Origin of the sequence: uncultured Capnocytophaga sp., assembly GCF_937936315.1 — a bacterium.
In the GTDB taxonomy this organism is placed as follows: domain Bacteria; phylum Bacteroidota; class Bacteroidia; order Flavobacteriales; family Flavobacteriaceae; genus Capnocytophaga.
Map to the genome: position 1 here is coordinate 1 of NZ_CALGWU010000054.1, position 57,671 is coordinate 57,671.

The 57,671-nt window shown below is 39.9% G+C and carries 51 protein-coding genes and 2 pseudogenes (1 of these 53 running past the window's edge); 18 read left to right on the top strand and 35 right to left on the bottom strand.

The window, feature by feature from the left end; translation table 11 throughout:
• From Q0162_RS09550 to Q0162_RS09600, 11 genes are all read right to left on the bottom strand, one after another.
• On the bottom strand, positions 1–779 hold a 779-nt coding region (locus Q0162_RS09550), incomplete at its 3' end, for a hypothetical protein (protein WP_297891092.1).
• Between the two features lie 12 nt (positions 780–791).
• Positions 792–1,259 (bottom strand): immunity protein, encoded by a 468-nt coding sequence (locus Q0162_RS09555; protein WP_297891093.1) that lies wholly within the window; start codon positions 1,257–1,259, stop codon positions 792–794.
• A 15-nt stretch (positions 1,260–1,274) separates the two neighbouring features.
• Positions 1,275–2,180: a hypothetical protein gene (locus Q0162_RS09560; protein ID WP_297891094.1), complete on the bottom strand. Its 906-nt coding sequence runs from the start codon at positions 2,178–2,180 to the stop codon at positions 1,275–1,277.
• 217 nt (positions 2,181–2,397) lie between these two features.
• Complete coding sequence (locus tag Q0162_RS09565) at positions 2,398–2,595, bottom strand: hypothetical protein (protein ID WP_297891095.1); 198 nt, start codon at positions 2,593–2,595, stop codon at positions 2,398–2,400.
• 4 nt (positions 2,596–2,599) lie between these two features.
• Positions 2,600–3,949 (bottom strand): SMI1/KNR4 family protein, encoded by a 1,350-nt coding sequence (locus tag Q0162_RS09570; protein WP_367272172.1) that lies wholly within the window; start codon positions 3,947–3,949, stop codon positions 2,600–2,602.
• Between the two features lie 10 nt (positions 3,950–3,959).
• The gene (locus Q0162_RS09575) at positions 3,960–4,577 is read right to left on the bottom strand and encodes a hypothetical protein (protein ID WP_297891097.1); all 618 of its coding nucleotides are present in this window, start codon (positions 4,575–4,577) and stop codon (positions 3,960–3,962) included.
• Between the two features lie 12 nt (positions 4,578–4,589).
• A complete protein-coding gene (locus tag Q0162_RS09580; protein ID WP_297891098.1) occupies positions 4,590–5,267 on the bottom strand; it encodes a hypothetical protein in 678 nt (225 codons plus the stop codon).
• A 70-nt stretch (positions 5,268–5,337) separates the two neighbouring features.
• Positions 5,338–6,048: a DUF4272 domain-containing protein gene (locus tag Q0162_RS09585; protein WP_297891099.1), complete on the bottom strand. Its 711-nt coding sequence runs from the start codon at positions 6,046–6,048 to the stop codon at positions 5,338–5,340.
• Positions 6,049–6,075: 27 nt separating this feature from the next.
• A complete protein-coding gene (locus Q0162_RS09590) occupies positions 6,076–6,687 on the bottom strand; it encodes an SMI1/KNR4 family protein (RefSeq protein WP_297891100.1) in 612 nt (203 codons plus the stop codon).
• A 13-nt stretch (positions 6,688–6,700) separates the two neighbouring features.
• Positions 6,701–7,279: an SMI1/KNR4 family protein gene (locus Q0162_RS09595; RefSeq protein ID WP_297891101.1), complete on the bottom strand. Its 579-nt coding sequence runs from the start codon at positions 7,277–7,279 to the stop codon at positions 6,701–6,703.
• Positions 7,280–7,376: 97 nt separating this feature from the next.
• Positions 7,377–8,429, bottom strand: coding sequence for an ankyrin repeat domain-containing protein (locus Q0162_RS09600; RefSeq protein ID WP_297891102.1), 1,053 nt, complete (start codon positions 8,427–8,429; stop codon positions 7,377–7,379).
• A gap of 112 nt (positions 8,430–8,541) precedes the next feature.
• Between Q0162_RS09600 and Q0162_RS09605 the strand changes: the two genes are divergently transcribed.
• Genes Q0162_RS09605 through Q0162_RS09625 form a run of 5 tightly spaced genes read left to right on the top strand, consistent with a single transcriptional unit; the run spans position 8,542 to position 12,100 of the window.
• Entirely contained in the window at positions 8,542–9,024 is a 483-nt protein-coding gene (locus Q0162_RS09605; RefSeq protein WP_297891103.1) for a DUF6452 family protein, read from the top strand.
• Entirely contained in the window at positions 8,990–9,820 is an 831-nt protein-coding gene (locus Q0162_RS09610; RefSeq protein ID WP_297891104.1) for a DUF6048 family protein, read from the top strand. Before Q0162_RS09605 ends, Q0162_RS09610 begins: the two co-directional genes overlap by 35 nt.
• A gap of 34 nt (positions 9,821–9,854) precedes the next feature.
• The gene (locus Q0162_RS09615) at positions 9,855–10,475 is read left to right on the top strand and encodes a hypothetical protein (protein ID WP_278637477.1); all 621 of its coding nucleotides are present in this window, start codon (positions 9,855–9,857) and stop codon (positions 10,473–10,475) included.
• Between the two features lie 10 nt (positions 10,476–10,485).
• A complete protein-coding gene (gene era / locus Q0162_RS09620) occupies positions 10,486–11,367 on the top strand; it encodes a GTPase Era (protein ID WP_095902130.1) in 882 nt (293 codons plus the stop codon).
• Between the two features lie 31 nt (positions 11,368–11,398).
• Positions 11,399–12,100, top strand: coding sequence for a cell division protein FtsQ (locus tag Q0162_RS09625; protein WP_297891106.1), 702 nt, complete (start codon positions 11,399–11,401; stop codon positions 12,098–12,100).
• A gap of 85 nt (positions 12,101–12,185) precedes the next feature.
• Here the strand turns inward: Q0162_RS09625 and rfbB are convergent, their stop codons facing one another.
• The 20 genes and pseudogenes from rfbB to Q0162_RS09725 form a co-directional block, all read right to left on the bottom strand.
• Entirely contained in the window at positions 12,186–13,178 is a 993-nt protein-coding gene (rfbB, locus tag Q0162_RS09630) for a dTDP-glucose 4,6-dehydratase (protein ID WP_002677492.1), read from the bottom strand.
• Positions 13,175–15,439: a GH92 family glycosyl hydrolase gene (locus Q0162_RS09635; protein WP_297891107.1), complete on the bottom strand. Its 2,265-nt coding sequence runs from the start codon at positions 15,437–15,439 to the stop codon at positions 13,175–13,177. The genes rfbB and Q0162_RS09635 overlap by 4 nt, the downstream gene beginning before the upstream one ends.
• A 148-nt stretch (positions 15,440–15,587) precedes the next feature.
• Positions 15,588–15,992 (bottom strand): hypothetical protein, encoded by a 405-nt coding sequence (locus tag Q0162_RS09640; protein ID WP_297891108.1) that lies wholly within the window; start codon positions 15,990–15,992, stop codon positions 15,588–15,590.
• A gap of 265 nt (positions 15,993–16,257) precedes the next feature.
• Positions 16,258–16,626, bottom strand: a complete 369-nt coding sequence (gene imm40 / locus Q0162_RS09645) for an Imm40 family immunity protein (RefSeq protein WP_095899136.1) — start codon at positions 16,624–16,626, stop codon at positions 16,258–16,260.
• Positions 16,627–16,675: 49 nt separating this feature from the next.
• Positions 16,676–17,362 carry a hypothetical protein gene (locus tag Q0162_RS09650; protein ID WP_095899135.1) on the bottom strand — a complete coding sequence of 229 codons (687 nt, stop codon included), beginning with the start codon at positions 17,360–17,362 and terminating at the stop codon, positions 16,676–16,678.
• A gap of 121 nt (positions 17,363–17,483) precedes the next feature.
• Positions 17,484–17,939, bottom strand: coding sequence for a hypothetical protein (locus Q0162_RS09655; RefSeq protein ID WP_095899134.1), 456 nt, complete (start codon positions 17,937–17,939; stop codon positions 17,484–17,486).
• Positions 17,940–18,101: 162 nt separating this feature from the next.
• Positions 18,102–18,353: a hypothetical protein gene (locus Q0162_RS09660; RefSeq protein ID WP_095899133.1), complete on the bottom strand. Its 252-nt coding sequence runs from the start codon at positions 18,351–18,353 to the stop codon at positions 18,102–18,104.
• Positions 18,354–18,360: 7 nt separating this feature from the next.
• Positions 18,361–18,798 (bottom strand): DUF5958 family protein, encoded by a 438-nt coding sequence (locus Q0162_RS09665; protein WP_095899132.1) that lies wholly within the window; start codon positions 18,796–18,798, stop codon positions 18,361–18,363.
• Between the two features lie 169 nt (positions 18,799–18,967).
• Positions 18,968–19,336: a hypothetical protein gene (locus Q0162_RS09670; protein ID WP_297891109.1), complete on the bottom strand. Its 369-nt coding sequence runs from the start codon at positions 19,334–19,336 to the stop codon at positions 18,968–18,970.
• A 106-nt stretch (positions 19,337–19,442) separates the two neighbouring features.
• Positions 19,443–22,154, bottom strand: coding sequence for a substrate-binding domain-containing protein (locus tag Q0162_RS09675; protein ID WP_297891110.1), 2,712 nt, complete (start codon positions 22,152–22,154; stop codon positions 19,443–19,445).
• A gap of 1 nt (position 22,155) precedes the next feature.
• Entirely contained in the window at positions 22,156–23,034 is an 879-nt protein-coding gene (locus Q0162_RS09680; protein ID WP_095899129.1) for a carbohydrate kinase, read from the bottom strand.
• Between the two features lie 194 nt (positions 23,035–23,228).
• On the bottom strand, positions 23,229–24,383 hold the full coding sequence (locus tag Q0162_RS09685; protein WP_297891111.1) for an MFS transporter: 1,155 nt from the start codon (positions 24,381–24,383) through the stop codon (positions 23,229–23,231).
• Between the two features lies 1 nt (position 24,384).
• Positions 24,385–26,592, bottom strand: a complete 2,208-nt coding sequence (locus tag Q0162_RS09690) for a GH32 C-terminal domain-containing protein (RefSeq protein ID WP_297891112.1) — start codon at positions 26,590–26,592, stop codon at positions 24,385–24,387.
• A gap of 22 nt (positions 26,593–26,614) precedes the next feature.
• A pseudogene (locus Q0162_RS09695) lies at positions 26,615–26,842 on the bottom strand (IS1595 family transposase); the annotation flags it as partial.
• 178 nt (positions 26,843–27,020) lie between these two features.
• Positions 27,021–27,299, bottom strand: coding sequence for a SemiSWEET family transporter (locus tag Q0162_RS09700; protein ID WP_002666358.1), 279 nt, complete (start codon positions 27,297–27,299; stop codon positions 27,021–27,023).
• A 91-nt stretch (positions 27,300–27,390) separates the two neighbouring features.
• Positions 27,391–27,618 (bottom strand): annotated as a pseudogene (locus Q0162_RS09705) (IS1595 family transposase); the annotation flags it as partial.
• 572 nt (positions 27,619–28,190) lie between these two features.
• Positions 28,191–29,648 carry a glycoside hydrolase domain-containing protein gene (locus Q0162_RS09710; RefSeq protein WP_367272173.1) on the bottom strand — a complete coding sequence of 486 codons (1,458 nt, stop codon included), beginning with the start codon at positions 29,646–29,648 and terminating at the stop codon, positions 28,191–28,193.
• Between the two features lie 14 nt (positions 29,649–29,662).
• Positions 29,663–31,045, bottom strand: a complete 1,383-nt coding sequence (locus Q0162_RS09715; RefSeq protein WP_297891114.1) for a DUF4960 domain-containing protein — start codon at positions 31,043–31,045, stop codon at positions 29,663–29,665.
• Positions 31,032–32,705 carry a RagB/SusD family nutrient uptake outer membrane protein gene (locus tag Q0162_RS09720; RefSeq protein WP_297891115.1) on the bottom strand — a complete coding sequence of 558 codons (1,674 nt, stop codon included), beginning with the start codon at positions 32,703–32,705 and terminating at the stop codon, positions 31,032–31,034. The genes Q0162_RS09715 and Q0162_RS09720 overlap by 14 nt, the downstream gene beginning before the upstream one ends.
• Positions 32,706–32,735: 30 nt before the next feature.
• Complete coding sequence (locus tag Q0162_RS09725) at positions 32,736–35,879, bottom strand: TonB-dependent receptor (RefSeq protein ID WP_297891116.1); 3,144 nt, start codon at positions 35,877–35,879, stop codon at positions 32,736–32,738.
• A gap of 289 nt (positions 35,880–36,168) precedes the next feature.
• On the opposite strand from Q0162_RS09725, the gene Q0162_RS09730 reads away from it, so the two are divergent.
• From Q0162_RS09730 to Q0162_RS09770, 9 genes are all read left to right on the top strand, one after another.
• A complete protein-coding gene (locus Q0162_RS09730; protein ID WP_297891117.1) occupies positions 36,169–37,257 on the top strand; it encodes a PCMD domain-containing protein in 1,089 nt (362 codons plus the stop codon).
• Between the two features lie 22 nt (positions 37,258–37,279).
• Entirely contained in the window at positions 37,280–38,047 is a 768-nt protein-coding gene (locus Q0162_RS09735; protein ID WP_297891119.1) for a porin family protein, read from the top strand.
• Positions 38,048–38,373: 326 nt separating this feature from the next.
• Positions 38,374–39,690 carry a carboxypeptidase-like regulatory domain-containing protein gene (locus Q0162_RS09740; protein ID WP_297891120.1) on the top strand — a complete coding sequence of 439 codons (1,317 nt, stop codon included), beginning with the start codon at positions 38,374–38,376 and terminating at the stop codon, positions 39,688–39,690.
• A gap of 209 nt (positions 39,691–39,899) precedes the next feature.
• Positions 39,900–40,631, top strand: a complete 732-nt coding sequence (locus Q0162_RS09745; protein WP_297891122.1) for a porin family protein — start codon at positions 39,900–39,902, stop codon at positions 40,629–40,631.
• A 35-nt stretch (positions 40,632–40,666) separates the two neighbouring features.
• Positions 40,667–41,230, top strand: coding sequence for an AraC family transcriptional regulator (locus tag Q0162_RS09750; protein WP_297891124.1), 564 nt, complete (start codon positions 40,667–40,669; stop codon positions 41,228–41,230).
• A gap of 98 nt (positions 41,231–41,328) precedes the next feature.
• On the top strand, positions 41,329–43,827 hold the full coding sequence (locus tag Q0162_RS09755; RefSeq protein ID WP_297891125.1) for a heavy metal translocating P-type ATPase: 2,499 nt from the start codon (positions 41,329–41,331) through the stop codon (positions 43,825–43,827).
• Positions 43,828–43,897: 70 nt separating this feature from the next.
• Positions 43,898–44,977 (top strand): bifunctional 3-deoxy-7-phosphoheptulonate synthase/chorismate mutase type II, encoded by a 1,080-nt coding sequence (locus Q0162_RS09760; RefSeq protein WP_297891126.1) that lies wholly within the window; start codon positions 43,898–43,900, stop codon positions 44,975–44,977.
• A gap of 34 nt (positions 44,978–45,011) precedes the next feature.
• Positions 45,012–45,938, top strand: coding sequence for a Dyp-type peroxidase (locus Q0162_RS09765; RefSeq protein WP_126371871.1), 927 nt, complete (start codon positions 45,012–45,014; stop codon positions 45,936–45,938).
• Positions 45,939–46,038: 100 nt separating this feature from the next.
• Positions 46,039–49,221: an exodeoxyribonuclease V subunit beta gene (locus tag Q0162_RS09770; RefSeq protein WP_297891128.1), complete on the top strand. Its 3,183-nt coding sequence runs from the start codon at positions 46,039–46,041 to the stop codon at positions 49,219–49,221.
• Here the strand turns inward: Q0162_RS09770 and Q0162_RS09775 are convergent.
• Positions 49,218–49,940 carry an AAA family ATPase gene (locus Q0162_RS09775; protein WP_297891130.1) on the bottom strand — a complete coding sequence of 241 codons (723 nt, stop codon included), beginning with the start codon at positions 49,938–49,940 and terminating at the stop codon, positions 49,218–49,220. The two genes, Q0162_RS09770 and Q0162_RS09775, sit on opposite strands and share 4 nt — an antisense overlap.
• Positions 49,941–50,071: 131 nt before the next feature.
• On the opposite strand from Q0162_RS09775, the gene Q0162_RS09780 reads away from it, so the two are divergent.
• Complete coding sequence (locus tag Q0162_RS09780; protein ID WP_297891132.1) at positions 50,072–51,118, top strand: hypothetical protein; 1,047 nt, start codon at positions 50,072–50,074, stop codon at positions 51,116–51,118.
• Positions 51,115–51,783, top strand: a complete 669-nt coding sequence (locus Q0162_RS09785) for a hypothetical protein (protein ID WP_297891134.1) — start codon at positions 51,115–51,117, stop codon at positions 51,781–51,783. The genes Q0162_RS09780 and Q0162_RS09785 overlap by 4 nt, the downstream gene beginning before the upstream one ends.
• A 6-nt stretch (positions 51,784–51,789) precedes the next feature.
• On the opposite strand, the gene Q0162_RS09790 is transcribed toward Q0162_RS09785, so the two are convergent.
• From Q0162_RS09790 to Q0162_RS09800, 3 genes are all read right to left on the bottom strand, one after another.
• Complete coding sequence (locus tag Q0162_RS09790; protein WP_002677472.1) at positions 51,790–52,875, bottom strand: AAA family ATPase; 1,086 nt, start codon at positions 52,873–52,875, stop codon at positions 51,790–51,792.
• A gap of 114 nt (positions 52,876–52,989) precedes the next feature.
• Positions 52,990–54,405: a Gfo/Idh/MocA family oxidoreductase gene (locus Q0162_RS09795; RefSeq protein ID WP_297891136.1), complete on the bottom strand. Its 1,416-nt coding sequence runs from the start codon at positions 54,403–54,405 to the stop codon at positions 52,990–52,992.
• Positions 54,406–54,491: 86 nt separating this feature from the next.
• Positions 54,492–55,685 (bottom strand): hypothetical protein, encoded by a 1,194-nt coding sequence (locus Q0162_RS09800; RefSeq protein WP_297891138.1) that lies wholly within the window; start codon positions 55,683–55,685, stop codon positions 54,492–54,494.
• A gap of 88 nt (positions 55,686–55,773) precedes the next feature.
• Between Q0162_RS09800 and Q0162_RS09805 the strand changes: the two genes are divergently transcribed.
• The gene (locus tag Q0162_RS09805) at positions 55,774–56,883 is read left to right on the top strand and encodes an 8-amino-7-oxononanoate synthase (RefSeq protein WP_297891139.1); all 1,110 of its coding nucleotides are present in this window, start codon (positions 55,774–55,776) and stop codon (positions 56,881–56,883) included.
• A gap of 276 nt (positions 56,884–57,159) precedes the next feature.
• Positions 57,160–57,671 carry the 5' portion of a succinate dehydrogenase cytochrome b subunit gene (locus Q0162_RS09810; protein WP_297891141.1) on the top strand. The gene runs 163 nt beyond the window's last position, so 512 of the gene's 675 nt are visible here — the first part of the coding sequence; it begins with the start codon at positions 57,160–57,162; the stop codon falls past the right edge of the window.

A 57,671-nucleotide genomic window follows, 5' to 3' on the forward strand; every position in this document is an offset into this window, starting at 1 on the left:
TCCTCTACTTTCTTGAGTTTCCCTCCAAAATATTTTTTGTCTTCTATGATTTTTTCATAGATATCCTCTATGCTATGAGCGGGTGAGAGTGTCCATAAACTATAAGGTTTGAACTGTATTATCCCTATTTTTTTAAGGGAAGGCAGTATCACTCCTAAATCTTTATGGTTGAACCAGCAATCGGTTTTGAGGGCGAAATCTTGATTGTTTTTCCCACAGGCGAGTTCGCTTTGCAAAAAGTCGGTCATTGTAGGATAAGTAGGGGCTAAATATCGAGTAGGAGCAAGATGATACTCTATTTTTCGGGGAGTAACCTCTACAGCTGAGACAAAGCAGATACCATAACGTTCACCAATGGTTACCGCCAACACATCTCCTACTTCAAAATAAGGTGTTTTAGGTTTCTTTAGGGTAGGTTTCACAAGAGGTTTGGGGTTATCCTCTTGCAGTTGTAGTTTGAGCTTATCAAGTGCTTTCTGTCGTTGTTTTTGGACTTTGCTGTCTATCTCATTCCAGAGCGGTGTTGCTCCTCGTTCTATGAGTTGCAAAGCTTTGGTGCGCACTTCATCTTTTGGATAGCCTATTTTCCAAAGGGAATACGCAAAAGCCGTCCAATAGATTTCAGTATACAATTCATCAATACAGAAATTAGCTTCCTCATTGAGCCAATCTTGTCTGATTTTTTCTATATCCTCACCATCTTTATAACGCTCGGTGATGTTGTTGTAAATGTCGTAGCCACTATCGCTATCTATGATTTTTACGCCGTCTATTGCCATAGTATTGTGTTTTTAAGGTCGTATGATTGTTTCTTCTACTTTGCCTTTGATGATATTTTCAAGGGCGGTATAGAGGTCGCCTCCATAGAAATAGTGATAGGTTTTACGAGGCACCCAAGAGGTAAGGTCAAGCACGCCCCATACACTACCTACACTATCGATACAGAGAACTTCATCAGCATTGACATCACCAAAGGGAATAAGCTCGGTAACCCCTGCGTCGGATTCATAGTACAGCATCTCTTGGCGAGTAGGGAGGTTTTGTGAGTATATAAAAGCCATATAGCCGTCGCGGCGCTTGATATCCTTGCCGTCGAATATGGTAAGGAAGGTAACGAGTTCGTGAGGCAAATCGTCATAACCTGCCTCGCGATAGCGCGCTTTGATAGTTTCGGTACGAGCGCGTCGCTCTTCTTTAGAGAGGGTATTGAGTAAGGCAATACCTTGCTTTTCTAAAAGGTTTTCTAATGATTTTTTCATTGTTTCTTTATTTTTTTACCACTCGCGGTATTCATCGGTGATATCTACATTATCGGCTAATTCTAAACCTGTTTTGCGAATGAGTGTATTGAGCCACTCGCAAAGTTCCTCACGCTCCATTGTTTCTATAAATCCGTATTTGTCATTAATTTTATTGAGTTTTTTTACCAATTTGCCCATAGAGTTATAAACGGTAGTCGCATTTTTCTTTTGCACCGCTTCACAAAGTGTTTGCACATATTCCGTAAGGGCTGTTTCTACAGCGGTAATGCTTTCTTCTGAAAACATATCATCACCCTGAGCCATACGCTTGCGCCACTGAGTGATAGGTGTTTCGGAAAGGAAGGCTTGTATTTCGGGAATGCGATCGGGGTCTATATTCTTGTTTTGTGATTTGAGGAGGGCTTTTAGGCGGATGCGTTTCTTTTCATAGAGTTCTAATTTGAATAACATTAGCCTGTCCAGTTGTTCCTTAGGATTCAGAGCCACTAACAAGCTAAATTCCTCAAATAAAACATCATAAGTAGAACCATAATCACTCACTTCTTTACGCGTAAGCTTCTTGCCTATTTTCTGTTCAATGGTTGTTTTATCATCGCCAATGTTCAATCCAAAAGGCAGGTTTATATCAGAAATTTTTCCATCGGGTGCATTCTCAGAATCAATGGTGATTTGATGCAAAATAAGTTGGTCTTTTTCCTTGTTATAATTGCCAATAGGCTCTCCATAAGCGGGAGCATATCTCACATACCCAGTAAAAAGGCAGCGAATGGTCTTTTCTTCATTATTAACTGGTACCCAAAACAAGTTGCCGTAAGCATCATATTCAGGATTAGGGTTTTGTGGTAAATGATATTGCGCAAAAAATTCTTTTATTTCGGGAGAATGGATAGGTCTGCCCAACAAATGTTGTATTTCCATATTTTATTTTATCAATTTTTTAAACAAATTCACTAAGCCAAGTATAGGTAATCCTACTATTATTGAAAGGATTACGAGTATAAAGAAAACAAAAAGAGCTATTGTTATTACAACTAAACCTAATAATGGGTTGTAGGCATTGATTTTGATTACTTTATCAATAGTGGTATTTAAGAGCCTTGAATGTATTATTCTATTTAGGTTCATTCTTCACTATTTATTTCCTAAACAAATTCACTAACCCAAGAATTGGCAATGCCACTAATATTATAGGGAATATTAGCACATAGATAATACAGAAAATAGTTATCATCAAAAAGCAACCCAAGTACTCGTTATAGGCAAAGGCTTTGTTAAGTCCTTCAACGAGGAGTTTAGTAATCCAAAGGTTTTCTATGGTCTTTTTTAGTTCCATCTTCTTATTTTCTTGCTTCTTCAATGGTGAGACCAAAGGAAGCTAAGCGGTATTCTAAGTTAGAGAGGACATAGTCTTTCTCTTCAGGGAAACGTTTGGCGATAGCTTTGTAATAGGGTAATAAGCGCTTGTCTTCCACCCCAGAAAGGGCTTGCATAACTGTGCAAAGGACACCGGTATCGGTCTCTTGTAGCCCTTTGATGAAGGTATCGAGGTACTGTTCTCTTTTCTCGCTTTCGCCGAGTGTATAGTAGGCAGTGCTACGTATTTGGTGATTTTCATTATCGGTGAAGGGCAGGATTACTTCCTCGAAATTGTCATCTCCTTCCGTAAGGAGGTAGGTAGCAAAATCAAAGGTTCTTTCATCAGTAATGGTAGGCAATAGCTCTTTTACAACAGACACCCAGTCGGCGCAATGGTCTTTTGCATACCACCATACGAACTGAAATACCTTTTTAGGATCTTTGGTTACCAAATCTTGCAAGTAAGGTTTGGCTCGCTCATAAGACGATTGGCTAAGAATTTCAATTAAGAAATCTCTATCGTCGTTGTTTAAGGCAATGAGCTTTTCTATCTTGTCTAATAGTGCAGGTTCTAAAGGTGGTTTTTTATGATATACCCCCTCGAGGCAGTCGGTTTGGGTTTTGCGGTCGGTAGTGTGTTCATATTCATTGAGGAGCACCTCAGCGGGTTCGCCACGATGGTAGCCAAACCAAGTAGGGCGGTCGTCTATAAGTTGCCCCGAAATGACCTCATCGAGGTAGCGTTCGTACCAATCTAAGAAGTTGGCTTCGAAAGCAAATTTGGGTTGCGCGAGGTCTAAATCTACATTTACTACGCGACCGGCATATTTGCCATTGAGCACCAAGGCGTGTTCATAGGTACAGCCCTGACTTCCAAGAGGCAAGAGTCCGCCAAATACTTTTGCTCGTTCGGCAAAATACTTATCATCGTCTTCTTCTTCCTCTTCCTCAGAGAACAATAGTGGATCGGAGAGTGTTTCCCATTCTTCTTGAGTCATATCAGGAGAAAGGTTGCAAGGCGCTTTGAGGTAAGTTTCTATTTTTTCGTAGAGTAGGCTATCTACAGAAGTTCCAAAGGCGTACAAACCGAAATAAGGTCCTGCTATAAAGTCTGATTTTTTAGCTTTGGCATCGCCAATAGTAAGCATAAAGGCACGATAGCATTCGGGGAGTTGTACGCCATATTTCTTCTCAAAAGCAAGGACTTCCGCCTCACTTACGGGTGGGTTGAGGTGGTACTGGTGAGCATCGGCACCAAATACTTCTAAGTTTTTATCAGCGGCTTTGGCTTGGGAGAGCTTTTGCTGAATGCGGTGGAGTTGTTCTTTCATTGGTTTATTTTTATATATTCCCATAGACCTCTATATAGGCGCAGGTGGGGAGTTTTTCTTCTACATCTGCAATGACTTTCTGTATAAAAATCTTTACTTTTTCATCGGTAAATGTACGTTGGCGCAGTTGTGCAATGATTTTTCGGCACGTGGTAGAGTCAAAGACATTGCTGGTCGTACAATTGAAATGGGGTTCTATTTTATTCCATTGAGGTTGGTATAGGGGGAATACTGCTTTGAAATCGCTAGAGAGGTATTCATCGAAATCTTTTATTGGGATGAAGGTAGAGCGCTTGGGCAGATTGTTCAAATTGGCATCTAAGGCACTGACGAGGTAGCCCATACCTCTTTCGCTAGTGTCTCTTTTATCTTCAACACTTATAGTTAGTGAAGTGCTAAAAATGTGTTTTACAGCCTTTTCGACATTATAATTAAAACGCTCGTATACACTTTTGGCTTCCCAATGCTCGCACTCGGTTTCTGCCATTATAGTAGCTATATTTTCTTGGTGATAGAGGGTTATAGCGGCGGGGATATCACCTGCAGTTTGCTCTAATAGGGTTTTGGCTTTCTGCAAGGAAAGAGCAAGCTCAGTTTTGAGGATTTGTATTTCTTTTAGATAATTCATTCAATTTACAAATTACTTCATTTTGGGGCGGAAAGAGCGCTTTTTGTCAAAGCCTTTACTGTCTATTTTCAAGTCGTTGGACAGTTCGGGCGATTGCTCGGCTTGGGTTTTCAGGTCGGAAAGGTATTGCACAATGTGCTGCCATACAAAATCGGGGTCGATATAGATGCCGAGTTCCTGCAAATTTACATAATGGGTTGCTCTATTATCTCCTCTGTGGTCTTTGTTATAAATGAGCAACAACGGACTTTTTAACACTAACCAAGGAGGTCGGTCTTCCAGCTGAAAAATATTCCGCTCGCGCGAGGCTTCTATCTGTTCAAGCAGGGTATCACAAGTAGCCGATAAGTAGGAGGTTATCCTAATTTCTTTCCCGTCATTCATCAGCACATAGCGATCGCCATACCACAAATCAAATAGGTTGTAATGCCAATCCTCAGGGTCGGCAAAATCCCAATGAGTGTATATTTTAGAGCGTGTGGCAAAGAGGTGTACAAGCGCATTGTCCACATAGAGTGCTGAGTGCAGTGCCTCATCATCGGTGGGGTCGTCAAAGGTGAGGCAACTTCTCTGAGGGAGGCTCATCCCTACCTCTGGTGGCAAACGGCGGTCATAGACGAGGTTTTCGTCTATGCCATACTCAGCGACTTTATAGTCGTAGTAATCTTTGAATTTAGAGATGATTTTCATTTTGAATTGTTAACAAGGCACGAGCTATAAGCTCGCGCCAGCGAGGTGCTAATTCCTATTCTCTAACTTATTAAGTATCTAGTTCAGGGTAATCCCAAGCGTTATAGGTATCTGTAAGATTGTCGTTCTCCTCGCCTTTGCAGCAGAGCCATTCCAAACCTGCACGGCGCTCCATCACGATACCTTCATCTATCCCTGCTGGGTCTGAGCCATTCACACGGGCATTGACTGCTGCCCAGTGGTAACGATAGTGCAAATCCAAGGCTTGCAGGATTTCTTCCACAGGGCGCAGAGTGGTATTTGCCATAAAGTCATCAAGATTTTTGAAGCGTTCCATAGTACCCATCACCAAATCACAATCACAAATCTGATTTGGGAAAGACAATTCTTCCACCACACCCAAAGCCCATAGCAGCGCCCAAATCGACTCGTATTTCCAAGCGGCATTTATCGCTTCTGCCTCGCTTACATTATTACCTGATATTATTTTTTGTTCCTTGGGAGTAAGCAGGTCAAGGGCGCCGTATCTGGCTGAAAGAAAATCTTGTGTCATATACTCTCTATCCTCCTCAGTATATTCATTTTTGCCAATGGATAAGGCGCACATTATAGAAGTAAAAGAGCAGGCAAGTCTCTCGATGACTTCCTTTTTATCACGAGGGATTACTTCCTCAGTTTCATAGCGCAAAGGCAAATGCTCTATGAAAGGTACATTTTGTGCTTGTAGTATCTCAATACTTCTGTTTTTGCGCTCTTGTGCAGTAATTATTTGATTATTCATAAGATTTAGATATTAAAGTTTTTCATTTTATTCCTCAAAATGCATTTCATCTATAAAGCAATATTCGTTATCCATAAGCATTTTGAGATAATCATCAAAGCTGTCGGCAATCACATCCATAGCATCAGGGTCGTGTACAAAACGAACTACCTGCCCTACTTTTCCCGTAGCAGAAGGCGAAAAATCTATAAAAAGCTGAGAGGTACCGCCATTGTTCATACAATCGGAAAAATGCAACCAATTAAGTTGAGAAGCATCACTCGTAATGCGATTGTCTATCTCTACCTCTTCATACTCTCGATTGATATAATCAGCATAAAAATCAAAGGCTTCATTTTGAGTTTCTACAATCTGGTGAGCCGAAAGCAGGTAATAAGGATAATCTCCCATAGCTTCATCTGCTCCTAAAATAAGGTCGCTCACTGTGCCTTTTTCATATTCACGCCAATAAGTGCCGTCAATATGACGGAGTAAGTCCAGCAAACTCTCTGGCACTTGTGGGTAACGATTGCGGAGGACTTGCAAATCGGCTTCGGTAGCGCCGTGGGCTGTAGCCATAAGGTTTTGCCACGCTTCTTCTCCACCGTTATCGATATAGGCTTGTTTCAAGCCTTCAAGGTATTGTTCTACTAAGGTCATTATGTGGTGTTTTTTAAATTAAAAAATCTTGTTCTATAATCCCCTCTTCAAAGGAATAATCTTTTGAGTCTAATATATCCCATATTTTCTGAGTAAACTCTTCAAAAGAATTGGCTAATACCACCTTATCACTTTGGTAATCAATCCCAGGGTATAGCATAATCACTTGCCCTTTTACCCCATTGGTAGCAGGGTTGAGATCTATGCAAATACGCGTTGTCGCCTCAAAATCTGTAAACGGAACCCAACCTTTATCCCATAATACAGGTTGAATTTTATTAGGATTGATGTCATCAGCAATAGATTCCCCTTCAAAGTCCTCCACCTGCATTTGGTAGGTTTCAATAATTTCATCTATGGGAAGCAATAAGTTATACCCCATAAAATAATGGGGGCTATCACTTTGTTCTTGTCCGTTGAAAGTACGCAAATACTCTTTAAAACTCTCAGGGAGAGGTTGCGCTATAACATCTTCTAACGCTTTAATTTGAGCCTCCTCAGCAGGTTTCTGAAAACTTTTGCCTATTGAAGGCGCAATAGCAAGTAATGATTGTTGTATTTTTTGCCAAAGAGATGGTGTATTGTTATTCATTTATAAGTTTGTATGATATTGTTAATAATAGACATCAGACGGGGCAGACGGTGCAGACAAATCGGATGGCTATCCCCTGACACCTGACCCCTGATACCTAATACTTATAATTCACTTTGCCTAAGGCAATAGGCTGAGGATTCTGTACGACCCAAGCGGTCGCTAATTCGCATAGGCGTTTAGTGCCAGTGCCGTCGTCTTCCAAAATATGTTTTTGAATATCGGATACTTCGGCGAGTTCACTCTCCGAGAGGGGATTACCTTGTTGCAGATAACCGCTAATGGCGGTGAGCATCTTGCGGTATTCCTTATCCCAGTTGCCCATAGCATTGCGCAAAAGCTCAAGGTTTATTCTGCCTGCTATACGCACTACCTCGCCTTGCACTGTAGCAGCACTGCCATTGCTGGGCACCAAAAGTGTCCACGCCTGCTCGTAACGCTCTTGCCATGTATAGCCAGTAAGTACAATAGGCGATTTGCCATCGTGTTGTATACGGCGAGGTACAGGAGGTACATCAAAGAGTTTGTATAGTTCTTGGAGGGCAGCATCGGTTTCCTCCAAATACTCTGGGTTGAAATTGTTGCGGTGAAACTCAAAATCCTCGCCTACACGAGTAACTTGTTCTTTGGCAAATTTGGTAGGCTTCAATCCTGCTTTGAGGTATACCTCAGCGGCTTTGGCAGCTTTTACAAGATAACCATTGCTTAATCTGGCAAGTATACGCTCCATTACATTATACCCCATATTGTCTTTTGCTTTTATATCAGCACCTTTTTGAATGAATAACTGGGCTACTTCGGCATTATACTCAGCAAAGTGCAAAGGAGTATTTTTATATTTATCTTGCGCCTCTATGTCGGCACCTTTTTCCAATAGCAGTGCTACTCTTTCTACATTATTCACCTGAGCGTGATAGTGCAGCGGAGTGCGCTCGTATTCATCTTTTACATTAATATCAGCTCCTTGGGCAATGAGCCAATCCATTAACTCTAAGGGAACATCGTAAAACGATAGGGTGGGTTTCTTGAATGAATGACGGTCGTAAGCATTTAACTCGCATTCGTTGAAAACGGCTTTAAGCGCTTCTAAATCTTTAGCTTCTAAAAGTTCGTAGAAATTAGCAGGGAGGGTTTTCTTTTTCTTTGCCATCTGTATTAGTTAAAACTGAATAGTTGAAAGGACAAAGATAGTAAATAATTGTTTATAAGCAATTGTTAATTATCAATTGTTTTGTATCTTTGCGCCAACTTTATATTTTCTAATGAAAAAAACTATCTTCATATCCTTTTTAATTCTCTCACTTTCAGCATTGATAAGCTGTGAGTCGGATGATCTTTGTGACCACACTGTGAATACACCTCGCTTGGTGGTGCGTTTCTACAACCAAAACAACACTCGCGTTCCTTTTAGTGTCGCAAATCTTACTGTCTATGGTGAGGGTAACACCACTCCTTTGGTGAGCAACACTACTTTAGATTCACTTGCCTTGCCTTTGCGCTTGGAATCTCCTACCACTTATCTGTTTCAAACAGTGGTTTCGGGTACAACTACCAGCACAGCAACTCTTACACTCACTTATACTCCCGAACAAACATTCGTAAGCAAGGCTTGCGGGGTAAAAATCACTTACAACACTCTTTCGGCTACTATTCAAGATGCAAGCAACTCTTGGCTGAAAGGTCTGAACATCAAGAACACTACCGTAGATAATGAAAAAAGAGCTCATATACATTTGTATCATTAGTATGTTGTGGGTTGCAGGATTAAAAGCACAAACAGCTACCCGTACGACTTCACAAACTACCATCGCCTTACCCGAAAAACAAGAAGCCCCCGTGTACAAACAACGGTATGGCTTGCGCGTGGGTGCCGACTTGAGTAAGTTGGTACGTCCTTTTTTTGATAAAGATTACTACGGACTTGAGTTGGTAGGCGATTACCGCTTGACAACCAACTACTATTTTGCAGCAGAATTAGGTCACGAAAAGAGAAGTAAAAACGAGGATTTTTATGCTTATACTACCCAAGGTCAGTTTTTGCGTGCGGGTTTTGATTATAATACCTATGGCAATTGGTACGGTATGGAAAATATGATTTACGCAGGGGCTCGCTATGGTATTTCGCTCTTCTCACAAGACCTCACTTCCTATACAATCCACAAGGACAACCAATATTGGACTGAAAATATCATAGGCTCCGATCCTTCTTTTTTGAAGAAATACGATGGCCGTACCGCGCATTGGTTGGAATTAGTTGTAGGTATCAAAGCGGAACTCTTGCACAACCTCTATGCAGGGGCAAGTGTGCGCGTAGGGCTATTGGTAGCACAAACGGACAACAGTGGTTTCCCTAACTATTATATTCCTGCTTTTGGCAGGGTACACGAAGGAAGCCGATTTGGCGTAGGGTTCAACTACACACTCAGCTACCTGATTCCTCTTTACAAAAAGGAGAAAAAGAAAGAAGAGGCAGATACCCCACAAACTACCTCCTCTCCTACCCCATCGGCACCTGCTAAAAAACCGAAAGGAAGGAGATAATGACAAATTACGAATGACGAATGACGAATTACGAATGAGTAGATATATTACTTTTTTTCTGCTATTAGTTTGTTCTGTGGTTTGGGGGCAGGATGTGGAGGCTATACTTACTGAAAAAGTAAAACTCCTTGACAAAAGCTATACTACTAAAGAATTACAGACTTTAGCTAAAGATTTTGAGACCCTTGCTACCTCAGCGGCTTCGCATTGGCTCGTGAATTATTATGCGGCTTATGTGAACATACGCCTCGCTGATATGTCGCAGGGAGATATGATTGATAGTTATTGCAATCAGGCAGAGAAATATTTGAAGATAGCTGAAAAACAACCTGATGCCGATGTATCGGAAATCAATGCCTTATACGCCTATCTAAACAGTGCTAAAGTGAAAGTAAACCCGATGTTTCGCGGGGCTAAATACGGAAAAATATGTAAAGCATACATTGAAAAAGCTATCAAGGCAAATACCGAAAACCCACGTCCTTATGTGATTCGTGCCATCGGCATTTATTACAAACCTAAAATATTAGGCGGTGGCAAGGAAAAAGCAGCACCTATAGTTAAAATAGCCTTAGAAAAATTTAATCATTTCACTCCTAAAACGCCTAATCACCCGCATTGGGGGAAAGGAATGATACAATCAATTAACAATTGACAATTAACAGATGCATAAAGCTGGATTTGTAAATATTATAGGGAACCCTAATGTAGGGAAATCTACCCTTATGAACGCCTTTGTAGGCGAAAAACTTTCTATTATCACCTCTAAAGCACAAACTACACGACACCGTATTTTTGGTATCGTAAGTGGTGATGATTTTCAGGTGGTTTTTTCGGACACTCCTGGGATTATTAAACCTTCATACGCCTTACAAGCCTCGATGATGGACTTTGTGAAAAGTGCTTTTGAAGATGCTGACATTCTCATCTATATGGTAGAAATAGGCGAAAAAGAGCTGAAAGATGAAGTTTTTTTTAATCGCATCAATAAACTGGAAGTGCCTGTATTGTTGCTCATCAACAAAGTGGATACCTCCGACCAAAGTACATTAGAAGAACAAGTAGCCTACTGGAAAGAAAAAGTGCCTCGTGCCGAAATTTTTCCTATTTCGGCTTTGCGCAACTTTCAAACCGAAGTGGTGTTTAACCGCATTATAGAACTTTTGCCGGAGTCGCCTGCTTTCTTCCCTAAAGACCAACTCACCGATAAACCAGAGCGTTTTTTCGTAAATGAGATTATACGCGAGAAAATTCTATTGCACTACAAAAAGGAAATCCCCTATTCGGTAGAAGTAGAGACTGAAAGTTTTGCCGATAGCGAGACGATTATTCACATTCGGTCGGTGATAATGGTAGAGCGTGAAAGCCAAAAGGGCATCATCATAGGTCATAAAGGAGAAGCTTTAAAACGGGTAGGTGTGGAAGCTCGCACTGATTTAGAGAAGTTTTTTGGCAAACAAATACACTTAGAACTTTTTGTAAAAGTAAATAAAGACTGGCGTAGCAATGCGCGACAATTAAGGCGTTTTGGCTACGATACTAATTGATTTGCCGATTTGTTAATCTGTCGATTATGTTATGATAAAAAAGATACTAAAAATACTTGTAATCATCTTTTTGCCCTTTTGCATACAAATATTTGCATCGGGGCGTAACAAGATGCGTGTAGTGAAAGAGGTGGTGGTAGACCATCAGGATGAGAATATGTACGTTACTGATGAGGCTATACGCCGCACTATCTTCAAAGATCCTCAAGCACAACACCCTATGGGACTTCTTCGGCTAAATGAAATTGAAAAGCTCTTAGACAACAATGTGATGATTGAGAAATCGGAAGTGTTTTGCACTATTGATGGTACCCTAAATGCCAAAATTAAACAGCGAGAACCTATCGCTCGTGTGTACGACGGAGCGGGAGTGTACTATATGGATACCCAAGGAAAGAAGATGCCACTCTCAAGTTCTTACTCGGCACGAGTGCCTATCCTCAGAGGTAATACCGAACAGTATTGGAAATCCTCTTACGCACTGATGCAGTTTATACAAAACGACCAATGGATGGCTGAGAACATCACCGAAGTATTAGTAAAACCTAATGGCGAATACGATTTTTTGATGCGTGTACCTACTTTTAAAGTTGTTTTTGGCAAGTTTGAAGACGAAACGCTCAAGAAAGCTAATCTCAAAGCCTTCTATAAACAATTAGAAAAAACTAACAAACTGAACGAATACAGCGTCGTAAATCTAAAATATATGAACCAAGTGGTGTGTAGACGATAAACAAATGACGAATTACGAATTACGAATAAAAAAACAGAGGTTACTAATGAGTAGCCTCTGTTTTTTATCTTTTAGTTCTTACCTTTTATCTATTAGAAAGGTACCATTTTACGGTTTTTTGGATACCTTCTTCAAACTGCAAGGAAGGTTCCCAACCGAGTTCATTTTTCAATTTAGTAGCATCAATAGCGTAACGGAGGTCGTGACCAGCACGGTCGGTTACGAAAGTGATGAGTTTTTCGGAAGTACCTTCGGGGCGACCTAATTGCTTATCTACTTCTTTGATGATTACCTTCACCAAATCGATATTACGCCATTCATTAAAGCCTCCAATATTGTAGGTATCACCATCTTTTCCTTGATGGAAAATGGTATCAATAGCGCGAGCGTGATCTTCCACAAAAAGCCAATCGCGGATATTCTCACCTTTGCCATAGATTGGTAGTGGTTTATTATCCACAATATTGTAGATGCACACTGGTATCAATTTTTCAGGGTATTGGTGAGAACCATAGTTGTTAGAGCAGTTTGAAATCACTACAGGCAATTTGTAAGTGTTGTGATAAGCTCTCACAAAATGGTCGGATGAGGCTTTAGAAGCCGAATAAGGTGATTGAGGGTCGTAAGGAGTTTGCTCTGTAAAGAGGGTATTATCCATTTCTAAAGCTCCATATACCTCATCGGTAGAAACGTGATAAAAGCGTTTGCCCTGCATATTATCTTTCCACGCTTCACGAGCTGCTTGCAAGAGGCTCAAAGTACCCATCACGTTCGTTTTCGCGAAGATAAAAGGGTCTTCAATACTTCTATCCACGTGACTTTCGGCAGCGAGGTGAATGATTCCATCGATGTGATGTTCAGCGATGAGGGCTTTCATACGCTCGTAGTCGCAAATATCCGCTTGTATAAAGGTGTAGTTAGGGGCATTGGCTACATCGGCAACGTTTTCTAAGTTACCAGCATAAGTAAGTTTGTCTAAGTTAAAAATGTGATAGTTAGGGTATTTGTTTACAAATAACCTTACGACGTGAGAGCCTATAAAACCAGCTCCTCCTGTGATTAAGATGTTTCTTTTCATTTGTTTGTCATTTCAAAAACTAATTCACCGCCTTTTAAAAGGTCTTGGTGAGAAATATGCCATTGAGAGTATTCCTTGCCGTTGAGTTTTACAGATTGGATATACTTATTGTCTTTAGAGACATTTTTAGCAATGATTGTAAATGTCTTTCCGTTAGGCAAGTGTATGGTTACTTTATCAAATAGCGGGCGACCGAATTGATACTCAGTAGAAGCTGGATTCATAGGGTATAAGCCCATAGCGCTCCAGAGATACCAAGCCGACATCTGTCCGCAATCCTCATTACCACTGAGTCCGTTAGGGGTAGTGTTGTACTGAGTTTGCAAGATGCGGTCTACCCAATATTGGGTTTTCTTAGGTTGTCCTGCTACGTTGAACATATAGGCAATATGGTGGCTAGGCTCATTGCCGTGCGCGTATTGCCCTATGAGTCCTGAAATATCAGGAGAGGTGTTATCACCAGTGATTTCAGAACTTTCGGTAAAGAGTTTTTCTAAGTGTGTTACAAAAGGTTCATTGCCTCCAAATAGGTTGATAAGTCCTTGTACGTTGTGAGGCACAAACCAGCTGTGTTGCCAAGCGTTACCTTCGGTATAGTCGGTGTTTTCGCGGTGGTCGGAGCGTTTAGGGTCAAAAGGTGTGCGCCATTTGCCATTGGTACTTTTACCACGCATAAAGCCCGTTTCTTTATCTAATAAGTGAGCATAGGCTTCAGAGCGTTTGGTAAAGAAATCAGCATCTTCAGTTTTACCTAAGGCTTTAGCCATTTGCGCCACACACCAGTCATCGTAAGCGTATTCAAGGGTAATAGTAACCGACTCGTCTACCCCTGCGTTATAAGGAATGTAACCATATTTTTTGTAGGCTTTTAGTCCGCGATCATCTTGCATCATTGTAGTTTTCATTGCCTCGTAAGCCTTTTCAGCATCAAAACCACGGACACCTTTTAGATAGGCTTCGGCAATCACCGCAACAGAGTGATAGCCGGTCATTGTATTGGTTTCGTTACCATATAGCGTCCAAACGGGTAACACTTTGTGCACTTGGTAGTAAGCTAACATTGAGTTGATGATATCGGCAGTTACTTTGGGTTGCAAAAGGGTAAGCAATGGGTGCTCGGCACGGAAAGTATCCCACAATGAAAGAGTAGAATAAGCAGTACCTTCGGCTTGTGCAATCTCATCATTTTGCAAGCGGAATTGACCATTCTTATCGGAGAAAGTTACAGGGGCTACTTGTGCGTGATAGAGGGCAGTATAGAAAATTGTTTTGAGAGAATCAACAGGAGTTTCTACTACTATACTGCTGAGGGTCTTTTCCCATTGTTGTTGTGCTAATGATTTGGTTTTATCAAAATTAGGAGCGTTGTATAACTCCAAGTTATCTAAAGCATTTTCTTCACTTACTGACGAAACGGCTACTTTTACCTCTAACTTCTCATCGGTATTATCAAAGAAGATTTGCCCTGAGGTAACATCATCTTTGTGTTTTTGATAGGTAATATTTTTTATAGGTTTAGAAAACTGTATTGCGAAGAACACTTTTTGGTTTTCAGCCCATCCTGTGCTATAACGATACCCTGTGATAATATTGTCGTTGTTATTAGCGTCTAACTTCTTATCCGATTTGCTAAAAGAAGTTTTGGTAGGGCTATCCCAATTGATAGCAAATCCTAAGTTCAGAATCACTGATTGCTCTGCACCTTTTTCAAAGGTATAACGATGTACAGCATAACGTTGTGCTGCAGTAAGTTCTACATTCACTTTGGGGTCTTCTAAATACACTTGGTAATAGCCAGGTTCTGCTTTTTCGTTCTTATGGCTGTACTTTGATTTGTAAGGCACCATATCGCGGAACTCTTGGGCATTCACAGGATATTGCTCTTTGCGACCGTATTTCAGTACGCTAAGATCATATTCTTTAGTAGTAGGCATTAGCAAAATATCATTTAAGTCGCCTATCCCCGTACCACTAAGGCTCAAATGTCCAAAACCTACCATAAGGCTATCGGAATAGTGGTAACCAGAGCACCAATCCCAGTGACTAAGACCATTCACGGGGCTAACTTGTATCATACCGAAAGGCGTAGTTGCCCCAGGGTAAGTATGTCCGTGTCCGCCCGTACCGATGAATGGGTCTACATAGCTAATCAACGGTTTTTGAGGGGTTTGTGCTTCTTTTTGTACAGGATTTTGGGGATTGTTGCAGGCAGCAAGCACTAAGGATGCCACTGCTAAAAGGGTGATATGTTTTAACTTCATTGTAATAATAATTAATTTAATTGGGGCAAAGATAATAAATAATTACGAATGACGAGTTACGAATGACGATTTTTTGCGGTATTTGCTTTTAAAAATCTACCCTCTTTTTGCTATATCGAACTGAGGTTAAATGCTAAAGTTTTATCACTTACATAGGTGAGGTAGCAGCTTTATTCATCTCTAATATTTCCCTTACTACATCTGCTTTAAAAAATAAAAAGAGCATACCTATCAAAAAAAATAGAATAGTAAGTATTATAGAAGCTGTATTGCTACCAAAAAACTTAGGTTTTTCCTTTTCTACAATTCTTATTCCTTTACCACTTCTATCATATTTCAAGTAAAACAAAGTCATCACAATTATTATTATGATTACTTTTTGAATTATACTTAAATAACAATTAAAAAAATATGCTAATGGTATATCAATCAGTCCATTGATTATCAAAGAGAAAATAAAACCTAATGCCCAAACAGTGTTTGAATGTGGATAATCATCAGGCATAACCTTTGCATAAAAAAGATAAATATAATAATAAAGCACGTCCATCATTTGCCATAATTTTCATAAAAATAATTCCAAAAATATTCATTGGATTCAGAAGGTTTTCCATAGTACCATCTTATAATGTTTAACATAACGGCGTTTTTGTTTTTTAAGGTCTGTATTGCCGTAGTACATCGCGGCTCTGCTCTCAAAAGCATCATATTCAAAGCTAATGCGTTCTTTGTCTTTTACATATATCTGAGCAGGGGCTTTAAATAGCAGGGAAAGGGTATTTTTCTAAATGGGTATCGCCTACTTCGTTGGTGATAGGTTACAAAATCATCTCATTAAAAAAAAGATGTTGTTTAATAGTTTCATCTTTTACATCAAGTACAAGAATAAAATAAGCATTATCCTTTTTATATTCTAAAATGTATTTAATAGCTCTTTTAGCACTTCTCAAAGCATAATCAGCATCAGACTCATTTTTTTTTCTTTCGCAACTCCAATTGTCATAATTATGTTCAAAATAGCCTTTATTATTAACATTGACTACATCTCCTCCTAAAATAGCAATTCTACTCTTTAGACACTCTTCTAAAATCTCTAAGGCATCATTCTTTGAAAAAGATTTTTGTATTGTTCCATATACAGGAGCTCCTTTTTTTAGTAGTGCTATTAATTTATCTGTTAAATTCATAAGAAAACTATTGTTATCACATTACCTAACTTTTACGAATATTTTACAGCTATAAAACAATCTCTGAATAAGGTAATTTTAAAATCTTTTTACTTTGTTTGTTAATTTCAATTTGTCTTAGAAAAGTATCCCTATTATCTATCACTTCTTGCAAAGAGACTAACCAACTATTTATAGAACCATTAGATTCTTCAAAAGATTTATTATCCCATTTTACATTATAAATATCTCTAAATACTTGTTGAGCTCTTTCTTTATTCAGATACAAGGCTATCTTCATTTTAATTTCTTGATATTTTGCATAACTGAAAGAGTTAGTAGCTCCTCCATTAAAAGGGGCTTTTCTAATATAACTTTCTAAAAGAACATTTATTTTATCAATTTGTATGTCTACTTCTAAAGAAATTGGAAGTTGTTTATCAATACAACTTACCACTTCTTTAAAATACTCATTGTGTTTTAAATAAGGTATATCACACTGAAACCCTTTCTTATTATAAAACTCTTGTAATAATATTTCTTCAGAGAGGTTTGTGCCTAAATCTTTATCAAACAGAGTATAGATAACAAAATGAGGTCTATATTGTTCCATAAAAGGAACCTTTATCAATTCTATACCAACAATAAGAGTCCCTAAAACTTTAAAAAATTTATTTTGAGTATAGCTCCCTAACTGGGGGAAAGCACTTTGCCATTCTTTGTTAATTTCTTGCTTGAGTTCTCTGTCTATTTTCATACTACTATGGTTTGATTTTAAAAACTTTATAACCTTTATAATTTCTTTGATACTTTTGAAATTGTCCTTTTCAAGGTAAACGTACGAATTTTTAAACTAGAACTTTTATTATAATCTTATCTTACCAAGATAAATACAAAGGAGGATATCCTTTTAAAGTAGCTTTAAAATTTAAAGAAAAAGAATTAATTTCAATGTATCTAATCGTTTTAACACATTCTCTTTTCTGATTGAAAAAACTAATCTTAATATAATATTTACCGTATTTTTTTATTCTAATAAAAGATGTAAAAAGAATTTTTACAAATTCTTTAAAGTATTTTTCTTCTTTTGGAGAGGAAAGTGATAAATCTAATATTTCTTTTGCTTCATCAATATCTATTTGTACTCCAAAGGAATTTAATATTATTGAAAAGAAAATGTTATTAGGTTTATTATAATGTAACTTTAAATAATTTTCACAGCTTATAGCGTCTGTTACAAAATATTCATTCTTCAAAATTGAAGGTAAGTTCAGAGAATAGAGCACTTCGTCTATTATCTTTATTTGATTTACAATTTCTCTTGAATATCTCATTTCTTTAAATTAAATTCAAGATTATATAAAGAACCTAACTCTCCTAAAATAGGATATATTCCGTCCTCTTTGTGAAAAATAGAATGGAATGAAGGGAAGTAATATTCAATCTTCCCTAATATATTATTGTAAAAATCGTCTTTAATAAGTTGAAAGTGCATTTTAAAAACTCAACATTTCGTGTATAATTCTATCAAGATCCTTTCTGTGTTTATCATTATCTTTGTTGTAGCCTGTATTCAATTCTTTTGTTAAAATACATTCCAAGTAAAGTGCTAATTCTCTCTTGTTGTTTAATCTTTTTACTATAGAGGGAATATACTTTTGATATTCATCTTGTGCCAAATCCTCTCCTACATCAAGAGGATCCCAGTTTGATAAAATATCATTTATGTACTCAAAAATATTTTTCATAAATATTTTAATTTGAATTATGACAACCTTCTAGTATTCTCTCTACATTGCTATTATCAGACAAATCCCAATACCACCATTTATTTATGTTATTCATTTCTTCTTTAAATCTTCTAATATAAGCTATTTTAAATATACCCATAAATAATATAAAAATTTTCCCCATTTCATTTTCAGGAAGATTAATCACTCTTTCTAAATTATAAGAACTTATTCCTTTTTTTAATAATACACAAGGTGTGTAACCACTTTTTAGCTTTTCTTTCTTAATAGCTAAATCTACATCTTCTTCTTTAGGTTTTGATTGAATAATTAAAAAGCTCATTTCTTGTAAAAAACTTCTTTTTTGACACAATGAATAAGCTTCAAATTTTTCTTGCAAAACAGTCAAAGGTATTAATCCTTGTCCGTATTTATTAATTAATATTTCTATTTCAAATTTCATCGTGGATATATTGTTATATAAGGTTTATTAGTATCAATCTTCATTTGGTTCATAAATTTCTAAGTTATAAGCAATTTCTGTTAAGAGATCAATAATAGCCTCATTACAGATTGTTTCATTCCAAGCTATATCTTAAAAAGTTTTTACTGCTTCTATTCTTTCTCACTCTTCAGTTATTAGAGCCTTTTTTAGCAAGTTTATTAATCGACATTCTTTCCACTATTTTGTGTTTGAAGTTGTCATTATAACCTAAATTTACTAACAAAGTGTCTATATTTTTTATTGCTTCATCTAACATTCTATCCATTTTTTCTCCATCATAGTAAATAGAAGTATCTATACTCCAATTCCCATTAGAAGGCTCATAAAATTCTAAGTCATAAGCAATATCCGTTAGTAAATCATTTATTTTCTCATCTGTGATAGCTTCATCTTCCCAGACTTCTTTTAGAAAAAAATTGATATTATCAAATCGTTCTTGCCCTTCTGTTTTAAAAGCTTTTTCTAATATGTTTCTTAATTGATATATCTTTTCCATTACTTTGATTATTTGTTTATAGGAATCATCCTATCTTTTATAAGAGATAGAACTATAATCATAATATGTTTCATCTTTTTATATTATTTTTTGATGCAAAAAGTTATTACCTAATTCGTTCTAAGTACTCTGTTGGACTTTCGTTGTAAAAATCTTTAAAGCATTTGGCAAAATAGGATGGTGAAGAGAAGCCTACTTCATAAGCGACTTCCGAGATGCTCTTGGCTTTGCTGTTGAGCAACTGCTTGGCGTATTTTACTCGTATGGTGCGAATGAGTTCGTTAGGCGAATAGTCAGTGAGGGATTTGATTTTGCGGTATAGGTTAGAGCGCGACAAGCCTAAGGCATCGGCGATTTCGTCTATATTCAGTTCGGGGTTAGCGATAGAGTTTTCGACATATTGGGTGAAATCGGTGATAAATTGTTGTTCTACCTTGCCTAAAGTCTCTTGTTTGGTTTCGTTTAGGAGGAAATTACTAAAGCTCTCGCGTATCTTCTTGCGGTTCTCAATAAGTTTGCGTACCCTCGTTTTCAGCAGTTTTACGTTGAAAGGCTTGGAGATATAAGCATCAGCACCGCTCTCAAAACCTACTTGTTTCTGTTCGTCTAAAGCATAGGCGGTAAGCAAAATCACGGGAATATGGTTAGTGGCTACATTGGTTTTCAGTAACTGACACAAATCAAAACCATCGGTTTTAGGCATCATCACATCGCTAATCACTACATCGGGGAGGTGCTTTTTGGCGACTTCAAAGCCTTCTTCACCATTTTCGGCTTCTATAAGATTGTAGCTATCACTGAGAATATAGCGAATAAACTGGCGCATATCCTCGTTGTCTTCCACAATCAGTACGGTAGGTTTTTCAGGAGCTGAAGGTGAAGCTGTTGGCAATTTGAGTTTCTCGGCAGATGCTGGCAATGAAGGCAATAAATCGAGGTGAGTTTCTATGTAATTACTGTCGTATACCGCTTTTGCCGATACTTGTTCTTGGCTGAAAGGCAGGCGAATGAGGAAAGTTGTCCCCTCGCCTTCTGTACTCTCCACGCTGATAGTACCATTGTGTGAGGCTACTAAGGCTTGTACCAACGCCAAGCCAATACCCGAACCTTCGCTATCGGGATTTATTTTATAGAAGTGTTCAAACACCTCATTTTGTTTGTCTTTTGGGATATATGAACCGCTGTTGAACACACGTAGAGCTGCATATTCTCCTTGTTTTTCTAAAGACACAGAAATACGTCCTTCTTGAGGTGTGAACTTCAGCGCATTGGAAAGCAGGTTGAAGTAGATTTTCTCTACTTTTTCCTTATCAAAAGGCATTTCAAAAGAAGTATCTTCGGCAAGGAACTGAAAATTGAGTTTCTTTTGCTTGATAGGGTCGGTGAAAAAAGAATTGAGTTCGTTGAGGAAGCTCTTCAAATTGCCTTTGGTGAAGTACATTTGCATTTTGTTATTCTCATAACTGCGGAACTCAATTACTTCGGAAATGAGATGCAAAAGTCGGTTGCTATTCTTTTTGATGAGGAATAACAAGTCTTGTTCTTCTTTGGGGAGAGAATTGTGCGCTAAGAGCGTTTGCACAGGTCCTAAGATGAGTGACAAGGGAGTTTTAAATTCGTGAGAGATATTGGTAAAGAAAAGCAATTTAGCTTGGGTCGCCTCTTCTAATTGTTTAGAGATGATTTCCAACTGTTCTTTTTGGCGTTTCAGTTCGCTATTGGTCTTACTTTTAGCGCGATAAGCCCTAATAGCCATCAGTAAGAAAACGGTGATAAGCACAATAGCTGTAATAGAAAGGTAGAGCAACATTCGTTGGTTTGTATGCTGGATAAGGCTCTCACTCAGTTGGTTATTGATATTCTCTATCTTAGCTTGTTTTTCAGCAATTTGCTCTGTTTGTAGCTGCAAAATACGCACGTTACTCTTATCTACCACTGTGGTATTGAGGATATTCTCGCGCTGAAAAGGCTGTTTGTGGAGAATTTTCATCGCGAGTTCTATTACCTTTTCACCTCCTGTAGGGTAGATAAACGATGCATCTTGCACGCTATTTTCTATATTTTGTATGCCCACTTGTTGCAGCGCATCTACTCCTATGATAAAAGGAATTTTGCCATTGAACTGCATTGCAGCCTCGTGAGTACCTGCTGCCATTGGGTCGTTCATCGCAAATACAAGGTCGATATGAGGGTGCTCTTGGAAGAGTTGTTGCATTTGTGTTTTGGCATCGGCTTGAAGGAAGTTGCCCCAAGTTTCGGCTACTATTTGCACCTCGGGAGCGTTTTTGAGGGCATCTACAAAGCCTTTATGACGCTCGGCATCAGAGGTAGAGCCTTTGGTTCCACGTACTTCGGCTATATTGCCTTTGCCTTTGAGAACGCCTATAGCATAAAGCCCTGCTTCTTTGCCTATTTGGTAATTATTGGCTCCTACATAGGCTGTATAACTTTCGGTAGCGATTTTCCTATCTACCAAAATCACGGGAATACCTTGCTGGTAAGCCTTTTCAATAACTGGGGTACAGGCTTCCGACTCATTAGGTGAAACAACAAGCACATCTACCTTTTGCTCTATGAACCACTCTATATCGGCGATTTGCTTGGGAGTATCGTCTTTCACACTGCGAATGAGCACCTCTGTATTGGCTTGATAGAGGGCTACTTCGCGTTTGAGTTCCTCGTTCATCGTTTGTCGCCAAAGGTCTTCACTGCACTGCGACACCCCTATCACATAACGGGGGTTTCGCTCCCTTTGGCAAGCGAGGCAAGCAAAGAGAGCGAAGTATAAAAAAAGTATATGATACCTTCTAAAAGTCATTTTATCTAAACAACTCTAAATGAGCATCGGCAAGGCGAGGCATCGCACCGTGTTGCTGACATACGTAAGCCGACACTTCCACCGCCAATTGATGTGATTGGGCAATACTGCGACCATTGAGGTAAGAGGCTACAAAGGCAGCCGTGAACGAGTCGCCTGCACCTACCGTATCAGCAATGGTAACCTTAGGTGTCCCTAAGAACGATTTTTCATTAGGCGTGAACACATAACTACCTCTCGTACCTTGTGTTAAGATAAGGAATTTGAGGTTGTATTTCTCCAATAGGTGCTTGCACACTTCTTCATCAGTTCCTTGCAAATTGAACATTTCGGCAATTTTTACTATTTCCTCATCGTTGATTTTTAGGGCTGTTGCTTTATCTAAGGAATCGGCGATTACCTCTTTGCTGAAGTATTTCAAGCGGAGGTTGATATCGAATACTTTCAGACTCTCGGCAGGCATCAAATCTAAGAACTTGTGGATAGTGGCGCGCGATACTTCACTGCGCTGCGCTAACGACCCAAAACACACGGTATTAGTGTTCTTTGCTAAGTTCTCGATACGTGAAGAAAATGGAATATTGTCCCACGCTACATTTTCGCTAATCTCATAGGTAGGCACCCCACGACCGTCTAACTGTACTTTTACGGTTCCTGTGGGGAAATCAGTTTTTTCGATGATGTAGTTGAGTTCTTTTTCTTCTAAACTTTTTAGTATTTCCTTACCGAGGAGGTCGCCACCAATGGCACTCACAGCATAGCCGTTGAAGCCGAATTGCGACACGTGGTAAGCGAAATTAGCGGGCGCACCGCCTAATACTTTTCTTTCAGGGAAGACATCCCAAAGGATTTCTCCCAATCCTACTACTGTATTTTTCATTGTATTGTATATTATCCTCTGCCCTCCCCTTGGGAGAAGGAGGCGAGAGTATTATTGTTAATTATTTTCTTTTTCAGCGTACAAAGTTATAAATTCTTTTTGAGATTTCATAGTATTAGCAGCATTTTCTGAACTATCTGAGCTATCTGAACTATCTGAGCTATCTGACGAGGCAGAGTTTTCCAACTATATTGTTAGGCGTTGGCTTTGAGTCGGGTGCTCATTAGCAATAGATATACCACTCCTATGCTGAGGACAATAAGGGCGCCTATCTGAGAACCGTTCATTGCATCGGAGGCTAAGCCCATTGCAAAAGGGAAGATAGTACCGCCAAAGAGTCCCATAATCATTAAGCCTGATACTTCATTTTTCTTGGTAGGATTCTGCAAGAGGGCTTGCGAGAAGATGATTGAGAATACATTGGAGTTACCAAAACCTACTAAAGCAATAGCAATATAGAGCATTGTTTTATCACTGAAAAAGAACAATATCGCCATTGAGGCTATCATACAAAGCACACTGAGGGTAAAGAAACTCTTAGGAGATACTTTGGTGAGAATATAAGCTCCTGACAGACACCCTATGGTACGGAATAAGAAATACCAGCTGGTGGCAAAAGAGGCTTGGGTAGTGGTAAGCCCTAAACGCTCCATAAAGATAGTGGGCGCTGAGGCATTAACCCCTACGTCTATCCCCACGTGGCACATAATACCAATGAAACACAAGAGTACATAAGGGTTAGCAAGTAGTGCAAAACACTCGGCAAAGGTAGCGTTCTTGCCGTCGTTTTTTTCTTCTTCAATATGGGTAGCACCCAGCCACAAGAGGGTTACTACCGAGATAGCTACAAAGAGCAGGAAGAAGAGTCGCCAATCATTGAATTTATCGAAGCAGAAACTCATCAGTAAGGGGGCAGAAAACGAGGCTATTGCCTTGATAAACTGACCAAAAGTGAGTGAACTGGCGAGTTTGTCGCCTTTTACTATGACTGACATTAGCGGGTTTAGCGATACTTGCATCAGTGTGTTACCAATACCAAGCAAGGAGAAAGCTACCAGCATAGTGGTATAGTTGTAGCTGATAAAGGGCACTACCATCGCTAAGATGGTAATCACCAAGCTGAGGAGTACAGTTTTGCGACGACCTATTTTGCTCATTAGTACGCCTGTGGGCACTGAGAAAAGCAGAAACCAAAAGAATACCATCGCAGGAAGCGCTTTGGCAGTGGTTTCGGTTAAGCCGAAATCATCTTTTACAAAATTGGAGGCTGCGCCTACAAGGTCTACAAAGCCCATACAGAAGAATGATAGGAGTACGGGCAATAAATATTTTAGATAATTATTTTTCATTTTATTTCAATTTATAAACGGTTATATCATTAAGGTTTAGCGTACCTTTTTCAGTTTTAAAACGAAGCGTATTGTACACCTCAGTAGGGAATACGGTATTGGTTTGAACCACTTCACCATTATTTACAAATAGCTCAGTAGAGGCCTTATCTACCAACAAACGTACTGTGTAACTCTTCTTAGCTGTTAGAGGTGCTTTGATAGGCGTTTCGGCAAAATTGGCATTGAAGGCTACACTGCTCTTGCTGCGGTCTACCGATAGGGTTTTGTTAGCGCAATCGAATAGGTATTTTATTGTTTCACCTTTAGCGTTCTCGAGGGCAAAGCTAAAGCTATCGGTATCATTAGGGGTAACTGTAAAGGTTAGTTCGTAGGCTCCTTGGTTGTTAGGCAAGAAGTTCTCGAAAGTTACCGTATCGGAGGTAGTTTTATCGGCTAAAGAGAGGGGTTCACGACGCAAGCTCTCTAACTCTTTTACAGGTTCGCTGGCTACTACCAAATGCTCGCCATTATGCGCTAAACGCAAAGCGCGGGCAACAGTCATCGCACTACGGAAGTTTTCAGTAGGAATTTCATTGGCGTAATCCCAGTTGCTCATCCAGCCTATGAAGAGGCGACGACCATCGGTGGCGGGGACATTGCTCCAAGTTACACCTGCATAATTATCGCGACCATAGTCTAACCAAAGGGGATAGTTCATAGTATCAGGGGTGAAGGTTTTACCATCGAAATTACCGATGAAGTACTGAGTAGCACTTCCGCCGTTAGGTCCACCTGGGTTGATACTCACGAAGAGCACCCATTTGGTTTTTCCTTCATAAGTAAGCGGGAAGAGATCGGGGCATTCCCACACGCCACCGTGTCCGCCTAAACCTTCGCCAAACTCACTGAGGCGTGTCCATTCTTTGAGGTTCTTAGAACCATAGAAGGTAATCGTTTGGGTAGTGGCAAGGCTCATCACCCATTGTTTAGAGGGTGCGTGCCAGAATACTTTCGGGTCGCGGAAGTCGATGATATTGGCATCGGTGAGGACAGGGTTGCCTTGGTATTTGGTGAAGGTTTTTCCGCCATCGAGGCTATAAGCGATAGATTGGGTTTGGCGGTCGCCTGCAGAAGTAAAAATAGCCACCATAGCGCCTTTGCCAAAGCCGGAAGTATTATCGTGGTCAATCACAGCACTGCCTGAGAAAATCGCTCCTAACTTATCAGGGGCTAATACAAAAGGCTTGTATTCCCAATTCACCAAGTCTTTGGAAACGGTGTGCCCCCAGTGCATATTGCCCCAGCGCGCTCCGTAAGGGTTGTATTGGTAGAAGAGGTGGAATACTCCGTCGAGGTATACCATTCCGTTAGGGTCGTTCATCCAGCCGTATTGGGGGGTGAAGTGGTATGATGGGCGGTATTTTTCGTTGTAATTGAAGTTATATTCAGCCGACTGTTTGATTTCGGCTAAGCCTATATCGGTAGTTTTGGCTACTGCAAAAGTAAGGGTTACTTTTTTGCCTTTGTACGCCTCGATAGCGATAGGCACCCAGTAGTCGATTTTGTTTTGGGCGATACGGATGGTCATTGGCTCGCCTACGGGGTTACCTTCTACCGAGAGTTGAACTTTGTTTTCAACTGCTTGGTCTTCGATAGGAATGAGCAAGTACTTGTCTTTGGCTTCAAAGGTACGGGTGTAATCAGTCATAAAAATGCTTTTTTGTTTGTTATTTTGTTCGATTTGGTCTATAAGGATGTGCCCCCAACCGCCGCGTTGGTTATCGACAATGCGGATAGTAGCTTTCTTGTTTTTATAGGCTTTGACATCCCAAGTGAGCCATTGTAGGGTTTCGGTTTCGTAGAGGGAACGCGTTTGTAGCACGCTTTTTCCCTCGACTAATAGCTCGATATAGGTATCGGGGTGTGTGCCTCCTCCTATGAGGAAGTTGATGTAATCGCGCTCGATGGTGAACTCTTTGGATGTAAGGGCTCCGCGAGAGTCGTCGCCATTGTTGAAGCTATTGGCGAGGTGCTTTCCTTCAAAGCCTGTTACGGGCTGCTGACCGGTATAGCTACCCGTGGCGGGAGTCGCGCCAAAGGCGTCGCCTTCTACCGTCCAATTGGCATAAGTGCCCGACTCGAAGTCCTCGATGATGATATCATCGGTGTTTTGCTGGCAGGCAGTGAGCGTTAAGACTCCTAATCCTGCTATTAGTTTGTTATTCATATACTTTTATTGAGGTGTCTATTTAGATACATATTAATTGACTTTGGGAAACGGGAGAACGCTCTACAATTCTTTTCATTAATTTGTTAAAGATAGTATCTTTATTTTGTGAACGATTAATTCTAAAACTGTATTCCGCTAAATATCGGTCTATATTAAATTCTAATACCCAAGAATATATACCTCGTATCCAAGACTTTACTTGATGTATTACCTTATGTAATGTAGGAAAATTCTTCCCATTATTACTAAGTCTGTTTTAAAGCGTTCAGTAAACTCTAAGAGGCTTTGTCCCTTAAATAATTCCATAATACATTAATTTTCAGAGTGTAAATATATGAAATTATTTTGATACCTCAATTTATTCCAAAGTAGGGATTAGTGATCGTTTTTGCATGTAAGGACAAAGCAAAAACATACAAGTAGCTTTAAAGCGAAGTAATAAAAGTTAAGAATCCTAAAACTACCCCTACCAAATTGGGGATAATGAGAATATAATCTGGCTTAGGCTCTTTTGTCCAGCCATACACCACCCAGATAAGACAAGACCCCGCTGCAAACAAAGGTTGCCAAGGTTGTGCTTTGTGACCCTCTAAGTTGGCCATAATTTGAGGAATATAGGCTACAAATACCGCCACTCCTATAAAGGCTCCTATGGAACCTATAAACAAATTAATTTTTTGCTTGATATTTCTTTTTTCGTTCATAATAACATGGTTTTCTGCAAATATAGTAATAATTTTCGTATTTTGCAAAGAAATCTCAAAAATAATTAGAAAATTTTTTTGATATGTCTATTTAGATACATATTAATTGACTTTGGAAAACGGGAGAACGCTCTACAATTCTTTTCATTAATTTGTTAAAGATAGTATCTTTATTTTGTGAACGATTAATTCTAAAACTGTATTCCGCTAAATATCGGTCTATGTTAAATTCTGATACCCAAGAATATATACCTCGTATCCAAGACTTTGCTTGATGTATTATCTTATGTAATGTAGGAAAATTCTCCCCATTATTACTAAGTCTGTTTTAAAGCGTTCAGTAAACTCTAAGAGGCTTTGTTCCTTAAATAATTCCATAATACATTAATTTTCAGAGTGTAAATATATGAAATTATTTTTACACCTTAATACTTTTATTTTAGTTCCTCTCCTCGTTCATCATATACTCTCTTGCAAGTATTCAGAGACTACTCCCAAGGAGAGGGGGCAAGCTAAAAAGGTGATGGGGGCTTTGTTTATTCTATTTTATTGGTGTGACAAATGTAGTTATTTTATTTGGTTTTTAGAAATTTATTATACGGTGTCCGAAAAGCTTTTTCTTTTAGGGGCGTTTGCAAAACGCCCCTACACAACATACTCTAAAAGCAACTGACTATTAGAGCAATCAACTTTGCCAAAGGTCGTAGCACGACAAGCAATTAAAACTTTGGCAAAGATGCGAGTTACACGGGTAGTTTTTGCGTTTTTCGCAATGCGATTCCTGTTGCTTAGCACCACTTAGTAACTACTTAATAACCACTTAGAGTCCACTTAAGCTATACTTAAGAATTTCGCAATGAATTTTAGGAAACGTTGCGATTTCTTCAATTTTTAGAATTGGAAGTTGGCTGTTCCGTTAGCAAAAATGCCCCAAGGGTTTTGGTTCATTCTGTAAGAACGGAAAGAGAAGGCGGTGGTGTTGTTGATATATACCACTGCGGCAGAGCCTTCTTGTACTACTTTTACCTCGTATTCTTTAGATGTGCTTATGGGGAGTTTTGCTTGTTGGATAGTAGTGGTGGTTCCTCCTTTTAGAACGCGATTGAGTTGTAGCTTTCCTTCGCTGAGATTGAGGTTGATTTGATAGGTTTCTAATTGGCTTCCGCAAGCACCGAATATCAGTCCGAATTGGGTTGCTGTATTGGCTTTGATTTTAGTTGCTATCTTATTAAAACCTTTGTTGAGGCGACCGAAAACGCGTGTGTTATTATCTAAAGCTACGTTACCCAAGGAAGTAGATACTGCAGGTTTGCTATCGAAAGCTGCTGGCATTTTCACATTTAGGGTACCATCAGAGTTTTGTACTAATTGATGTACGGCTAAAGAACCTCCCCAACCATAAGCGCCGCTATCGGAATATGTTTCGCGGGTAGGTATCCAGCCCCATATATAGCGATGAGTGCCATCGGAAGCGGTTTTGCCTGCATAAAAGGCTATATCGTCTATATTGGGTTGTGCGGGGGTTGTCCAATTGGTTGCCCCTATAGCACGATATTTATACTGCACTTGGCGCGTTTTGATATTGGAATAGATGAGGTATTGATAGTTGCCTTGTGTGAATACATCGGGGCATTCTACCATAAATACGTCTTCGCTATTTTCGATATAAAAGAAGGGATTAGAGGCATCTTTCGTCCAATTCTTCAAGTCGGTAGAGGTGAATTGAGCTACTACAGCTCTCCAAACACCGCTTCCTATATCGGCACGGGTACTTAGGAGCATCTTGTAGGTGCTTCCTTCTTTGAATACGATAGGGTCGCGGAACTCGTTTCGGTCGTATCCCCAAGGGGCACGGAAGGCGTGTTGGGTGTCTTTCGTCCACGTTTTTAGGTCGGTAGAAGTAGCCCAATAGATGATTTCTTTAGGGTCTAAATCGCCATTATGCCCTGTGTAGAAGGCGTAATAGGTGTTACCGTCCTTGAATATAGCACCTGTACCGAGGGCGTCTTCGTGTGAACCATCGGCACCGCAGGGGATAGCTTCGCCGTTATCGGTATAGTTCACCAAATCGGTAGTGGTGGTGCTATACCAAGGGTGAAAGGTTGCGGGCGCTGGTCGCTGGTCGTAGAGGTAGAAGATATGGAACTTGCCATTGTTGTAGAACGGCATAGGGTCGCCTACCCACGCCTTTTGGGGCTGGAAAAAAGTATGGTAATCGCTTTTCCCGTCTTGTACATCGTAGCAAGTGGGCGCCTGAGTATTGGCATTGGGATCATTGCTGACATATTCTTTTTTATCGCAAGCGAGGAGTGCGGTGGCGCACAATGCGATTGGAAATATCTTTTTCATCATTGTTATCTTATTTAGTTTGCTAAGTATTCTAGGGCGTTAGCGGTAAGCAATTCGATATTGCTTTTGTAGGTATTGGCAGGGGAATTGTCTTCGTTATACCAATCGTAACTACCGATACCAATGCAGAGAGTGCGCCCTGTGTTGCCACGTTTAGGGAACTCGTAGATAGTGGCACGCTTCATTTCGTTATCCCAATGGTAGCTGGCAAGGAGTTCGGCTCCGGTTTCGGTTTTCCATAAAGGCACATTATCGACGTAATCGCCAAAGTCTTTCATATTCCATATAGTGTTATGGTCGCGACGTTTTGCTTCTTTTGATAGCAAATAAGCGGCATCGGTTCTACCACTGATTTTATTCAATCCTTTGAAGAGCGGGTGTGACTCATTTCCTCTGAAACTAATGCCCCAGTCATCTCCTACGGATTCAGGATTCTTGCCTTCATTCCACATATTATTTACCATTTTGCCACTAAGCACCATACCTAAAGTAGTGGCGTACTGTCCTGCCCAAGAGGTAAATAGGAATGAGCCTCCATTAGCATAGTACTGTTTCATCTTGTTCACCACTACGTCATTAGTAGCATCGGCAGGCATATCGTGAGTGCCTACGACATCGTAATGCCACCAAATCACTTTGTAGTTGTTGAGATTGACTTTGCCGTCTTTGATGTCGCTGAACGAGATATATTTAGCAGTGTCGTAGTTTTCGACAAGCCAAGCGTAAGCTGCTTTCTCATCTTCATTGGCGATAGCCGAAGCACTGTTGGCAGTACCTACAAAGGCAATCGCTGCAAAGTTAGTAGGGATAATCTCTACATTGTAGGTAAAACTCTCACCGCGATAGTTCATAGTGTAGGTAACGCTTTGAGTGAAGTTTTGGGCAGCTCCGGAAGCAGGGCTTACGGTAGCATTAGGGGTAGTGCTAAAGGTAGGGGTTAGCGCGGTAAGACTTTCTCCTTTAGGGTATTTTACACTAATTTTACCCGTACTGTGGTCGATAGTGGCTTTGTATTTGCCAATAGCAAAGTTCTCTATCTTGGGGTACTGAGCTGTAACGGTATAGTCCCAATATAGGTTACCGTTGAAGATGCGGTACTTAGCGCCACTGCTCAAATCTACATTAGCGGCAGCTTTAGGCACTGAGGTAGCCCCCTCAGGCAAGCTGAGGGAGGTAGTCATACTATTAAGGGAAGCTGACCAAGGGGCATATACGGTAATGGTTTGTTTCTGTTCGTCTATAATCCCGTCAATACCATTGGCTTGGAAAGCGTTAATCTTGGCTTCTTTATCGTTGATAAGTTCGCCTTCGTGTTTTTCGTCGCAGCTGAACAAGCCGAATATAGCTGCTATAAGGGCGAATTTGTATACTGTTGTTTTCATATTAGAATCCTGCATTTTGTTTGTAAATACCTTTAACGTACCCTATTTGGTTTTGTGGAATAGGGATGTACTCATTCTTGTTTTTGGTGAAGTGCGCATTGCTGTATATAGCAGGGCGACGTGTTTTTTCCTTAGCGAAATAGTCGTTGAGCACTTGGTCGGCAATACCCCAACGTACGAGGTCGAAGAAGCGGCTGCCTTCCATTGCGAACTCTAAACGGCGTTCCCAACGAAGTGCTTTGCGGGCGTTTTCTTGATTCCAAGTGATGTTTACGCCATCTTGGTATAAAGCTATATCGGTATTGGTGGCATAAGGAATCATTGACATACTCTGTTTAGCACGTTGGCGCACTTGGTTGATAAGTGCAAGAGCTTCGTTGCTACGATTGAGCTCGATAAGGGCTTCGGCACGCATTAAGAGCACATCGGCATAGCGCAACACGATACGGTTCTTAGAGTTACCACGGAATGGGTTGATATTGCGGAAGCAAGAGCAAGATGGGTCTACGTTTTCTTTGAGTGAAGCATAGAAGCCGTACACATTGCTATTGCGATTCCAGTCGTTTTTGTAAATCAATTCTGTATTGTACTTATAAGGCAAACCAGGTAGTGCTACTGTATGGAACAAACGAGGGTCGGTTTTATCGGTAGCAGCGTTGTAATCGTTGTTATTGAAGTTATCAAAATCGGGCAATCCATTTACGGTTTTGAAGGCATTTACTAAGTTTTGGCTAGGCTTATGGAAGTCGCAGCAGCCTAACTTTTGAGGTACAGAGAGTACATCGCCCCAGTTGAGGCTTCCGTATTGAGTGCCATCATCTACTGAGTATTGTACAGCAAAGAGTGATTCTTTACCATTTTCGTAGCTGCCAGGGAGGAAGTTGAAGGCAAAGTCGTCTTCTAAACCGTAGGCAGAGCCTAACACAGCGCTGGTATAAGTGAGTACCTCTTGCAAATCTTGGCTGTCAATACCTGTTACGCTATTGTTTTCGCTTTGTCGATAGGCTTTGTACAAGTAAGTTTTAGCAAGGTAAGCTGCTGCTGCACTTTTGGTAGCTCTTCCTTTTTGGGCTTGAGTGGCAGGCAATAGGTCGTATGCTTTCTTAAAATCAGCAGCTATTTTTTGCCACTGCTCATCGTTAGACAAGGTGTTAGGGGTGGTTTCGTAAGCACTATCAGCTGTATTTTCATCTACAAACGGAATATGTCCAAAGATTATTTTTAGCTGGAAGTAGAAGTGTCCACGTAAGAAGTACATTTCTCCTATACGTGATTGGCGGTTAGGCACTTCGGCATCTGATGCTTGTTGTAAGGCTTTCAGTGCGGTATTGGTACGTGAAATGGCTTGGTAGCACATAAACCAAAACTTATCGGGCTCGGCATAAGTAGGGTCGATATTTTGAGCTGTTTCGTAGAAATGGAACACCTGAATGTCGCTCACGTCTTGTCCGCCTTTGTAAGCATCATCGGCACGCACATTGCCGTAAATCCAAAGGCTAAAAGGTGAATCATAATGGTCATTACCTAAAGAGGCATAGGCAGCGATAGCGAGCTCATCAGCTTTAGATATAGCCTCTTTATCGCTCATAATCCCTTGAGGATTATCGTCTAAAAAACTGCAGCTTGTTGTAAAGAGTGCTGCACATATCGCGGTGGTATATATTATCTTTTTCATTTGTTAATTATTTAGATTTAGGTATTAGTACTAAAAGCTAGCATTAAGCCCCATTGTGAAAGTAAGAGGAATAGGGTAGCCATAATTAGGGTTTTCAGGGTCTTTACCAGTAAATGACTTGCTCTTGATTGTAAGGAGATTTTGTCCGCTTACATACAAGCGCAACTTGCTTAGTTTTACTCTTTCGGATAGTTCCTTAGGCAAAGTATAACCTAATTGTACATTGCGGAGTTTGAGGTATGATCCGTTTTCCACATAGTAAGTAGACATACGTCCTTCGTTGTTGTCGTCTACGCTTGATACACTTGGAATATCAGAATCAGGGTTGGTAACGGGGTCGAAAGCATCGAGCAAACGGCGACCTTTGTTTCCATAGGTATCTTGTACACTCCAAAAATCGGTGTGGCGTTTTACGTTAGAGACTACATCTACATTATGTACTCCTTGGAAGAAGACTGTAAAATCAAAGTTTTTGTACTCTAAATAGAAGTTAAGACCATAGATAAAATCAGGTTGTGGATTGCCTATCCAAGTGCGGTCGTCTTCATTTACTACACCATCGTTGTTCAAATCGCGGTAACGAATACGACCGATACCTTTACCATTCTGTGTAGGGTGCTGATTCACCTCTTCTTGAGTTTTGAAGATACCATCGGCTACATAGCCATAGAAGGCATTAGAACCTATAGGGCGACCTAAGCCATTATCCCATTTACCATTGCCCCCGTAAGAGTTGATTACAGAAGTAGGAAGTTCGGTAATCTTATTTCTGTTGGCTGCTATATTGGCGTTGATGTCATATTTAAGTCCGGCTTTAGTTTCATTGCGATAGCCCACTGATACTTCTAAACCTTTGTTCTCTACCGCAGCTCCATTTACCCATTGGTAAGCTCCTTCGCCTTTGATACCTGCGTAAGGAGGTTCTACCAAGATGTCTTTAGTGTTTTTAATATAATATTCAGCAGAGCCATATAGACTATTATTGAAGAAACCGAAGTCAAGACCGAAGTTCGTTTGAGTAGTGGTTTCCCATTTGAGGTTTTTGTTACCGAGGCGTGTACGGCGGAATCCTGAAGCTAATTGCCCAGAGCCTTTACCTTCAATATCGTAAGAGGTTTTCCAGATACCGTTCCAAATGAAGTCGCCGGTTACCCCATAGTAAGGGTCGAAGATGTCATAAATAGCGTAGTTATTGATATCTTGGTTACCATTTTGTCCCCAACCAAAGCGCAACTTAAGTTCAGATACTATATTGCGAGTTTTCTCCATAAAAGATTCTTGAGAAAGGCGCCAACCTAAGTTGAACGCAGGGAAAGTACCCCAACGATTATCTTTAGCAAAACGTGAAGAGCCATCGCGGCGGAGGGTTACAGAAGCTAGGTATTTATTATCAAAAGCATAGTTGATTTTTCCGAAGAAAGAGAGCAACTTATATCCAGTAGAAGAACCGCTACCACTCACACCTCCTGTTGCCAATGTAGGCCACATATATTCAGGTGTTTCTATAGCGAGATTATTACCCTTGATAGCAAAATTGAGGTCTTCTTGCGAGAACATTTCCATACCTGCTAAGGTTTCAAAACGACTCTTGCCAAGTTCGAAGTCGTAAGTAGCTGTGTTTGCCCAGTTCCATTTAGTCCAGTGAGCTTGCTCGAGTTGAGAGAAAGTTCTTTCTTTACCTTCTTCCATAAATCCTGAAATATACGAACGGTTAAGTACGCGTTTGTAGAAATTACCATAGTCTATACCAAAGTTAGAACGCACATTAAAACCTTTGATAGGCTGAATGTTGATAAAAGCATTACCAAACATACGCCAGTAGTTATAGCGATTATCCTTATTATCGGCTACAAGGCGCGCAGGGTTCTGACGGTCGGGCAATCCGTTTACAGGTCCGCCCCAGTGCTTGCCATCGGTAGTGCGCACAGGAATGAAAGGCACCGCTATCATTGCCGATTCGGTGATTTGATGAGGTTGTTCTACCTCACTAGTGCGGTTTACAGTGAAGTTTTCGCCTATAGTTACCACATCGCCAAAGAGCTTGTAATCGGTATTGATACGAGCCGAAAGACGAGAGAAGTCTGTATTTTTCACCAAACCATCATTGTTGTAGTAGCCCAAAGAAAGGAAGTAGTTACCTTTTTCAGTACCATTAGTTACTGATAGGTTGTACGATTCGGTTACTCCCATACGGGTGATTTCCTTAAACCAATCGGTATTAGAAGGCAACATAGGGCTGCCTGTTTTATCAAAATACTCTCGTGGATAGTACAAATTGTTGAGAGTACTATGTCCATTGGCATCTGTGGTATAATCATAATGAATACCAAGAGGATTTTGGTTAGGGTTCCCTCCTCTATTAACAGCTGCTTTCCAAAGTACTTGTGCGTACTCGTTAGCATTGAGCATTTTCATACGTGAGTGGAACATCGATATGGTAGTATAATGATCAAAATCTACTTTCAGCACACCTTTCTTACCTTTTTTAGTGGTAATAACGATAACCCCATTGGCTGCACGCGACCCATAGATACTGGCAGCCGAAGCATCGCGCAATACTTGTATGCTCTCTATATCGTTAGAGTTTAGCTCGTGCATACCGCCTTGGGTAGGTACCCCATCAATAATATAAAGAGGGTCATTGTTATTGAGCGTACCGATACCACGAATGCGAATAGTTGCCTTACCTGCAGGGCCTCCATTATCGGTTACTTGCATACCTGCTACACGACCTTGAAGGGCTTTCATAGGGTTATTTTCGGCGGTAGACATCATTTCGTTTACTTTTACTACCGAAACTGCCCCTGTAAGATCTGTTTTGCGTTCAGTACGATACCCCACAGAAACGGTAATTCCTTCTAAGGCTGTAACCTCTTCTTCTAAAGTTATACTTATATTCTTGCGCCCTTTCACAGCTACTGTTTGGGTTTTGTAGCCTATATATGAAAAGACCAAACTATCAGTGGCAGCGACGGGATGAAGGGTGTAATTCCCGTCAAAATCAGTAGAAGCGCCTACTGTTTTGTTTTTCACCATCACCGTTACCCCCATCATAGGGCTATTATCGGCTTTTGCTTTTACCACTCCTTTTACCTCTTGAGCGAAAAGAGCGCCCGAAAAGTTACAAAGCAAAAGCGATAGTAAAATGCGTTTGTTTATTTTTCTACTCATCATATTGGTGTTTTTTGCGATTAATTTTCGGTGGCAAAGGTAGAACAAAAGAAAGCAGAACACTATCAAAAACTGGTCAATTACTAACAAATTTGTAGCTATTTTTTGATAGTAAGTAGTATACACAACAAACTAAAATACTATAAATGAGAAACTTCATTGTTTTTAACAAATAATGAACAAAAAATGATAGCAATTTTTCTATTAGTTTCGTTTTAACAAAAACAATTTGCTAATTTATTAATTACTTCATACTTTTGCAATCTGTTTAACTCAACACTCATAAATTAATATGAAAGTTCTAAAAATTTTTACCATTGCAGCCTTGCTGCTCATTTTGCAAAGCTGTATCAAAAACGAAGCTCCCAATGCTGAAGCCGATATCCTCACTTGTGAAGTAGATGGCAATATACTGATTCGCAAACCTATGATTCAAAATACTGAGATAAAACTCTACGTAAATGCTTGGGATGATGTAACAAACCTCGCTCCACGTTTTACTCTTACTCAAGGTGCAACTATCAGCCCTACAAGTGGTACTACCCGCGATTTTTCTACCCCTCAAACCTATGTGGTAACTTCCGAAGATGGCAAATGGCAGAAAACTTATAAAGTAAGTTTCCTCTCCAATAATAATATTATCGCTCAATACTCTTTTGAAAATGCTCGCACCTCAAAAGGCTATTACGTATTCTATGACTCCTCAGTAAGCGGACAAGAAATGGATTGGAGTAGCGGAAATGCAGGCTTTAAACTCACCAATTTATGGGGAACTATCCCTTTAGCCGACTATCCTACGACTCAATCAGATGAAGGGTATAAGGGTAAATGTGTGAAACTCACAACACGTAGTACCGGAAGTCTTGGAGCTGCCTTTGGAAAACCCATTGCTGCAGGAAATCTCTTTACCGGAGAGTTTGACACTGGACCTTCTTTTTCTAATCCACTAAAAACCACTCGATTTGGAACTGCTTTCAATAAAAAACCTCTAGCTATCTCTGGTTATTACAAATACAAAGCTGGCAATAAATTTACCGATAAAGACAATAAAGAAGTTGCAAACCAAAAAGATAACTTCGATATTTACGCTGTGTTCTATGAAACAAGTGACACCGTGCAATACCTTGATGGGTCAAATATCAAAACCCATCCTAATATTGTAATGATTGCTCAAATTGACAACAGAAAAGAAACCGATGAATGGACTCCTTTTACTATCACTTTCAAGGCTAAAGACGGTAAAAATATTGACCCTGAAAAACTGAAAAACAACAAGTATAACCTCGCTATCGTAATGAGTTCCAGTGAAGGTGGTGCCGAATTCCTAGGTGCAGTAGGCAGCACTCTCTATATAGACGAAATGCAACTTTACTACGAATAATAAAAAAAACAGACTACCATCAATGAAAAAATATATCATCACAGCCCTTATGGGCATTAGCTTAACAAGTGTTCAAGCACAAGAAGATCGCACTCAGGCTCTTGTACAATCAGAAGAAAAAGGTTGGGAATACGAACTCCGTGCAGGGGTACTCATAGGAGGTGCAAGTCCGCACGGCATACCTCAAGAAATTCGCAAGATAGGCAGTTATAGCCCTAAATTCAACGGAAGCATTGAGGGAGTAGTTACCAAATGGATTACCCCTAAAGTAGGTTTTTCAGCTGGATTGCGCTTAGAAGAAAAAGGTATGGAAACCGATGCTACAGTTAAAAACTATAGTATGGAAATTATCCAAGAAAACTCGCGTTTAGCAGGCTATTGGACGGGCGATGTACACACTAACTACAAAAGTTCGTTCGTTACACTTCCTATTAGTGCAAATTATCGATTTTCTAACCGATGGAAAGTGCGTTTAGGGGTGTTTGCGTCTTACCGTATGGATGGAGATTTTTCAGGGTATGTAGGAAATGGCTACTTAAGAGAAGGTACTCCTATAGGCAACAAAATTTCTATTAACGACGGACAAACAGCCACTTACAACTTCTCTTCTAATCTCCGTCATTGGTTGTGGGGAGAGCAAGTTGGCGTATCTTGGCAAGCCTTTAAACATTTCAACATCAACGCCGAACTAACTGCTGGAATGAATGATATTTTTACAAAAGACTTCAAAACCATAACCTTTAATATGTACCCTATCTATATGAATATAGGTTTTGGCTATCATTTCTAAGTAATTTTACAAAAACTTTCTAAATAGCTACACTTTGCCAAAGCTGTTCGAACTGATAATCAATTATTTTTTATTATATTTTGTGAGGATGTTGTGCAAACGTCCTCACATTTTTTTTAACTCTTCTCCTTAATATTTTCCTCTCCTTTAAATTAAAAAATTAAAGAAAATAATTTTAACAAAATCGTAACTAAAAGATTGACTTTTACTTACGTTTAAATCGTAAAATTTTCTAAAAAAAGTTAATTTTTTATTTGTTTATATTATAAGTTTGTTATACTTTTGTCCCGAAAAACAACGCCAATAACGTTAAATTTATAGATAGTATGAAAAACATGTATTCTTTCTGGGCAATATTTTGCCTATTCACTCTTTTTGTAGTGAGTTGTTCTAAGGACGACGAGACTACTGATCCCGTAGGTACTAAAACCTCTACTAACCAAACGGGAACAACTTCTAAAACTACCCAAACCGGTACTACCTCTGTTACTACTCAAACGGGTACAACTACTAACACTACCCAAACTGGCACTACCTCTGCCACTACACAAACAGGTACAACTACTAACACTACACAAACAGCTATAGTGGAAGTAATTGTAAGTGGCGAAGTGAACGGCATTAACTTAAAAGTTACAGACGCTCCTGCAAACCAAAACCCTAAAACAATAGCTAATGTACCTTTAAAGAGTGCTAACACCAAGTTTGAAGCAAATAAACACATTGGTAAAACCCTTTACTTTGTGTTAGAGAAAAATGGTGATCCTATATCCGATGTGGTTGAAAAAGAAATCCGCGCTGGTGATAACATCTTGAACCTCACCGTTAAAAAGAAAAAAGAAGATGGTAAGGCTACTGTAAACATCAAAGTAACCCAAGACGGAAAACCCGTTACTAATAAAAAAGTATATGGCGTAGGCGGAACTTTCAGATTTGAAAGTATAACAAATCTCCTTGAAAGTACAAATGGTAATGAGGACTATATTTCAGGACAAGTAGAACTGACAGGCAACACCAATAATGAGGGTATTGTACGCTTCGTTTTTACTCCAGAAGAAAAAAACATCATTGATTATCACTTTTTTATCCTCACTGAAGAAGCCCCTTTTTATCTATCTGTTGATGTAAATCTCGACGGAAATCTAAAAGAAGCTACTATCAATATCCCTAAAAAATCTATGATTACTTTTACCGTTACTGATAGTGAAAACGAAGCCGTAGCAGACGCTACCGTCAGCATCAATAACATCTCTCTAAGAACTAACGATAAAGGAAATCTAATATTTTCTTTACCAATGAAATCTTACGACTATTCTGTTACTCTTCCTTGTGGAACTACTAAAAAAGGAAAAATAACTGTTGATGCTAACAAAGTTGAAAACGTAAAATTTGACACTGCTGAACGTGGACAAATAATCGTTGAAAATAAAACTGATAAGAAATGTACTGTGAAGTTTAAAGATAAAAACTATGAATTAGAAGCTGGTGCTACTAAAACATTTTCAAAACTAAAAATCTATAATATCATTTATGATGTTGATTTTTATGTAAATGGTAAACGAATAGAAAAACTTTACAATGGAATGCTTACTTGCAGTCAAAAGAGCATAACCTTCAGTTTAAATCCTGAAGATGTTAAATAATGTCTTTCCTAAAATAATTTATTTAAGAGGTTAGCTTTTTTAGCTAACCTCTTTTTTTGTTGCTAAATGCGGTTTTTGCACAGTTTTTGCTGTCTTTCTTCGTTAAACATCAATAGTTACTAAAAATGATCTATCATATTAAAGGAATGGGATCACTATGAATAATAAAGTTATGAAAACAAATATTTTTGTTGTATGTTTAATACTATTTGGCAGTTTGTTACACGCTCAAAAATGAACGTACTGAAACGCTTATACAATCAGAAGAAAAAGGTTGGGAATACGAGCTAAAAGCGGGTGTAAACATCGGGGGAGCAAGCCCTACGCCCCTTCCTGAAGAAATTCGCAAAATAAAAGGGTACAGCCCCAAATTCAACGGCTCTTTTGAAGGTACTGCCACCAAATGGCTCACCCCTAAATGGGGTATCTCAGCAGGTTTGCGCTTAGAAGAAAAAGGTATGGAAACTGATGCAAATGTAAAGAACTACGGAATGGAGATTATAGAACAAGGTAACCACGTGGCTGGTTTTTGGACAGGCGATGTGCATACAGTCTATAAAAGTTCATTCATCACCTTACCTATAGCGGTGAATTATCGCCTTGCAAGTCGTTGGAAAATTCATTTGGGAATATTCGCTTCTTACCGTATGGACGGCAATTTCTCAGGCTATGTAACCGAAGGTTATTTACGTGAAGGTAGCCCAATAGACGAAAAAGTAAGTTTTTCTAACGGGCAAACCGCTTCTTATGATTTTAGCAATCATCTCCGCCATTGGCATTGGGGCACACTGATAGGAGGCTCTTGGCAAGCGTTCAAGCATTTCAATATCAATGCTGAACTCACCTACGGAACAAATAATATCTTTAAAAAGGACTTTAAAACAATTACTTTTGATATGTATCCTATCTATATGAATATAGGTTTTGGGTATCACTTTTAAGCACTTTATAATATCTTAATCCTTAAAAGAAATATATGACAATGTTATTTGTAAAAAATATGGTCTGCCATCGTTGTATAATAGTACTCGATGAACAGTTAAAAGCGTTAGGTTTAACACCACAAAGCATCAATTTGGGTGAAATTACTTTTACACAGGAACTTTCTTCTGATGAGATACAAGCTATCAAACAAGCTCTCTTACCCTTAGGATTTGAGGTGATGAACGATAAGAAAAGTGTTCTTATTGAAAAAATTAAATCTATCATTATCAATTTGATACATAACCAAGACAACAAACTATCGTTTAACCTTTCTGAAATACTCAGCAGTGAATTAGGTCGAGATTACGGGGCTTTATCGCGTTTGTTTTCTGAGATAGAAGGCAGAACTATTGAAAAATTCTTTATTGCTCAAAAGATTGAGAGAGCAAAGGAACTCTTAGTATATGACGAACTGACGCTTAGTGAAATAGCTTATCAACTCAACTATTCAAGCGTAGCGCACTTAAGCAATCAGTTTAAAAAAGTTACAGGACTCACCCCTAGCTTTTTCAAGCAGATAAAAGATAACAAACGTAAGTCTTTAGATGAGGTTTAAAATCTTACAAATTAAATACAAAATTGTGTAATATCCAAGTAGATGTTTTGCTGTATCTTTGCAGCGTAAAACAAATAACTTTTTAACATTTACAATTTATGGAATACAATATAGAAGGTATGGGGTGCACAGGTTGTGCCAATACCATACAAAAAAAGCTCTCTGAAGTAGCAGGCGTAACAGCTGTTACCGTAGATTTCGCTACTAAAAAAGCTACTGTCGAAACTGATAGAGAAATCCCTTTTGAAGCTCTTGAAAAAGCCTTAGAGGGTACTCATTATAGCATTCATCAGTCTTCAAATTCTGAAGGCTCTGGTGTTTTCTATTGTCCTATGCACTGCGAAGGCGATAAAACCTACGATCATCCTGGTGATTGTCCTATATGTGGTATGGATTTAGTAGAGCAAGTAGGAGGAGCTCAACAACATCATCACCACCAAGAGTCTCCCAAAAAAGTTAAAGGCAATGGCGTTTTCTATTGCCCTATGCACTGCGAGGGCGACAAAACCTACGACCACCCTGGCGATTGCCCCGTGTGTGGTATGGATTTAGTAGAGCAAGTAAGCACAGAGGCTCCTGAAGGTGAAAGTGCGGAAGAGCAAAAGCGCAAAAAGTTACGCCGTCACTTTTGGGGTGCCGTAGCTTTTACACTCCCTATCTTTATCATCGCAATGAGCGGAATGTGGCACAACAATCCGCTGTATGAGTTAATGCCTATAAGTGCGTGGAATTGGGTGCAGTTTGCACTCTCCTTGCCTGTGGTGTTCTATTTCTGTTGGGTATTTTTTGAAAGAGCTTGGCGCAGTATCCGCTCCTTGCGCTTCAATATGTTTACCCTCATCGGGATAGGCGCTGGCGTAGCGTGGCTTTTCAGTGTTGTAGGTCTCTTAGCCCCCGATATTTTCCCTGAACAATTCAAAGAACACGGCTCAATACACTTGTATTTTGAGGCGGCTACTGTTATCCTTACCTTAGTACTTTTAGGACAAGTGCTTGAAGCCGATGCCCACAGTCGTACGCAAGGGGCTATCAAAAAACTGTTGAATTTAGCTCCTAATGAGGCTACTAAAATTGTTCACGGCGAGGAAATAAGAGTCTCTATAGAAGAAGTAACCTTAGGCGATTTGCTTCGTGTAAAACCTGGTGAGAAAATCCCCGTTGATGGTGTAATTACCGAAGGCAATGCAAGCATAGATGAGAGTATGATTACGGGAGAGCCCATTCCTGCTGAAAAAGGAGTGGGCAGTAAAGTGTCGGCAGGTACGCTCAACGGTGCTCAATCGTTTGTGATGAAAGCTGAAAAAGTAGGTAGTGACACCCTGCTCTCTCAAATAGTGCAATTGGTACAACAAGCCAGCAGTAGTCGCGCACCTATTCAAAACTTAGCCGATAAGATAGCCTCCTATTTCGTGCCTATTGTTATCACCATTTCGGTACTTACTTTTATAGTATGGTCTGTATTGGGTGGTGAAAACGCTTATATATATGCCTTGCTCAATGCGGTTGCTGTGCTCATTATTGCCTGCCCTTGTGCGCTGGGGTTAGCAACTCCTATGTCGGTAATGGTAGGCGTAGGTAGAGGAGCGCAACACGGTATTTTGATACGCAATGCCGAAGCCTTAGAGGTGATGAACAAAGTAAACACATTAGTCATCGACAAAACAGGCACACTTACTGAGGGGAAACCCAGTGTGAGCGAAGTATTTACCTTTGGCAACAGAAGTGAAAAGGACTTGTTACAAGTGCTCTATAGTCTCAATCAGCACAGTGAACACCCTTTAGCAAAAGCTACCAATGCATACACTCAAGCACAAGGTGCTACTCCCCTACCCTTTACTAACTTTGAAGCCTTGGCGGGCAGAGGGGTAAAAGCCTCTTACGAAGAAAAAAATTATTTCTTTGGCAATGAACGATTGATGGAAGAAATCGGTGCTCCTTTATCCGAAGAAATACAAACTGTGGTAAAAACAGCGCAAGCAGCAGGAAAAACCGTTTCACTTCTCGCTATAGAAAAAGAAATCATTGGGGTAGTAACCATCACCGATAGAGTAAAAATCTCTACTGTTCAAGCCTTACAAGAGTTGCAAGACTTGGGGGTAGAAATCGTAATGCTTACAGGCGATAATTCGCTTACAGCTGCAGCTATTGCCAAAGAAATAGGCATCAATAACTACAAAGCTGGTATGCTCCCTCAAAACAAACAAGCTGAAGTAGCGCGTTTGCAAGCTGAAGGAAAAATCGTAGCAATGGCAGGCGATGGTATCAACGATGCGCCTGCTTTGGCACAAGCTAACGTAGGCATCGCAATGGGCACCGGTACTGATATCGCTATAGAAAGTGCTGAAATCACCTTAGTAAAAGGCGATTTAAATGGTATTGTAAAAGCTAAAAAACTCAGCAAAGCAGTAATGAAAAACATACACGAAAACCTATTTTTTGCTTTGGTATACAACGTTGTAGGTATCCCCGTTGCTGCAGGAGTGCTATACCCTATCTTTGGCATTTTGCTCTCCCCTATGCTCGGAGCTTTAGCAATGAGCCTTAGCTCAGTAAGTGTCATCAGCAATGCCCTACGCTTAAAAAGAACCAAACTCTGAAACCTGAAACCTGAAACCTGACCCCTGACACCTGACACCTGACACCTGACACCTGACACCTAATAATACAATGGAAATAACAAAAGGAAACAGAAAGTGGTTAGACGATTTGCAGCTCAACCACCCCGTAGTGATTGCGGGACCTTGCAGTGCCGAAACTGAAGAGCAAGTGCTAAAAATAGCGCACAGCCTCAAAAATACCGATGTATCTTTCTTCCGTGCCGGAATTTGGAAACCTCGTACCCGCCCTGGTATGTTTGAAGGTGTAGGTGCCTTAGGTCTCAAATGGTTACAACGCGTAAAAGAAGAAACAGGCTTAAAAATCGCTACCGAAGTAGCTAATAAAGACCACGTAAAGCTCGCTTTAGAACACGATATCGATATGTTGTGGATAGGCGCACGCTCTACCGTGAGCCCTTTTATCATTCAAGAGATCGCCGATGAATTAGAAGGTACTGATAAGATTATCTTAGTAAAAAACCCTGTAAACCCCGACCTCCCCTTGTGGATAGGCGCCTTGGAACGCCTGCAACGTGCAGGTATTAAGAATTTAGGGGTGATACATCGCGGTTTCTCTACTTACGAAAAAACCAAATACCGCAATATTCCTGAATGGCAATTAGCAATCGAACTGCAAAACAAATTCCCAAACCTGCCCCTTATCTGTGATCCTTCACATATCACTGGCAAACGCGATTTGATATTCGACGTCTCACAAACAGCTCTCGACCTCAATTTCGATGGCTTAATGATCGAAACCCACTGCAATCCTGATGCCGCGTGGAGCGATGCTGCCCAGCAAATCACACCTGAACAGCTTATCAAGATAATGGCAAACTTGCGCATTCGCAACACTTCTGTAAACGAAAAAAACTATGTAAGTCAGTTAGGTGATTTAAGATCACGCATTGATATAATTGACGACCAATTATTAGATTTACTCAAAAAGCGTATGGATATAGCCGATGAGATTGGCGCTTTGAAAAAAACAAACAACGTAGCCATTTTGCAAAACACCCGTTGGCACGAAATCCTCGGAAAAGTGATCTTAGAAGGTGAGCAACGCAACCTCAGCGAAGAGTTTGTTATCCAAGTATTCAAAGCCATTCACCAAGAGTCTATCAATCGTCAAGAAAGAGTCGTGAGATAATTTACCGATTTGTTAACAACTAAAAATAAAAATAATGAATTATCAAAATGTAACTGATTTGCCTAATAACAATACTGTATTTTTGGTATGGGTATTTAAGAAGAATATAACGAAAAAACTACTAAAAAGCACTTTTGAAAAAGTATGTGGGTTGGTAGGCAACCTCAACAACTCAGTAGCCAACCGCTTTCCCGAAGGTCGTGCCAGTGTAACCATAGGCATTAGCCACAGCGCGTGGCTTGCTTTGGGGCTACCCGAACCGCTCCCTAAAGAACTCAAAGATTTTCAGCCTATCAAGGGGAGTAAACACACGGCTGTAGCCACCGAAGGCGACTTGCATTTTCATATCCGCGCACACAACCAAAGTTTGGCTTACGATATGGCAGCTACTATTAACGAGGTAATGCAACCCATTGCCGACTGTATTGTAAACGTACAAGGTTTTAGATATTGGGACGGACGTGCGATCATTGGTTTTGTAGACGGTACCGAAAACCCTCGTGGCGCAGAACGCGAACAGTTTGCGGTAGTAGGTGATGAAGACCCCGATTACCAAGGAGGAAGCTACCTATTCGTACAAAAATACGTACACGATATGAACGCTTGGCGTGCGCTCCCCGTTAGCGAACAAGAAAAAGTAATAGGGCGTAGCAAAGAAATGGACATAGAAATGGACGAGGATACCAAGCCATCGAATGCGCACTCGGCACTTGCTAATGTAGGCGATGATTTGAAAGTAGTGAGAGACAATATGCCTTTCCACGACCCTATAAGTCACCAAATGGGTACTTACTTCATCTGTTATGCCAATACGTTTAGTACAGTAGAAAAGATGCTTACCAATATGTTTATAGGCAATCCCGCTGGTAATTACGACCGCCTATTAGATTTCAGCACAGCCGAAACAGGAACACTTTTCTTTGTACCATCTTTGGATATGTTAGATGAATTTGCAGGATAAAAGATTACTACACTTTACCAAAGCTTCACACTTTGGAAAAGTTGATTAACCTGATTGTTAAAACCTTATATTGAAGTTAGAAAAAAGCACGTGAAATAGTATGAGTCCATCAGCAAATTATACTATATACAACGCCTCGGCAGGCTCTGGAAAAACCTATAGCCTCGTAAAGGCTTACTTGCAAATCATCCTCGGCAGCAAATACCCCGATTTGTTTAGGCAATTGCTCGCTATTACTTTCACCAATAAGGCGGTCTTTGAAATGAAGAACCGCATCATTGAGCTTTTAGGCGTATTCAGTGAGGACAAAATGCTCACCAATCCTCACCCTATGTTTAGCGAGTTAGCAAAGGATTTGAAGCTCCCCGATGAGGAACTGAGAATGCGTTCAGCTAAAACTTTGGAGCATATACTGCACAACTACGCAGCCTTTAATATCAGCACTATCGATGGCTTCAACCACCAACTGATACGCCGCTTTTCACACGATTTGCACCTCAATCCTTTCTTTGAAGTACAATTGGATAGCAAGGCTTTACTGGAGCGCGCGGTGGATAATTTGATGAGTAAAGCAGGGAATGACACTGAACTCACCCAGCTACTCATCGATTTTGCCAACGAAAAAATAGATGACGACAAGAGTTGGGATACTACTAAAGAACTGCTTGACGTAGCCGAAATGCTTACTAACGAAAACTATTATGAGCCTTTACAATTGCTGAAAGACAAGGAAATATCTAATTTTAAAGCCCTTAAAAACACCCTACTCAACCAGCGCAACAATGCCCTAAAAACGATTAAAACTTCCGCTGATGACTTTATGCAACTGATGCACGACCATAGTTTAGACAGAGGTGCTTTTAACAGAGGTTATTTATACGATTTCTTCGATAAACTCACCGCCAACAACCCTAAGGAACCTTCGTGGGGCGTTGGTTGGCAAAACAATCTATTACAAGGCGAACCGCTTTATGCTAATTCAGCAGCTAAGAAGTACGACACTGCCCTTATCGATAGTTTGCAAGAGGTGATTGCCAACCTGTTTTTGGCTATCAAAGAGGCTTTTGGAACCCTTGCTTTTGCTAACAACGCGCTGAGATATGTTGTACCTTTGGCTTTGCTCAACCGCATACAAAAAGAAATAGAAAACATTAAAGAAGAAGAAAACATCTTGCCTATATGGGAGTTCAATGGGGTGATTTCTTCAGAACTCAGCAACCAGCCTGTACCTTTTATCTACGAGCGTATTGGCGAGAAATTCCGTCATTATTTCATCGATGAGTTTCAAGATACCTCAGTGCTGCAATGGCAGAACTTTATACCACTTATCCTCAATGCAGTACAAAGTGAGGTAAACAAACAACGCGGGTCGGTATTGCTTGTGGGCGATGCTAAACAATCGATTTACCGTTGGCGAGGAGGCAAGGCTGAACAATTTATGAGTCTGTATAACAATGAAGCAAACCCTTTCCTCATCAAAGGAGAAGTAAAAGACCTCGACAAAAACTTCCGAAGTTTAGAAGCCATTATCGATTTCAACAACCTCTTTTTCAACTTTGCAGCAGACCTTTTCCAAAGTGAGACTTACAAAAACCTTTATAAAAACGCTGCACAAGAATATCCCAAAAACAAAAAAGAACAATCCTTACCCAAAGGCTATTTCAATCTCTCGTTTATCACTACAGAAGAAGAGGATATGTTTACGGAAGAGAATAACAACAGCAATGCTGTTATACTCTCACCGCGCGAACACAGCTATTGTGAAGCCATTTTAGAGAAAATAGAACACGCTAACCGTGCAGGGGCTGCCGATAAGGATATTACGATATTGGTGCGCACTAACCGCGAAGGAGCTGCCGTTGCCTCTTTCCTTTCAGAACACCAAAGAAATGTGATTTCCCCCGATTCGCTATTGCTGAAAAACGTGGCATCAGTACAATTTCTCGTCACCCTATTACGCTTGCTTTATCACCCCGAAAGTGAAGAACTCAAACTGCAATTACTCTTTGATTATCTGCGTTTTAAATCGACTAAAGACCCTCACTTATTCCTCAGCAAATATGTAGAGGAGCCCATAAATACTTTCCTTGCCGATTTTCAGTTTTCTATAGAGCTGTTCAACCAATATTCTCTGTATGAAGGAGTTGCTCTGGCAGTAAATTGCTTTGACCTTGCCCGTCCTTCCGATGCTTATCTCACCCATTTTATGGATATTGTATTCGATTTCAAGAATGCGCGCAAAGGAGGCTTAGCCGATTTTTTAGAGTTCTGGGACGACCAGCAAGAAAAACTCAGCATCAGCTCTCCCGAAGGGTTAAACGCTATTACGGTAATGACAGTTCACAAGAGCAAAGGGCTTTCTGCTCCCGTGATTATCTACGCTTTTGCCGATAGCAAACTCATCGATACTCACACTGAAAAACTTTGGTTTCCAGTTGATAACGAGCAGTTTAACGGTTTTGACTATTTGCTGGTGAACAGCAATAAAAGTTTAGTGAACTACGACCCAAAAGCTGAGCAACTGATGACTCAATTGCACGAACAAAACCTCCTCGACCAGCTAAATGTGCTATATGTAGCGATGACACGACCCGAATCGTTTCTTTATGTAATCACCTCGCTCCCCAAAGGCAGTGCTGGAACGTATGGCACGCTCTTTAAAGAGTTTTTAGAAGAAAACAAGCAGTGGAATGAGAATGTAGTGGAATATACCTTTGGTAACCCTGTATTTCCTGAGAAGAAAGAAAAAGCAGCTGAAAATGAAGCACCTATTCCTTTTCAAAAAGGTTGGCAGCAGCCGAACTACAAGATTGCGACGGGAGCTTCCCTATTATGGGACACTCACCAACAAGAAGCCTTGGAGCGCGGTAACTTGATTCACGAATTATTCTCAAAAATCACTTATGCCACCGACCTCAACGTTGTGCTCAACGATGCGCTACAAGAGGGTACTCTCACTTCCGAACAATACGAGTTATTACAACCCCAAATGACACGATTGCTCAGTGACAGCACTTTAGCACCCTTCTTTAGTGAGGACTACGAATACTTTATGGAACGTGAGTTTATAGATGCTAATGGCAACTATTTCCGTCCCGACCGACTTGCCTACAACCCCACCACTCGCGAAGTCTATATCATAGATTACAAAACCGGACAACCCAACGACCAATACCGCACCCAACTACAGCATTATCAACAAAACCTAACAGCCATAGGCTGGCAAGTAAAAGGAAAATATTTAGTATATTTAGATCTGGGAAAAGTGGAAAAGATTCTCTAATCCTCTCTAAAATACGCCTTAGGATTGTTCAAAAAAGTTTTAGTAATGATATAATGTTCTACTTCTTGCAAAGGGGTAGCTTGCATTCCATTTTTGGTAACTTCATAGATTAGTGCATCGGGCATTGCCATTAGGATTGGAGAATGGGTGGCGATGATAAACTGTGAACGCTCTTTCTTGAGATGTTCGCGTATGAAGTAAATGAGTGATAGTTGGTGTAAGGGCGAGAGGGCACTTTCTGGCTCATCAAAAATATAGATTCCTTGTCGCTTTACACGTTGGGTAATGATATGCAAAAAGGCTTCTCCGTGAGAAAAAGACGCTAAATTTTGTCCGTAGTTAAACATCATATTCTTATAGGTAGGATTTTGACTTTCAAACGAATCAAAAATATTACCTTTAATTACGTAATCGCCAAAATCCTCTGAGCGAAAGAAAAAACCACGACCATCGCGTATCATATCGAGTTCTAAATCTTCTGCGAGTTGAGCAATAGGCTCAAACGATTCTTCTTGAAAACCTAATGTATTGTTGATACGAGCCAAATGGAGTTTGTAGGCAATAGCTTCAATAAGAGATGATTTGCCGACCCCATTATCACCTACAATGAAAGTTACCGGCTGATCAAGATTGATATGTTTAGCATAGCGTACAGCTTCAGTATTATATGGAAATCCTTGCACTCTATCGGTGGTAATATTTAAGGAACGGATATACATAAGTAATTAGATAATGAGAAAATTATTAAATATGTGATGCGACAAAGATACAACATTTTGAAAAATAAACACATCCTTTCTTTGTTATTCCAACCAAAAACATTATCTTTGCCTTTGTTTATCACTGATGTATGAAACATATTGCTATTATTTTTATATTGCTTTGTCTTGGGGCGTGTAAGCACTCCAATCCTTATAAGGACACTACTATCGAATTGGTAGAAGTAAAGTCTTTTCCATTGGAGAAAATAAGCGTGCGAGCAATGGTGCTCTTAGAGAAAAACGTGGCTTTTGCAGGCTCCGATGCTACCTTTGGTTTTATCAACACTCAAAACCAAACTATTGCGACTTCTAACTTGAAGAATCGCGGGGTCATTTCGGATTTCCGTGCGGTGGCAGCTACGAGTCAGAACTTTTTTATGCTCTCTATCGGCAACCCTGCATTGCTCTACAAAGCTGAACAAAGTGGTATGGAGGAAGTGTATCGCGAGGAACACCCCGATGTATTCTACGATGTATTGCGCTTTACGGACGACCAATTTGGCATCGCTATAGGCGACCCTATCGACAATCGCCTATCGGTAGTAACAACGCTCAATGGCGGACAACAATGGACGAAACTCAAGTGGTCGCAATCACCTAAACTTGAAGAGGGTGAAAGTGTATTCGCTGCTAGCAACTCGGCTTTGGCGCACTATGGCAACAAACTATGGGTAGTGACAGGCGGTAGCAAAAGTAGGGTGTTATTCTCGGACAACAAGAGCTATAAATGGCAAGACCTCGCTACCCTACCCCTCGCCCAAGGTTCGCCTACTCAAGGGGCTTTCACCATAGCTTTCTACAACGACCAGCAGGGCATCGTTCTCGGTGGTGATTATGAACAACCTACAGAGCGCAAAGGCTCTGGCGCACTCACTTTCGATGGGGGTAAAACTTGGCAGCCTATCGCAACCGACAAGGCTATTGGCTATGCGAGTTGTGTGCAATACATCCCTAATAGTGAGGGGAATGCTTTGGTGGCAACTTCGCCTAATGGTCTTTTCTTCTCTAACGACCAAGGCAAGAGTTGGCAACAACTTTCGGATAAATCCTATCACGCACTCCTTTTTGTAGATGAACAAACTATGGTTGCTTCGGGTAATGAGAAAATCACCTTTTTTAGAGTTGTAAAAAAATGATGGTAAGTGAGGTAACAGCTTTGCGAAAGGCTGGTGAGTTGGATGAAGCATTGCGTATCGCTCTCGAGGAATTTAAGGAAAACGATAGCTGTATCAACAAATATTCGTTGGGCTGGGTGTATTACGATTTTTGCAAGAGGGCAGTAGCCGAAAACGATTTAGATGTTTTCCTACAATATGTACAAACTCTCAAAGACCTGCATTTCAGCACTGAAGAAGTACTCATCACCGACCAACTGCTTTGGCAATATGTAAAACTCTTGGCTCAGTTGCGTAAAATAGGAAGAATAGCACTCATTGATGTGCTGTACGAGAGTTTGAAAGGTATGTATTTCACGATGCCTTCTGAAGCGTTTTCTGCTTTAGCGGAGCAGTTGCACAAAGTTTACAAAGACCGCGATGAATATTTGGAAGTAATTACTGATGTAATGCCTTTTCTGCGCGCTGAAGATTTTGCCCCTAAATCATACCAAGGTACGCTTATAACGCCTTTAGCAGAACAAATTTACCGAACTTATAGCAAACATATATTAAAAAGTGGCGATAAAGAAATTATCGCCACCTTTATACCTATCTTGCATCAGTGGATGCAGGCACATCCTGAATACAATTCGCTTATTTACTACTATGTAGAGATGTGTAATTTTGCCGATATACCAATGTAATAATTATCAATTGTTCATTGCCGAACATTGGTTGTAGAGTTCACGCCACGATGCTCCGCGTTTCTTCATTACATTTTCAAGGTATTCCTTCCACACCATTTTATCTTTATCTTCATCTTTCACTACAGCGCCTTGCAATCCTGATGCTAAATCTTCATCGGTAACAGTGCCGTTGCCAAAACTACCTGCTAATGCCATACTATTGGTAATAAGCGAAATAGCTTCGGCGGTAGAAATAACTCCACTAGGCGATTTAAGTTTTTGTTTTTCATCTAAAGTAGCTCCTTTGCGCAATTCGCGGAAAATTGTTACAATCTTCTCTATGGCTTCATTGCTTGGCAAGGCGGCTTTCAGCTTGTAGTTGTTAGAAATTTCGGCTACACGCTTGGTTACGATAGATACTTCAGTTTCTAAAGTAGCAGGAGCAGGTAGCACAATGATGTTGAAACGTCTTTTAAGTGCTGATGACATTTCGTTTACACCACGGTCGCGGGTATTAGCTGTGGCAATAATAGAGAAACCACGCTGAGCTGGCAATTCTTCACTGAGTTCAGGAATGGCTATATTCTTTTCCGATAGGATAGAAATCAATGCATCTTGTACTTCGGAAGCACAACGTGAAATCTCCTCAAAACGAGCGACAGTTCCTGTTTCCATCGCGCGATAAATAGGTGATTTAAGTAAGGCTTCGTGCGATGGACCGTTAGCCAAAAGCATTGCATAGTTCCACGAATAGCGTATATGCTCTTCACTAGTGCCCGCAGTACCTTGAATCACTTTGCCCGAGTCGCCACAAATGGCAGCTGTAAGGTTTTCGGAAAGCCACGATTTGGCAGTTCCTGGCTCACCTATGAGCAGCAAAGAGCGGTCGGTAAGGAGTGTAGCAATAGCGATTTCCACCAAGCGATTATGACCGATGTACTTAGGAGTAATTTCCACCCCGCAGGCAGTACCACCAGTTACAAATTTCAACACAGCTTTAGGCGACAATTGCCAGCCTATGGGCTTTTCTTGTTTTTTATCCTCTTCTTTTAAAGCCTCTAATTCCTTAGCGTAGAGTTGTTCCGCAGGAAGGCGTAATACATTTGACATAAGTTCTATAATCCTCCCCCACCCCCTCCCAAGGAGGGGAGAATGCAATATAAATAGTTAGGAAAATATATTATCCTACCCCCTCCCCTTGGGGGAGGGAAAGGGGTCGGGATACTAATTAACAAACGCGTGTTTATAACCTTTTTGTTTATTCCAAGCACCACGAGTGAAATCAGGGATTTCTACTGGAGCACTGCCGTTTTCTAATGATAGCTTAGAAAGAGGCGATAAGCAGCACCATTCTGCAAGGTCATACACATCCATATCTAAAGGCAAACCATTGCGCAAACAATAAATCAAACGGTAGTCCATAATAAAGTCCATACCTCCGTGTCCACCTACTTCTTTAGCTTTAGCTTCTAATTCTTTAAGGATACGTGGTTTATATTTTTCCATTAAGGCTTTTTTAGCACTATCAGGCATAAAGCTGTGTGCTGATAGATTTTCGTGGTTAGGCACTATGTCCTTATCTACATTTTCAGGTTGTAGCAAATAGCCTGATATAGGATATTTATTAGCAAAACCTTTAGTTCCTGTAAGTTGATACATACGAGAATAAGGACGAGGAGTCACTACATTGTGCTGTATTTGTATAGTTTTACCTTTTTCAGTTTTAATCATTGTGATAGTGTGGTCACCATTTTTGAAATCGCTACCGTCTTTGCCTGTTACGCGTTTCATCACTTCTCTACCTCTGAAAGGCTCAGTGTCAAACGATACTAAGTAGTTCATCTTATCGCCGCGGTGAATGTTGAGAGCTTGGCATACAGGACCTATACCATGAGTTGGATACACATCGCCTCTGTTCTTAAAGTTGTAGTCCAAACGCCAGTTATTCCAGTAGTAAGACCAAAATTCATCGAGGTTGTGAATATAAGAGCCCTCTCCATGAATCACCTCTCCCAAAAGCCCTTGTTGCGCCATATTAAGAGTAGTAATTTCAAAATAGTCGTACACACAGTTTTCTAACATCATACAGTGCAAACGTTTCTTTTCGCTCATATCTATAAGTGCCCAAATCTCTTTCATATCAAGAGCTGCAGGCACTTCTATAGCTACATGTTTGCCGTGTTCCATTGCATAAAGCGCCATCTCTGTGTGGTGCTTCCAGTCAGTTACTATATAAACAAGATCTACATCTGGACGCTCACAAAGGGCTTTCCAAGCATCTTCACTTCCGGTATATTGTGGTACGCGTGGAAGACCTGCTTTTTCAATTATTTTTTGTGATTTTTCTACCATTTCAGGACGAATATCACTAAGAGCTGTAATCTTAGCTCCTTCTATGTGCATATAACGTTCAACAGCACTATGACCTCTCATTCCGAGACCGATAATTCCCACACGCACTGTCTCTAATTTATCAGTTACTAAGTTTAGCACATCTTTTTGACCTTGAGCGCGCTTAGGAACTTCTACTTTTATAGGTGTATAGGAGTTTTTTGTTTGAGCAATGTTTTTTAGCTGGTTACACGCTGTAAAACCTACCAATAGAAAGATGCTGAGAAGCATCGGGTACAATCTTTTCATAAAAGTTAAAATTAAAAGTTTATAATGGGCAAAGGTATAAATAATTTGTCAATTAGCAAATTACAGAATTAGAAAAAGTTTACTTTTTATTCAGGCATTCCAGGGTACCAAGTACCACCATAACGCGTATCTTCCCACACTTGTTTAAAATCAGAGATATTGTAGTAGTTGTGTTTTTTAAATTCGCGATCGTAATCGAGTTCACTACCTTCGTATCCTTCAGCTTGAAATCCTAATTTAACAAAATATCTAAAATTCATATTGAGAGGTTCAGCAATTTTTTCGGAATAATAAGCTAATTTTCCAAGTAGTTCAGCTTGTAGTGCAAAATCTAACCCACTATCTTTGCGCATCATAAGAATATAATCCTCTATTTTGCGTAAAAATAGTTTTTTATCATCTTCTGACGCACGCTCAACAGCCTCTATCATTTCAGTGTGAAACACCAATTTACCATCACATTGCAAATGCCAAAACAGACTTCCAAAGTGTTTAATCAGTTGAACCTCATTGATATTTTTGTGAAGTACAAAATCATTCAGTTCTTTATCTTTCAGATAATTGTAACGCACCAAATACTCCAAAAACGATGCATCGTGTTCTTGAAGCCATCGAAAACTCTCTCGACTATCGTTAAAAAGGTATTTATTGCGATGCACTAATTCTGTAATGTTATTTTGGCGTTGTTCAGGTAAATATTTCTCTTCACACCATTTATACAACTTAACAGGTTCACTTTCTATTTGAATTTTCTTAGGGGCATTCTGTTCTTTTTGAAGACATTCAGGACAAAGTTTTTGATAGTTGATGAGTTCAGGTAACGCAAAGAGTTCGGTGAAAAATCGTCCCTTTTTAACAATATAATAAGAATAAAAGTAAACCTCATCAGTGTTTTTTCGGTAGTAACGTATTTGTCGGTCACAAGGTTGCCAATTGTTTAAGAAGAGATAATCAGTAGATTTTTCAGGGTCAATAGTTCGACCAAAAATTCGTTGTACTTTTGCAATAAATTCAGTTTCTGAAGGTTGTTGATATCCTTCTTTAGCAAGAATTTCGCGCAGTAGCGGAATGGTTGCATCTAAATCGGATTTTGAATAGGTATAAGTTTCAATATCTGTATCATATATTTCTCCTGATATACCTTTTGAGAGTTGTTTGTTGAGCACTGCAATTTGTTCAGCCAAAAGCTGAAAATTGTATTTTTCTTCTCGCGAATTATCAGTTGCAGCTTCTTGGCAACCTACTAAAAGAAGCAATAATAAAAGAAAATAGTGTTTCATTGTTGTTAAGAAGTTTAGAATGTGGCAAAGGTAACAAATTTTCGTCATTTGTCATTCGTAATTCGTCATTATTTTCTACTTTTGCAATATGAAACACATCCGAGAAAAATTAACTGAACGCCAAAAAAATAATGCCTTGCGCAAACTTAGTGAACGCTCGTTTGCTATTGATTTCTACTCTAATGATTATATAGGTTTTAGCACAAATCCCACTATCACTGAGCGTGTTAGCCAACTGATAAGCGACACAACTCCTCACGGTGCAACAGGCTCTCGATTGCTATCGGGAAACTCTCATTTATTCACAGAAACCGAACGCTATATCGCTGATTTTCATAACGCTGAAGGGGCTCTTTTGTACAATTCAGGCTATGATGCTAATGTAGGTTTTTTCTCTTGCATCGTAGGTCGTGGCGATGTAATTTTATATGATAGTTATAGTCACGCTTCTATACGCGATGGTATTTCACTCAGTTTAGCACATTCGTATAAGTTCAAACACAACGATTTAGACGATTTAGAAAAACTGCTCAAAAAGTTTGCAACGGGTGACAAAACAGTGCTCATCGCTACTGAAAGCGTTTTTTCAATGGATGGCGACAGCCCAGATTTAGTGCGTTTGGTAGCTTTAGCGCAAGAATATGGTGCTTATATAGCAGTGGATGAGGCGCACGCTATAGGTGTTTTTGGCAAACACGGCTGTGGATTGGTACAAGCCTTAGGATTAGAAACTGAAATCTTCGCGCGCATTGTCACCTTTGGCAAAGGCTTGGGGGCTCACGGAGCAGCAGTAGTTGCTAATGATGAGGTGATACAATATTTAGTAAACTTCTCGCGCTCATTTATTTATACAACAGCTATGAGTCCACATAGTGTAGCGACTATTCGCGCAGGTTATGAACAGTTACAACAAACGGAGGCTATGAACGCTCTTCGGCACAATATAGAATATTTCAAATCATTAATAACCCAATATGGTATTGAAGGATTTATACCTTCCAATTCTGCTATCCAAGCAATGGTAGTAAGTGGTAACGACCGCGTGAAAACCCTTGCCGAGCGTTTACAAGTCCAAGGGTTAGGAGTATTACCTATTTTAGCCCCCACTGTACCTGCTGGTCAGGAGCGGTTGAGAGTATGTTTACACAGCTTTAATACCGAAGAAGAAATCAAACGATTTATTGATTTGTTAATTTAACAATCAGCCTTCTTTTTTAAAAATAATAAAGAAAATCTTACTTATCAGTTTAGCCAAGGTTTAAAACTTTGGCTAATTTTATAATATACTTCTACTCCTAACTTTTAACTCCTAAAATCTGTTAAATCCTTACTTTCAGTGAGTAACTATCTTCTTCTTCTTTAAACCGAATATAAATTAAGCTGTTTATATGATTTTTGTTGTATAGATAATAAAAACACCTTACTTTTGTAGCGAAATTATTTAACGTAAATATATAAAAAAACTATAAAACGAATGGCAGGATTATTTAAAACATCTGTTGCAAGAAAGGTGGCGATGGCTCTCTCGGCACTCTTTCTCATTCTCTTTCTAATCATTCACTTGGCGGTAAACCTTACCTCAGTGATTAGTGAGAGTACTTTCAACGAGCTATCCCACTTTATGGGTACGAACCCGCTAATTCAGTTTGCTATGCAACCTGTATTGCTCGCTGGGGTGTTATTCCATTTCATTATGGGATTTGTCTTGGAACTCCAAAACAAAAAAGCTCGTGGTAGTGAAGCATATTACAGCTACAATGGGGGCGCTAACTCCACTTGGATGTCTCGTAATATGATCATTTCAGGAATTGCAATTCTCCTTTTCTTAGGGCTTCACCTCTATGATTTTTGGGTAGGTGAAATGAATTACAAGTACATCGAGCAATTAGCTCCAAACCCCGACCGCTACTATCACGAATTGATAGAGAAATTCCACGACCCTCTACGTGTGGGATTCTATGTATTGTGTTTTGTGTTCTTGTGCTT

What these genes read in the sequence shown, in the direction of transcription:
- Q0162_RS09725 (WP_297891116.1), bottom strand. Translation starts at nt 35,879, where the DNA reads ATGATGAGTAGAAAAATAAACAAACGCATTTTACTATCGCTTTTGCTT.
- Q0162_RS09710 (WP_367272173.1), bottom strand. Translation starts at nt 29,648, where the DNA reads ATGAAAAAGATATTTCCAATCGCATTGTGCGCCACCGCACTCCTCGCT.
- Q0162_RS09800 (WP_297891138.1), bottom strand. Translation starts at nt 55,685, where the DNA reads ATGAAACACTATTTTCTTTTATTATTGCTTCTTTTAGTAGGTTGCCAA.
- Q0162_RS09610 (WP_297891104.1), top strand. Translation starts at nt 8,990, where the DNA reads ATGAAAAAAGAGCTCATATACATTTGTATCATTAGTATGTTGTGGGTT.
- Q0162_RS09605 (WP_297891103.1), top strand. Translation starts at nt 8,542, where the DNA reads ATGAAAAAAACTATCTTCATATCCTTTTTAATTCTCTCACTTTCAGCA.
- Q0162_RS09690 (WP_297891112.1), bottom strand. Translation starts at nt 26,592, where the DNA reads ATGAATAACAAACTAATAGCAGGATTAGGAGTCTTAACGCTCACTGCC.
- Q0162_RS09805 (WP_297891139.1), top strand. Translation starts at nt 55,774, where the DNA reads ATGAAACACATCCGAGAAAAATTAACTGAACGCCAAAAAAATAATGCC.
- Q0162_RS09775 (WP_297891130.1), bottom strand. Translation starts at nt 49,940, where the DNA reads ATGTATATCCGTTCCTTAAATATTACCACCGATAGAGTGCAAGGATTT.
- Q0162_RS09640 (WP_297891108.1), bottom strand. Translation starts at nt 15,992, where the DNA reads ATGATGGACGTGCTTTATTATTATATTTATCTTTTTTATGCAAAGGTT.
- Q0162_RS09795 (WP_297891136.1), bottom strand. Translation starts at nt 54,405, where the DNA reads ATGAAAAGATTGTACCCGATGCTTCTCAGCATCTTTCTATTGGTAGGT.
- Q0162_RS09740 (WP_297891120.1), top strand. Translation starts at nt 38,374, where the DNA reads ATGAAAAACATGTATTCTTTCTGGGCAATATTTTGCCTATTCACTCTT.
- Q0162_RS09715 (WP_297891114.1), bottom strand. Translation starts at nt 31,045, where the DNA reads ATGCAGGATTCTAATATGAAAACAACAGTATACAAATTCGCCCTTATA.
- Q0162_RS09660 (WP_095899133.1), bottom strand. Translation starts at nt 18,353, where the DNA reads ATGAAAAATATTTTTGAGTACATAAATGATATTTTATCAAACTGGGAT.
- Q0162_RS09755 (WP_297891125.1), top strand. Translation starts at nt 41,329, where the DNA reads ATGGAATACAATATAGAAGGTATGGGGTGCACAGGTTGTGCCAATACC.
- Q0162_RS09770 (WP_297891128.1), top strand. Translation starts at nt 46,039, where the DNA reads ATGAGTCCATCAGCAAATTATACTATATACAACGCCTCGGCAGGCTCT.
- Q0162_RS09635 (WP_297891107.1), bottom strand. Translation starts at nt 15,439, where the DNA reads ATGAAGTTAAAACATATCACCCTTTTAGCAGTGGCATCCTTAGTGCTT.
- Q0162_RS09560 (WP_297891094.1), bottom strand. Translation starts at nt 2,180, where the DNA reads ATGGAAATACAACATTTGTTGGGCAGACCTATCCATTCTCCCGAAATA.
- Q0162_RS09750 (WP_297891124.1), top strand. Translation starts at nt 40,667, where the DNA reads ATGACAATGTTATTTGTAAAAAATATGGTCTGCCATCGTTGTATAATA.
- Q0162_RS09680 (WP_095899129.1), bottom strand. Translation starts at nt 23,034, where the DNA reads ATGAAAAATACAGTAGTAGGATTGGGAGAAATCCTTTGGGATGTCTTC.
- Q0162_RS09665 (WP_095899132.1), bottom strand. Translation starts at nt 18,798, where the DNA reads ATGAAATTTGAAATAGAAATATTAATTAATAAATACGGACAAGGATTA.
- Q0162_RS09675 (WP_297891110.1), bottom strand. Translation starts at nt 22,154, where the DNA reads ATGACTTTTAGAAGGTATCATATACTTTTTTTATACTTCGCTCTCTTT.
- Q0162_RS09730 (WP_297891117.1), top strand. Translation starts at nt 36,169, where the DNA reads ATGAAAGTTCTAAAAATTTTTACCATTGCAGCCTTGCTGCTCATTTTG.
- Q0162_RS09565 (WP_297891095.1), bottom strand. Translation starts at nt 2,595, where the DNA reads ATGGAACTAAAAAAGACCATAGAAAACCTTTGGATTACTAAACTCCTC.
- Q0162_RS09760 (WP_297891126.1), top strand. Translation starts at nt 43,898, where the DNA reads ATGGAAATAACAAAAGGAAACAGAAAGTGGTTAGACGATTTGCAGCTC.
- Q0162_RS09655 (WP_095899134.1), bottom strand. Translation starts at nt 17,939, where the DNA reads ATGAGATATTCAAGAGAAATTGTAAATCAAATAAAGATAATAGACGAA.
- Q0162_RS09580 (WP_297891098.1), bottom strand. Translation starts at nt 5,267, where the DNA reads ATGAAAATCATCTCTAAATTCAAAGATTACTACGACTATAAAGTCGCT.
- rfbB (WP_002677492.1), bottom strand. Translation starts at nt 13,178, where the DNA reads ATGAAAAGAAACATCTTAATCACAGGAGGAGCTGGTTTTATAGGCTCT.
- Q0162_RS09585 (WP_297891099.1), bottom strand. Translation starts at nt 6,048, where the DNA reads ATGAATAATCAAATAATTACTGCACAAGAGCGCAAAAACAGAAGTATT.
- Q0162_RS09700 (WP_002666358.1), bottom strand. Translation starts at nt 27,299, where the DNA reads ATGAACGAAAAAAGAAATATCAAGCAAAAAATTAATTTGTTTATAGGT.
- Q0162_RS09670 (WP_297891109.1), bottom strand. Translation starts at nt 19,336, where the DNA reads ATGGAAAAGATATATCAATTAAGAAACATATTAGAAAAAGCTTTTAAA.
- Q0162_RS09790 (WP_002677472.1), bottom strand. Translation starts at nt 52,875, where the DNA reads ATGTCAAATGTATTACGCCTTCCTGCGGAACAACTCTACGCTAAGGAA.
- era (WP_095902130.1), top strand. Translation starts at nt 10,486, where the DNA reads ATGCATAAAGCTGGATTTGTAAATATTATAGGGAACCCTAATGTAGGG.
- Q0162_RS09735 (WP_297891119.1), top strand. Translation starts at nt 37,280, where the DNA reads ATGAAAAAATATATCATCACAGCCCTTATGGGCATTAGCTTAACAAGT.
- Q0162_RS09785 (WP_297891134.1), top strand. Translation starts at nt 51,115, where the DNA reads ATGATGGTAAGTGAGGTAACAGCTTTGCGAAAGGCTGGTGAGTTGGAT.
- Q0162_RS09780 (WP_297891132.1), top strand. Translation starts at nt 50,072, where the DNA reads ATGAAACATATTGCTATTATTTTTATATTGCTTTGTCTTGGGGCGTGT.
- Q0162_RS09625 (WP_297891106.1), top strand. Translation starts at nt 11,399, where the DNA reads ATGATAAAAAAGATACTAAAAATACTTGTAATCATCTTTTTGCCCTTT.
- Q0162_RS09555 (WP_297891093.1), bottom strand. Translation starts at nt 1,259, where the DNA reads ATGAAAAAATCATTAGAAAACCTTTTAGAAAAGCAAGGTATTGCCTTA.
- Q0162_RS09685 (WP_297891111.1), bottom strand. Translation starts at nt 24,383, where the DNA reads ATGAAAAATAATTATCTAAAATATTTATTGCCCGTACTCCTATCATTC.
- Q0162_RS09765 (WP_126371871.1), top strand. Translation starts at nt 45,012, where the DNA reads ATGAATTATCAAAATGTAACTGATTTGCCTAATAACAATACTGTATTT.
- Q0162_RS09590 (WP_297891100.1), bottom strand. Translation starts at nt 6,687, where the DNA reads ATGACCTTAGTAGAACAATACCTTGAAGGCTTGAAACAAGCCTATATC.
- Q0162_RS09600 (WP_297891102.1), bottom strand. Translation starts at nt 8,429, where the DNA reads ATGGCAAAGAAAAAGAAAACCCTCCCTGCTAATTTCTACGAACTTTTA.
- Q0162_RS09595 (WP_297891101.1), bottom strand. Translation starts at nt 7,279, where the DNA reads ATGAATAACAATACACCATCTCTTTGGCAAAAAATACAACAATCATTA.
- Q0162_RS09615 (WP_278637477.1), top strand. Translation starts at nt 9,855, where the DNA reads ATGAGTAGATATATTACTTTTTTTCTGCTATTAGTTTGTTCTGTGGTT.
- Q0162_RS09650 (WP_095899135.1), bottom strand. Translation starts at nt 17,362, where the DNA reads ATGAAAATAGACAGAGAACTCAAGCAAGAAATTAACAAAGAATGGCAA.
- Q0162_RS09575 (WP_297891097.1), bottom strand. Translation starts at nt 4,577, where the DNA reads ATGAATTATCTAAAAGAAATACAAATCCTCAAAACTGAGCTTGCTCTT.
- imm40 (WP_095899136.1), bottom strand. Translation starts at nt 16,626, where the DNA reads ATGAATTTAACAGATAAATTAATAGCACTACTAAAAAAAGGAGCTCCT.
- Q0162_RS09720 (WP_297891115.1), bottom strand. Translation starts at nt 32,705, where the DNA reads ATGAAAAAGATAATATATACCACCGCGATATGTGCAGCACTCTTTACA.
- Q0162_RS09570 (WP_367272172.1), bottom strand. Translation starts at nt 3,949, where the DNA reads ATGAAAGAACAACTCCACCGCATTCAGCAAAAGCTCTCCCAAGCCAAA.